At 54.1% G+C, this 57,671-nt stretch carries 46 protein-coding genes, 1 tRNA gene and 1 pseudogene (1 of these 48 only partly in view); 14 read left to right on the plus strand and 34 right to left on the minus strand.

Features of this window, described 5'->3' with window-relative positions; all coding sequences use genetic code 11:
- Positions 1-52: 52 nt before the first annotated feature.
- Positions 53-1,783 carry an arginine--tRNA ligase gene (gene argS, locus ABRZ26_RS02750; RefSeq protein WP_319602709.1) on the plus strand — a complete coding sequence of 577 codons (1,731 nt, stop codon included), beginning with the start codon at positions 53-55 and terminating at the stop codon, positions 1,781-1,783.
- 303 nt (positions 1,784-2,086) lie between these two features.
- On the opposite strand, the gene murJ is transcribed toward argS, so the two are convergent.
- The 4 genes from murJ to rimJ form a co-directional block, all read right to left on the minus strand.
- The gene (gene murJ / locus ABRZ26_RS02755) at positions 2,087-3,622 is read right to left on the minus strand and encodes a murein biosynthesis integral membrane protein MurJ (protein WP_319602710.1); all 1,536 of its coding nucleotides are present in this window, start codon (positions 3,620-3,622) and stop codon (positions 2,087-2,089) included.
- A 127-nt stretch (positions 3,623-3,749) separates the two neighbouring features.
- Positions 3,750-4,718, minus strand: a complete 969-nt coding sequence (locus tag ABRZ26_RS02760; protein WP_319602711.1) for a Gfo/Idh/MocA family protein — start codon at positions 4,716-4,718, stop codon at positions 3,750-3,752.
- Between the two features lie 28 nt (positions 4,719-4,746).
- Positions 4,747-5,382 carry a YceH family protein gene (locus ABRZ26_RS02765; RefSeq protein ID WP_319602712.1) on the minus strand — a complete coding sequence of 212 codons (636 nt, stop codon included), beginning with the start codon at positions 5,380-5,382 and terminating at the stop codon, positions 4,747-4,749.
- Positions 5,383-5,391: 9 nt separating this feature from the next.
- A complete protein-coding gene (gene rimJ / locus ABRZ26_RS02770; protein ID WP_319602713.1) occupies positions 5,392-5,976 on the minus strand; it encodes a ribosomal protein S5-alanine N-acetyltransferase in 585 nt (194 codons plus the stop codon).
- Positions 5,977-6,288: 312 nt separating this feature from the next.
- On the opposite strand from rimJ, the gene mdtH reads away from it, so the two are divergent.
- The 3 genes from mdtH to ABRZ26_RS02785 all read left to right on the plus strand — a co-directional run bounded on the left by mdtH (position 6,289) and on the right by ABRZ26_RS02785 (position 8,998).
- On the plus strand, positions 6,289-7,494 hold the full coding sequence (gene mdtH / locus ABRZ26_RS02775) for a multidrug efflux MFS transporter MdtH (RefSeq protein WP_319602714.1): 1,206 nt from the start codon (positions 6,289-6,291) through the stop codon (positions 7,492-7,494).
- Between the two features lie 156 nt (positions 7,495-7,650).
- On the plus strand, positions 7,651-8,298 hold the full coding sequence (grxB, locus tag ABRZ26_RS02780) for a glutaredoxin 2 (protein WP_319602715.1): 648 nt from the start codon (positions 7,651-7,653) through the stop codon (positions 8,296-8,298).
- Positions 8,299-8,434: 136 nt separating this feature from the next.
- Entirely contained in the window at positions 8,435-8,998 is a 564-nt protein-coding gene (locus ABRZ26_RS02785; protein ID WP_319602716.1) for a lipoprotein, read from the plus strand.
- A gap of 52 nt (positions 8,999-9,050) precedes the next feature.
- Here ABRZ26_RS02785 and ABRZ26_RS02790 read toward each other — a convergent pair whose 3' ends face one another.
- Together ABRZ26_RS02790 and ABRZ26_RS02795 are read right to left on the minus strand one after the other, a co-directional pair.
- On the minus strand, positions 9,051-9,623 hold the full coding sequence (locus ABRZ26_RS02790; RefSeq protein ID WP_319602717.1) for a TorD/DmsD family molecular chaperone: 573 nt from the start codon (positions 9,621-9,623) through the stop codon (positions 9,051-9,053).
- 32 nt (positions 9,624-9,655) lie between these two features.
- Positions 9,656-10,393 carry a phosphatase gene (locus tag ABRZ26_RS02795; protein WP_319602718.1) on the minus strand — a complete coding sequence of 246 codons (738 nt, stop codon included), beginning with the start codon at positions 10,391-10,393 and terminating at the stop codon, positions 9,656-9,658.
- Positions 10,394-10,641: 248 nt separating this feature from the next.
- Between ABRZ26_RS02795 and ABRZ26_RS02800 the strand changes: the two genes are divergently transcribed.
- The 3 genes and pseudogenes from ABRZ26_RS02800 to artJ all read left to right on the plus strand — a co-directional run bounded on the left by ABRZ26_RS02800 (position 10,642) and on the right by artJ (position 12,469).
- Positions 10,642-10,731, plus strand: a tRNA-Ser gene (locus ABRZ26_RS02800).
- A gap of 843 nt (positions 10,732-11,574) precedes the next feature.
- Positions 11,575-11,658: pseudogene (locus ABRZ26_RS02805) on the plus strand (arginine ABC transporter ATP-binding protein ArtP); the annotation flags it as partial.
- 82 nt (positions 11,659-11,740) lie between these two features.
- A complete protein-coding gene (artJ, locus tag ABRZ26_RS02810; protein ID WP_319602719.1) occupies positions 11,741-12,469 on the plus strand; it encodes an arginine ABC transporter substrate-binding protein in 729 nt (242 codons plus the stop codon).
- A gap of 104 nt (positions 12,470-12,573) precedes the next feature.
- Here the strand turns inward: artJ and ABRZ26_RS02815 are convergent, their stop codons facing one another.
- The 7 genes from ABRZ26_RS02815 to rlmKL form a co-directional block, all read right to left on the minus strand.
- Positions 12,574-13,407 (minus strand): MBL fold metallo-hydrolase, encoded by an 834-nt coding sequence (locus ABRZ26_RS02815; protein WP_319602933.1) that lies wholly within the window; start codon positions 13,405-13,407, stop codon positions 12,574-12,576.
- A 515-nt stretch (positions 13,408-13,922) separates the two neighbouring features.
- The gene (gene rmf, locus ABRZ26_RS02820) at positions 13,923-14,090 is read right to left on the minus strand and encodes a ribosome modulation factor (protein ID WP_319602720.1); all 168 of its coding nucleotides are present in this window, start codon (positions 14,088-14,090) and stop codon (positions 13,923-13,925) included.
- Between the two features lie 258 nt (positions 14,091-14,348).
- Positions 14,349-14,912, minus strand: a complete 564-nt coding sequence (gene pqiC / locus ABRZ26_RS02825) for a membrane integrity-associated transporter subunit PqiC (RefSeq protein WP_319602721.1) — start codon at positions 14,910-14,912, stop codon at positions 14,349-14,351.
- Complete coding sequence (gene pqiB / locus ABRZ26_RS02830; RefSeq protein WP_319602722.1) at positions 14,909-16,552, minus strand: intermembrane transport protein PqiB; 1,644 nt, start codon at positions 16,550-16,552, stop codon at positions 14,909-14,911. The genes pqiC and pqiB overlap by 4 nt, the downstream gene beginning before the upstream one ends.
- Positions 16,539-17,810 carry a membrane integrity-associated transporter subunit PqiA gene (pqiA, locus tag ABRZ26_RS02835; RefSeq protein WP_319602723.1) on the minus strand — a complete coding sequence of 424 codons (1,272 nt, stop codon included), beginning with the start codon at positions 17,808-17,810 and terminating at the stop codon, positions 16,539-16,541. Before pqiA ends, pqiB begins: the two co-directional genes overlap by 14 nt.
- A gap of 61 nt (positions 17,811-17,871) precedes the next feature.
- Complete coding sequence (locus tag ABRZ26_RS02840; protein ID WP_319602724.1) at positions 17,872-19,785, minus strand: ABC transporter ATP-binding protein; 1,914 nt, start codon at positions 19,783-19,785, stop codon at positions 17,872-17,874.
- Positions 19,786-19,790: 5 nt separating this feature from the next.
- On the minus strand, positions 19,791-21,908 hold the full coding sequence (gene rlmKL / locus ABRZ26_RS02845) for a bifunctional 23S rRNA (guanine(2069)-N(7))-methyltransferase RlmK/23S rRNA (guanine(2445)-N(2))-methyltransferase RlmL (protein ID WP_319602725.1): 2,118 nt from the start codon (positions 21,906-21,908) through the stop codon (positions 19,791-19,793).
- A gap of 97 nt (positions 21,909-22,005) precedes the next feature.
- Between rlmKL and ABRZ26_RS02850 the strand changes: the two genes are divergently transcribed.
- Positions 22,006-23,109: a YcbX family protein gene (locus ABRZ26_RS02850; RefSeq protein ID WP_319602726.1), complete on the plus strand. Its 1,104-nt coding sequence runs from the start codon at positions 22,006-22,008 to the stop codon at positions 23,107-23,109.
- A gap of 11 nt (positions 23,110-23,120) precedes the next feature.
- Here ABRZ26_RS02850 and ABRZ26_RS02855 read toward each other — a convergent pair whose 3' ends face one another.
- The 4 genes from ABRZ26_RS02855 to pepN all read right to left on the minus strand — a co-directional run bounded on the left by ABRZ26_RS02855 (position 23,121) and on the right by pepN (position 27,846).
- Complete coding sequence (locus tag ABRZ26_RS02855; RefSeq protein ID WP_319602727.1) at positions 23,121-23,690, minus strand: cell division protein ZapC; 570 nt, start codon at positions 23,688-23,690, stop codon at positions 23,121-23,123.
- 176 nt (positions 23,691-23,866) lie between these two features.
- Positions 23,867-24,877 carry a quinone-dependent dihydroorotate dehydrogenase gene (gene pyrD / locus ABRZ26_RS02860; RefSeq protein WP_319602728.1) on the minus strand — a complete coding sequence of 337 codons (1,011 nt, stop codon included), beginning with the start codon at positions 24,875-24,877 and terminating at the stop codon, positions 23,867-23,869.
- Between the two features lie 48 nt (positions 24,878-24,925).
- A complete protein-coding gene (locus ABRZ26_RS02865; RefSeq protein ID WP_319602729.1) occupies positions 24,926-25,111 on the minus strand; it encodes a hypothetical protein in 186 nt (61 codons plus the stop codon).
- A 119-nt stretch (positions 25,112-25,230) separates the two neighbouring features.
- Positions 25,231-27,846: an aminopeptidase N gene (gene pepN / locus ABRZ26_RS02870; protein WP_319602730.1), complete on the minus strand. Its 2,616-nt coding sequence runs from the start codon at positions 27,844-27,846 to the stop codon at positions 25,231-25,233.
- Positions 27,847-28,079: 233 nt separating this feature from the next.
- On the opposite strand from pepN, the gene pncB reads away from it, so the two are divergent.
- From pncB to ABRZ26_RS02895, 5 genes are all read left to right on the plus strand, one after another.
- Complete coding sequence (pncB, locus tag ABRZ26_RS02875) at positions 28,080-29,285, plus strand: nicotinate phosphoribosyltransferase (RefSeq protein WP_319602731.1); 1,206 nt, start codon at positions 28,080-28,082, stop codon at positions 29,283-29,285.
- Positions 29,286-29,562: 277 nt separating this feature from the next.
- Positions 29,563-30,963 (plus strand): asparagine--tRNA ligase, encoded by a 1,401-nt coding sequence (asnS, locus tag ABRZ26_RS02880; protein WP_319602732.1) that lies wholly within the window; start codon positions 29,563-29,565, stop codon positions 30,961-30,963.
- A gap of 292 nt (positions 30,964-31,255) precedes the next feature.
- A complete protein-coding gene (locus tag ABRZ26_RS02885) occupies positions 31,256-32,305 on the plus strand; it encodes a porin (protein ID WP_319602934.1) in 1,050 nt (349 codons plus the stop codon).
- A gap of 722 nt (positions 32,306-33,027) precedes the next feature.
- Positions 33,028-33,243 carry a hypothetical protein gene (locus ABRZ26_RS02890; RefSeq protein ID WP_319602733.1) on the plus strand — a complete coding sequence of 72 codons (216 nt, stop codon included), beginning with the start codon at positions 33,028-33,030 and terminating at the stop codon, positions 33,241-33,243.
- A 30-nt stretch (positions 33,244-33,273) separates the two neighbouring features.
- Complete coding sequence (locus tag ABRZ26_RS02895) at positions 33,274-34,464, plus strand: amino acid aminotransferase (protein ID WP_319602734.1); 1,191 nt, start codon at positions 33,274-33,276, stop codon at positions 34,462-34,464.
- Between the two features lie 75 nt (positions 34,465-34,539).
- On the opposite strand, the gene ABRZ26_RS02900 is transcribed toward ABRZ26_RS02895, so the two are convergent.
- The 8 genes from ABRZ26_RS02900 to cmoM form a co-directional block, all read right to left on the minus strand.
- Positions 34,540-36,258, minus strand: coding sequence for a type III effector HrpK domain-containing protein (locus tag ABRZ26_RS02900; protein WP_319602735.1), 1,719 nt, complete (start codon positions 36,256-36,258; stop codon positions 34,540-34,542).
- Positions 36,259-36,476: 218 nt separating this feature from the next.
- Positions 36,477-37,112, minus strand: a complete 636-nt coding sequence (locus tag ABRZ26_RS02905) for an MBL fold metallo-hydrolase (RefSeq protein ID WP_319602736.1) — start codon at positions 37,110-37,112, stop codon at positions 36,477-36,479.
- Positions 37,113-37,181: 69 nt separating this feature from the next.
- Positions 37,182-37,730 carry a peptidoglycan L,D-endopeptidase MepK gene (gene mepK, locus ABRZ26_RS02910; protein ID WP_319602737.1) on the minus strand — a complete coding sequence of 183 codons (549 nt, stop codon included), beginning with the start codon at positions 37,728-37,730 and terminating at the stop codon, positions 37,182-37,184.
- Positions 37,731-38,017: 287 nt separating this feature from the next.
- The gene (ldtD, locus tag ABRZ26_RS02915; RefSeq protein ID WP_502880282.1) at positions 38,018-39,652 is read right to left on the minus strand and encodes a L,D-transpeptidase; all 1,635 of its coding nucleotides are present in this window, start codon (positions 39,650-39,652) and stop codon (positions 38,018-38,020) included.
- Between the two features lie 582 nt (positions 39,653-40,234).
- The gene (gene mukB / locus ABRZ26_RS02920; protein ID WP_319602739.1) at positions 40,235-44,674 is read right to left on the minus strand and encodes a chromosome partition protein MukB; all 4,440 of its coding nucleotides are present in this window, start codon (positions 44,672-44,674) and stop codon (positions 40,235-40,237) included.
- Entirely contained in the window at positions 44,671-45,399 is a 729-nt protein-coding gene (gene mukE, locus ABRZ26_RS02925) for a chromosome partition protein MukE (RefSeq protein WP_319602740.1), read from the minus strand. Before mukE ends, mukB begins: the two co-directional genes overlap by 4 nt.
- Positions 45,380-46,705, minus strand: a complete 1,326-nt coding sequence (gene mukF, locus ABRZ26_RS02930) for a chromosome partition protein MukF (protein ID WP_319602741.1) — start codon at positions 46,703-46,705, stop codon at positions 45,380-45,382. The genes mukE and mukF overlap by 20 nt, the downstream gene beginning before the upstream one ends.
- A complete protein-coding gene (cmoM, locus tag ABRZ26_RS02935; protein ID WP_319602742.1) occupies positions 46,702-47,487 on the minus strand; it encodes a tRNA uridine 5-oxyacetic acid(34) methyltransferase CmoM in 786 nt (261 codons plus the stop codon). The genes mukF and cmoM overlap by 4 nt, the downstream gene beginning before the upstream one ends.
- A gap of 227 nt (positions 47,488-47,714) precedes the next feature.
- On the opposite strand from cmoM, the gene elyC reads away from it, so the two are divergent.
- The gene (gene elyC, locus ABRZ26_RS02940) at positions 47,715-48,503 is read left to right on the plus strand and encodes an envelope biogenesis factor ElyC (protein ID WP_319602743.1); all 789 of its coding nucleotides are present in this window, start codon (positions 47,715-47,717) and stop codon (positions 48,501-48,503) included.
- Between the two features lie 13 nt (positions 48,504-48,516).
- Here elyC and ABRZ26_RS02945 read toward each other — a convergent pair whose 3' ends face one another.
- The 9 genes from ABRZ26_RS02945 to ABRZ26_RS02985 all read right to left on the minus strand — a co-directional run.
- Complete coding sequence (locus tag ABRZ26_RS02945) at positions 48,517-49,410, minus strand: YcbJ family phosphotransferase (RefSeq protein ID WP_319602744.1); 894 nt, start codon at positions 49,408-49,410, stop codon at positions 48,517-48,519.
- A 205-nt stretch (positions 49,411-49,615) separates the two neighbouring features.
- Complete coding sequence (kdsB, locus tag ABRZ26_RS02950; protein ID WP_319602745.1) at positions 49,616-50,368, minus strand: 3-deoxy-manno-octulosonate cytidylyltransferase; 753 nt, start codon at positions 50,366-50,368, stop codon at positions 49,616-49,618.
- Entirely contained in the window at positions 50,365-50,547 is a 183-nt protein-coding gene (locus ABRZ26_RS02955; RefSeq protein ID WP_048639188.1) for a Trm112 family protein, read from the minus strand. Before ABRZ26_RS02955 ends, kdsB begins: the two co-directional genes overlap by 4 nt.
- A 102-nt stretch (positions 50,548-50,649) precedes the next feature.
- Positions 50,650-51,633 carry a tetraacyldisaccharide 4'-kinase gene (lpxK, locus tag ABRZ26_RS02960; RefSeq protein ID WP_319602746.1) on the minus strand — a complete coding sequence of 328 codons (984 nt, stop codon included), beginning with the start codon at positions 51,631-51,633 and terminating at the stop codon, positions 50,650-50,652.
- Positions 51,630-53,378 carry a lipid A ABC transporter ATP-binding protein/permease MsbA gene (gene msbA, locus ABRZ26_RS02965; protein WP_319602935.1) on the minus strand — a complete coding sequence of 583 codons (1,749 nt, stop codon included), beginning with the start codon at positions 53,376-53,378 and terminating at the stop codon, positions 51,630-51,632. The genes lpxK and msbA overlap by 4 nt, the downstream gene beginning before the upstream one ends.
- 37 nt (positions 53,379-53,415) lie before the next feature.
- Positions 53,416-55,695 (minus strand): ComEC family protein, encoded by a 2,280-nt coding sequence (locus ABRZ26_RS02970; RefSeq protein ID WP_319602747.1) that lies wholly within the window; start codon positions 55,693-55,695, stop codon positions 53,416-53,418.
- 273 nt (positions 55,696-55,968) lie between these two features.
- Positions 55,969-56,286 (minus strand): PTS system regulator TmaR, encoded by a 318-nt coding sequence (gene tmaR / locus ABRZ26_RS02975; protein ID WP_048639190.1) that lies wholly within the window; start codon positions 56,284-56,286, stop codon positions 55,969-55,971.
- Between the two features lie 100 nt (positions 56,287-56,386).
- Positions 56,387-57,145, minus strand: a complete 759-nt coding sequence (locus tag ABRZ26_RS02980) for an iron ABC transporter ATP-binding protein (RefSeq protein WP_319602748.1) — start codon at positions 57,143-57,145, stop codon at positions 56,387-56,389.
- Positions 57,142-57,671, minus strand: partial view of an iron chelate uptake ABC transporter family permease subunit gene (locus ABRZ26_RS02985; RefSeq protein ID WP_319602749.1) — the 3' portion only. It continues 475 nt past the right edge of the window; the window shows 530 of its 1,005 coding nt (coding positions 476-1,005); its start codon lies beyond the right edge, outside the window — the gene reads right to left on this strand; the stop codon is at positions 57,142-57,144. The genes ABRZ26_RS02980 and ABRZ26_RS02985 overlap by 4 nt, the downstream gene beginning before the upstream one ends.

Below are 57,671 nucleotides of genomic sequence, written 5' to 3' on the forward strand. Positions count from 1 at the left end.
TCAAGGCAAATATGGTATAAGCAGGGCTTGATTTTTTATTTAAGGTAAACCGGTGAATATACAGGCTCTTCTCTCCGAAAAAGTCAGCCAGGCATTGGCCGCTGCGGGTGCTCCAATCGGGAGCGAAGCTCAGGTCCGTCAATCGGCAAAAGCACAGTTTGGCGATTATCAGGCCAATGGCGTGATGGCCGTTGCCAAGCGGCTCGGCATGCCGCCGCGTCAGCTGGCGGAAAAAGTCGTTCAGTTATTAGCATTGGATGGCATCGCCGCAAAAACAGAAATCGCCGGCCCCGGCTTTATTAACATCTTTCTGGATAAACAGTGGGTCGCCAGCCAGGTAGAGAATGCATTGCACGCCCCTAAACTGGGCGTGGCGCCGGTTGAACCACAGACCATCGTTATCGATTATTCCGCCCCCAACGTGGCGAAAGAAATGCACGTCGGCCATCTGCGATCCACCATTATCGGCGATGCCGCCGTGCGTACGCAGGAATTTCTCGGTCATCACGTCATTCGCGCCAACCACGTCGGCGACTGGGGTACGCAGTTCGGTATGCTGATCGCCTATCTTGAAAAAGTGCAGAATGATCGTGCCGATGAGATGGTGCTGTCCGATTTTGAAGCATTCTACCGCGAAGCGAAAAAGCATTATGACGAAGACGCCGAGTTCGCTGAAAAGGCCCGTGGCTATGTGGTGAAGTTGCAGGGCGGCGATGAATACTGTCGTCAGATGTGGCGCAAGCTCGTCGACATCACCATGACGCAGAATCAGATTACCTATGATCGTCTTAACGTCACGCTGACCAAAGATGATGTGATGGGCGAAAGTCTCTATAACAGCATGTTGCCGGACATCGTCGCCGACCTGAAAGCCAAAGGGCTGGCGGTCGAAAGCGAAGGCGCGACGGTGGTATTCCTTGATGAATTTAAAAACAAGGAAGGCGAACCGATGGGCGTCATCATCCAGAAAAAAGATGGCGGCTATCTCTACACCACCACAGACATCGCCTGCGCAAAATACCGTTACGAGCAGTTGCACGCCGACCGGGTGCTTTACTACATTGACTCCCGCCAACATCAGCATCTGATGCAGGCCTGGACCATCGTGCGTAAAGCCGGTTATGTACCGGACTCCGTCAGTCTGGAACATCATATGTTCGGCATGATGCTGGGCAAAGACGGCAAACCGTTTAAAACCCGTTCCGGCGGTACCATCAAGCTCTCCGATTTGCTGGATGAGGCTTATGATCGCGCCAGTAAACTTATCGCGGCGAAAAATCCGCAGATGGACGGCGATGAACTGCATGAGCTGGCGAAAGTGGTGTCCATCGGCGCGGTAAAATACGCCGACCTGTCGAAAAGCCGCACCACGGATTACATCTTTGACTGGGATAACATGTTGTCATTCGAGGGCAATACCGCGCCCTATATGCAATATGCCTACACCCGCGTGGCATCGATCTTCAAACGCGCCGGTATTCAGGAAGAGAGCCTGACTCAACCGGTGACCCTGAATGACGACCGTGAGTTTGCCCTCGCCACCCGTCTGCTGCAATTTGAAGAAATCATCACGACCGTCGCCCGCGACGGCACGCCGCATGTGATGTGCGCTTATCTGTATGATTTGGCCGGCCTGTTCTCCGGTTTCTACGAGCATTGCCCGATTTTGAACGCGGAAAGCGATGAGATTCGGCAAAGTCGCCTGAAACTGGCGCGGCTGACCGCCAAAACGCTGAAACAAGGTTTGGATACGCTGGGTATTGAAACCGTAGAGAAGATGTAACGTTGACGCGCAATGAAAATGGCGGGAAATAGCCGATTTCAATAAACTAAAGCACCATTAGAATCAATCTCTAATGGTGCTCAGACAGTTGACAAACCTATCTACTGAACCAGAACGGTGAGAATGGAATAGAAGAGTAAAGCGTCCGCGCCAGGGACGGCGCGGCTCGAGCTTACAGGGACGTACTTGCGGCGTCTTTACGAACTATCCATTCTCACCGCTCGACGCACTTTGCCAATCAACCTCAGCACCATTAGAATCAATCTCTAATGGTGCTTTGCTATCCAACGGACTCAATCCCCATCAGGTGCTGCGCCGCGCAAAGTCCCGCGGACGAAAGCCCAGCAATGCCAGCATGGCGAAGTAAGAACCCGCGCCGACCGCCACAACCGCCAGCAGCCGCATGATCCTGGCGGTCATACCGCCCATATCCCAGGGCGGCATCCACCACAGCATAGCGAGCAATACCAGGGACATCACAATAACGGCTACGGCAAGCTTCACCAGAAAACGGAACCAGCCCGGCCGAGGATGAAAAATATCCTGCTTACGCAATTGCCAGAACAGTAATCCGGCATTCAGGCAGGACGCCAGACCAATGGATAACGCCAGCCCGGCATGCTGCAACGGCCCAATAAAAATCAGGTTCATCACCTGCGTCAGCACCAGCGTCACCATCGCGATTTTTACCGGCGTTTTAATATCCTGCCGCGAGTAAAAACCGGGAACCAGCACTTTCACCACGATAAGCCCCATCAGTCCTACCGAATAGGCGATCAGCGCGCGCTGCGTCATCGCCGCATCAAAGGCGCTGAATTTGCCGTATTGGAACAATGAAACCGTCAGCGGTTGCGCCAGAATCCCCAGGGCGACGGCGCTTGGCAGCGCCAGGATAAAGCACAGGCGCAGTCCCCAATCCATCAACCGGGAATATTCCCCCTGATCGCCGCTGGCGAAGCTTTTCGCCAGCGAAGGCAAAAGAATGGTTCCCAGCGCAACCCCCAGCACCCCCGACGGAAACTCCATTAACCGATCGGCGTAATACATCCACGACACCGCGCCTTCGCTAAGAAAAGAGGCGAAAATGGTATTAATGATCAGGGAAATTTGACTCACCGACACGCCCAACACCGCTGGCGCCATCAATTTCATCACCCGCCAGACACCCGGTTCGCGCCATTTGATGCGGGGCAGAACCAGCATGCCGATCTTTTTCAGGTGCGGCAATTGATAAGCAAGCTGGAGCAGTCCGCCGACCAGCACCGCCCAGGCCAGCGCCATGACCGGCGGATGGAAATACGGCGTGGCGAACAGCGCGAATCCAATCATGCTGACGTTTAATAGCGTCGGGGCAAAAGCCGGCACGGAGAAGCGGTTCCAGGTATTCAGAACCGATCCCACCATTGATGCCAGGGAAATCAGCAAGATATAAGGGAAAGTCACCCTCAGCAGCGCCGATGTCAGTTCGAACCGATCGGCGGTGGCGGCAAAACCGGGCGCCGTCACCATAATCACCCAGGGGGCGGCCACCATCCCGGCGACCGTCACCAACGCCAAAATCAGCGTCAGCATGCCGGAAACATAAGCGAGAAAGGTTCGGGTCGCTTCATCTCCCTGCTGACTTTTGTATTCGGCCAGGATCGGGACAAAAGCCTGAGAGAACGCGCCCTCGGCAAAAATACGGCGTAACAGGTTAGGAAGTTTAAAGGCGACAAAAAACGCATCTGTCGCCATTCCAGCGCCAAAAACCCGCGCTACGATTGCATCGCGCACAAAGCCTAAAAGGCGCGAAAGCATGGTCATTGAACTGACGGCTGCCAGTGATTTAAGTAAATTCATCCGATTATATTCTGAAAGGTTCGGGGTTCGAGTCGACCATTCGGCGGTCATCCTGATTTCGCGGTGCCGTTAGTCTACGCATTGCGCGCTCAATAGCTACCGGGGATTGTCATGACCGCCGAGTTTTTCAGCGCATTCTCAGCAGTTCCTCGATCATTCTCTGGGCGCGTAATGCCTGATAACCCGATGTTTCCGCAGGTTTCCGTTGTTCCAGCGCATCAATAAAATGATTCACCGCGCCGACAAATCCCCGTTGCTCCAGCGTGGTTTGCCAGGACGGCGCGGAATGTGCCGTCGTCAGCCCCTGGCGCTCCTGCCGCCATTCATACATATTGTCGACCTGATAAAGCGCGCCGTCAGTCACCGCCTGAACCCATTCCCGTTGACTGCCGGCACGACGGTGCATGCTGGTGGTTATTTGACCGTTATCGGTCTGAAAATGATGTTCGGCATAATGAAGTTGCCCTTGCGCATTGCATTGCAACACGCCGCCGACCAGTCTGGCCTGCCCATCCATCAGCCAGAGCGCCGTATCCACCACATGCAGATAATCGTCCAGCAGGGTAAATCGCATATCCTGCGGCCCGACGTTATCGATGCGGTGTTTATCCATCCTTAGCGACGCCGGCTGTGTTAACTGACGCTTCAACTGCTGGTATAACGGCGCAAAACGTCGGTTAAATCCAACCATCAGCACTTTTTGCCGCCGCGCCGCCAGTTCAACCAGCGCTTCAGCCTGTTCAATCGTCTCCGCCAACGGTTTATCGACATAAACATGAACGCCGGCGTCAAGCAGCGTACTGACGACGGAAAAATGCGTCGCGGTGCTGCTATGCACGAAGATGGCGTCGCACGCCGCCGCCAGCGTTGCCAGATCGGTAAAATCGTTGATCCGATATTGCCGGCAAATGCGTTGCGTCTTAGTGCGATCGGGAGAAAATGCGCCGATCAGCTGCCAGCGATTAGCCTGCGTGAGTATCGGCAAATAGGCTTTTTGCGCAATGGAACCCAACCCGACAATGCCAATTCGAGGCTGGTTGCCCGGCGAATCGGGCTGGGTAGTCTGACTGTTTTTCACCACGGAGCTCGCGGCCATGAGATATCTCCCAACAGGAATGATCCGATCACGCCAGCAGCGCGGCAAGTTGCCGCTTGAGCTCTGCGACTTCTTTTTCCAGTATTTCCACGCGCGCCGCCAGATCGCCACTCTCCGCGTCGCTATCCTCGGCAGGCGCAGCCGCCTCGCTCGGTTCGCCGCTGAAAAGGTGCATATAACGGCTTTCGCGCTTGCCGGGTTCACGCGGCAGACGCGCCGTAAACGGCCCGTCTTCCCGCTGCTGGAGCTGCGCCAGCAGCGTTTCCACTTCAGCGACATCCGCAAATTCATGCAGTCGGGCAGCCCGCGTCCGCAACTCGCCGGGCGTTTGCGCGCCGCGCAACAGCAATGTCGCCACCAGCGCCACCTCGGCCGGAGAAAACTTCAGATCGCCGAACTCGGAATTGCAAAAGCGATGCTCATATTTCACCACGCGATTGCCAAATCCGCTGAGCGTGCGCAGGAAGTGTTTTTTTACCAGCAAATCGAGCGTCTGCTGCACCTCACTTTCACTCAGTTCCATGACCGGTTCGCGATTCGTTTTCTGGTTGCAGGCCGTCGTTATGCCGTTCAACGACATCGGATACTGTTCCGGCGTGGTAATCTGCTTTTCCAACAGGCAGCCAATCACTCGGGCTTCTTTGGCGCTTAGCTGATATTTCATCACGATTCCTTAGCGTTTTGGTTTCCAGTCATTATTCGTCAGCGCGGTCAGAACATGATCCTGCCATTTTCCATCGATGAGCAGATAGTCTTTCGCATAACCTTCACGCTCGAACCCCAATCGCGCCAGTAAATTGCCGCTGCGATGATTATGCGGCATATAGTTGGCCATAATCCGGTGTATATGCTGCTGACGCTGCATATAGCGTATCGCCGGTTGCAACGCTTCGAACATCAACCCCTGCCCCTGCCATTTCTGTCCGAGGGAGTAGCCCAGATAGCAGGCATGGAAAGCGCCACGCAGCACATTGCTGAAGTTCGCCACGCCCCGGATTTCGCTTTCATTCGGATCAAGCAGCAGAAAATAATAGGCGCTGCCTTGTTTATGCATATCACAGATCATGCTCAGGCGCGCGTGCCAACCGGAAGGATAGCAGTGGCTGATATCCCGAACTGGCTCCCAGGGCTTGAGAAAGTCACGATTCTCTGAATAGTATTCAGCCAGACGCCAGGCATCACGCTCATGAGCCAAACGCACCACCATCCGTTCGGTTGTTAAATGAACTTTTGACGGTGTAGAACGATAGCCAAACATTCCTCCCCCTGGGTTGCGGGTTGTTCGATAAGAAAAATTTATCGGGATGAAAAGATAAGTACCCTATATAAGCAGAAAATAGGGGTCGCTGCCGATAACGCTACTATAACCGGATAAATTCTCCGGCGTAAAACCCCCGTCGCTGAGTTATTGCGCGATCGATTCGATAATTCTTAATTTTATACTGAAAATGTTACTCAGATATCGTTCTGACGATAAAAAAATATTATCCATCAACAGGCTATCGCAATCGGCAAATAGAGTACAAAATAACCACTGTTATTATTTTCTCCTTCGTCCTCGTGGTGAATCATGCCCCTGATGTCGCAAGTTCGTAGCTCAGGTAAATATTTTCTATTACTGGATAATATGCTGGTGGTGCTGGGCTTCTTTGTCGTCTTCCCGCTTATATCCATTCGCTTCGTCGATCAACTGGGTTGGGCGGCGCTGTTGGTGGGGATTGCGCTGGGCTTACGCCAGTTTATTCAGCAAGGGCTGGGGATTTTCGCCGGCGCGATTGCCGACCGCTTCGGCGCGAAACCGATGATCGTGACCGGAATGCTGTTACGCGCATCAGGTTTCGTGTTTATGGCGCTCGCCGATCAGCCCTGGCTATTATGGCTGGCCTGTGCGCTTTCCGGCCTGGGCGGCACGCTGTTCGACCCGCCGCGAACCGCGCTGGTGGTAAAATTGGTTCGTCCTCTGGAGCGCGGACGTTTTTACTCCCTGTTGATGATGCAGGACAGCGCCGGGGCGGTGATCGGCGCGCTTATCGGCAGTTGGCTGCTACGCTATGATTTTGAACTGGTCTGCTGGGTCGGCGCCGTGATTTTCGTGCTGGCGGCGGCGCTGAACTGGAAATTTCTGCCCGCTTATCGAACCTCGACCGCCAGAACCCCCATGCAGGAAGGGATGGCCCGCGTGATCCGCGATCGTCGCTTCCTGACCTATGTGTTAACGCTGACCGGCTATTACATGCTGTCCGTTCAGGTCTTGCTGATGCTGCCGATTATGGTGAATGAAATTGCCGGCACGCCGACGGCGATAAAATGGATGTATGCCATTGAGGCGACCTTGTCGCTGACGCTGCTATACCCGCTCGCCCGCTGGAGCGAAAAACATTACCGTCTGGAGCAACGCCTGATGGCCGGGTTGCTGATCATGACCATCAGCATGTTCCCCATCGGTTTGACCACCAGCCTGCAATCCTTGCTGATGTTAATCAGCCTGTTTTACATCGGTTCGATTATTGCCGAACCCGCGCGCGAAACGCTGGGCGCTTCATTGGCGGACCCGCGCGCGCGCGGCAGCTACATGGGATTTAGCCGTCTTGGATTGGCATTAGGCGGCGCCATTGGCTATAGCGGCGGCGGCTGGTTGTTCGACGCGGGACACGCGTTGGAACAACCGGCGCTTCCCTGGTTTATGTTGGGCGTTATCGGTTTGCTGACGCTGGCCGCATTGTATTGGCAGTTCAATTTACGCCGCATTGAACCCGCCATGCTTGGCGGTCACTGATCCCGCTATTTTAGCGGCGCATTTGATCTCGCGGGTATTGGCCCCCATACTTCCCTAATACATTCAATTGATTGTTACGTCGTCGTTTAAGGACATGTTTCATTCAAGGTCGCGCTTGCGGCCATTGTTTTATCAGCAGATCAGAGGATACCGAGTATGAAATTATATGTTTACGATCATTGCCCTTTCTGCGTAAAAGCACGCATGATTTTCGGCCTGAAGAATATCCCTGTCGAGTTGCTGGTCTTAGCTAATGATGATGAAGAAACGCCCAAAAAAATGATCGGACAAAAAATGGTGCCGATCCTGCAAAAAGATGACGGCAGTTTTATGCCGGAAAGTATGGATATCGTTAATTACATTGATAATTACGATAAAAAACCGCTATTGACCGGCCCAACCAACCCGGCGATTACCGCCTGGTTGCGCAAAGTCTCCGACTATACCGCGCGGCTGATTATTCCGCGTTTTGCCAAAGGGGCGTTTGAAGAGTTCGCCAACGCATCGGCCCGCCAGTACTTCATCAGTAAGAAAGAAGCGCAGATAGGCAGTTTTGAAGAGCATCTCGCCCACTCCGCCGGTCTGATTAAAAAACTGAATAACGATCTGCTGGAGCTGGATCCGCTGATTGTCCAGCCGAACGCCTGCAATGGCGAACTCTCCACAGATGATATTCATCTCTTCCCAACGTTGCGTTCCTTGTCGATTGTCGCTGGCGTCACGCTGCCGTCACGCGTCGGCGCATACCGTGACAATATCGCCAAGCAGACGCAGATCACCTTACTGAGCAGCCTCGCCCAATAAGCAACGGCCACGCCCTTGCTTTATGATCAAGCAAGGGCGGACTTTCAGCGCTATCCGATTGGTAATATTCTCCTCGCCATGCACCCTGCGTTTGCAATAGATTACCCATGTAAAAATGATCTTTGAGGCCGGAATAATGAAGAAGTTGGGATTTGCTGCCGCGGCATTGCTGCTCGCATTCACACTGAGCGGCTGTAACAAACTGACGCAGTACACGCTTAATGAGCAAGAAGTCAACGAGTACCTGCAAAAGCATAACGATTATCAAAAACAGTTGGGCATCCCCGGCGTGGTGGACGCCAATATCGTATTAACCGACCTGACCAGCCAAATCGGCAGAGCGGAGCCAGGTAAAGTCACCCTGTCCGGCAATGCCAAGGTCGATATCACGTCGCTGCTCGGCAATCAGACCGCTGATATGAAGCTGACGTTGCAGGCGCAGCCGGTGTTTGATAAAAATCAGGGCGCAATTTATCTGAAAGACATGGAATTGGTCGATTACACCGTGCAACCCGAAAAAATGCAGACGGTGATGGATACGCTAAGCCCTTATCTGAACCAATCGCTGAAAACCTATTTTGCGCAGAAACCCGCTTATATCCTGAATGCGGATCACAGCACAGCGGAAGCGTTAGCAAAGAAAATGGCGAAAGGAATCGAAATCAAACCAGGAAAAATCATTATTTTGTTCACAGACTGATCGGCGTTTCAGGTGACGGCGACGCCGTCACCTGCTCTGCCCCCGCCTTGATTTACTCAGCGTTCGAGTCCGGCAAGGCTTGCGCTTCATCCAGCTCTTCGCGCATGGCATCAAGCGCCTCACGACAGATAATCGCCAGGGTGCGATAAAACGCCGTCTCGGCATGACTTTCGACCTTGCCTAAAAAGCGATCGCTCCAGGGCAGCAGATATTCGTCAAAGAGTTCGATTTGCGCCGCGCTTTCATCTTCCTGCGACTGATCTTCCAACCATGACGCCGCCAGCAGCAATCCGCCGAAGTGGTCGACGGCGCCTTCATTCAGCGGCATGCCCCGCTGCTGTAAAAACGTACGCACATCCGCAGCGTTGTCTGCCGTATCATAGGCGGAGCGCCAGGGCGAGACGGCGCAGGCTTCGCCGACAAACAACCTTTGATAATCTTCCGCGATGGCGGGAATGTCGCTCCCTTTTTGCAAACGCGCCAGCAGCGCATCCTGCTCCAGCGGCCAGTGCGGCTGAAGCTTGCCCGTCCGGATCAAAGAAAGCAGCGGCGTCACCACCGGATCCTGAGGCTGGCGATAAAACAACGTACCCAGGATGCGGCATACGATAGAAAACTCATTCATTCAAAACCTGCTCATTATTTTTAGTGACACGATCACAGATCGGCGAACTCGGCGATTGCGGGCCTTCCCCGCAGTTCAAGGAAGTCCAATACCCGCCGGGGACTGACGTTTAAAATACGATCCTGCGGGAAATCGACCTTCTGCAAAATACGTTCGCAATGGGTGAAGTCCCCCAGGGAAAAGGCGATATGGGAATCCGTACCTAAAGACAGCAATCCTCCCGCATCACGTACGGCTTCCGCGATGGCCTGGCAATTTGCCTCGCTTCCCTTACGCGAGTGCATAAAGGAGGAGTTATTCAACTCCAACGCCACATTATACCTGGCGGCGGCCTCGGCGACGGCGCGAATATCGATGGGAAATTTAGGGTTGCCGGGATGGCTGATGATATGCGCATCGCCATTGGCCATGGTCGCAATCATCGCGGCGGTATGGGTCGCTTTATCCTGAGGCGGGAATACCGGTTCATGGAAACCGGCAATGATTAAATCCATTTGCTCCAACATCGGGCCGGTGCAATCGATATCGCCATCCACATTTTTAATATTGGCCTCGATTCCGCGCAAAATGCCCACGCCATCCACCAGCCGCGGCCAGACCCGCATGTTCATAAAGTGCCAGTAGTGCGGCGCATCCGCCATATCGGGGCCATGATCGGTAATGGCGAACAGGCGAATATCTTTTTTCTTTGCCTCGGCGATATAGTCATGCAATGTGCTGTATGCATGCGTGCTGGCAACGGTGTGCATATGTAAATCGACGGGATACATAATTTCTCCTGAGTCAGCTTTTAATGAGCAGCATAACATTTTTGCTCCCGGCGCACAGTCAGCGGACAACCCGGCCTGTCCCCCTGGTTTGACGCGCATGCTGCATTCTGATCCGGGAATATGGCGAGTAAAGCAACAAATTGATTTAACTTTAGCTAAACGCGCGCGGCAAAAGCAGAAGTTTATTGACGCTGTACGCGAATTTCCCTACATTAGCGCCGTCCGCTGATATGACTACGGCGAACCACGGTGAGGTGTCCGAGAGGCTGAAGGAGCACGCCTGGAAAGTGTGTATACGTGAAAACGTATCGAGGGTTCGAATCCCTCCCTCACCGCCATATAAAAGAAAACGCCCCTGACGCAAGTCAGGGGCGTTTTCTTTTATATATTGATGGGACTGATAAGAAACCTCGCCAGGGTTCGACAAAACGGCAGGAACGCCGTTTTGGACCGCCAACGGCGGCCCGCAGGGCGAGCGCCACGGAAGGCGCGAGTCAATCCCGCCGCAAGTCAGGGGCGTTTTCTTTTATATATTGATGGGACTGATAAGAAACCTCGCAGGGTTCGACAAAACGGCAGGAGCGCCGTTTTGGACCGCCAACGGCGGCCCGCAGGGCGAGCGCCACGGAAGGCGCGAGTCAATCCCGACGCAAGTCAGGGGCGTTTTCTTTTATACGTTGATGGGACTGATAAGAAACCTCGCAGGGTTCGACAAAACGGCAGGAGCGCCGTTTTGGACCGCCAACGGCGGCCCGCAGGGCGAGCGCCACGGAAGGCGCGAGTCAATCCCGCCGCAAGTCAGGGGCGTTTTCTTTTATATATTGATGGGACTGATAAGAAGCCTCGCCGGGTTCGACAAAACGGCAGGAGCGCCGTTTTGGACCGCCAACGGCGGCCCGCAGGGCGAGCGCCACGGAAGGCGCGAGTCAATCCCGCCGCAAGTCTCGTTCTATTTTACCTCTGCCGCGACTGCTGAATAAAGAAATCAGCCATTATCCGTCTGATTTATTCTCCGCCCGACAAAACCATTCGCTTATTCGGAAAACGAAAATACTCAACTGAAATATAACTATAAAAATAGATTATTAGTAAATTACAATACGTATTGATTATAGAAATACTTTTTTGCCGTTATAAAGATATTGATGCCTGTTTATTTCTCGCGCATGAGCATTTAATGAATCGGCATTAACTGTTTCTATAACGCGCATCAGGCGCTATTTGATATTAATTTACTCTGTCCGTCAGGGGATACGCGGGTATTAACCGATTCCGAAAGTTTCCCCGGTTTCGGACAGCAGAATGCGCCGATTATTTATCATATTAATTGCTATCAGGAAGATAATAATGAAAAAATTGATTTTCGCCACCTTGCTGGCGGGATACAGCCTCTCGGTCAGCGCCGCCGAAACCATCCGTTTCGCGACGGAAGCCTCTTATGCGCCATTCGAATTTATTGATGCCGATAATAAAATACAAGGGTTTGATATCGACCTGGCGAATGCGCTGTGTAAAGAGATGCGGGTCACCTGCACGTTCAGCAATCAGGCATTCAACGGCTTGGTTCCCGGTCTGAATTATCGCCGTTTTGATGCGGTTATCGCCGGCATGGACATCGCGCCGGAGCGGCAGAAACAGGTCAGCTTTACCCAGCCGTATTATGATAACTCGGCGTTATTCATCGCGCAGAAAGGTAAGTATCCCGCTATTGATGCGCTGAAAGGCAAACGCGTCGGCGTGCAAAATGGCACCACGTACCAGAAATATCTACAGGAAAAATACGCCGATATCACCACGGTACCCTATGACAGCCATCAAAATGCCGTGCTGGATCTGAAAAGCGGTCGTCTGGACGCCGTTTTCAGCGATACCGCGGTGATCAATGAATGGCTGAAGCATAACCCGACGCTCGCCGCCCTGGGCGATAAAATCACCGATAAAGACTACTTCGGCATCGGTCTGGGTATCGCGGTTCGCAAGGGCAACGAGGAACTGGCGAACAAATTCAATGTCGCGCTCGATAAAATTAGACAGAACGGCCGCTACCAGGCCATCTATGAAAAGTGGTTCCCGTAGTAATCCGATACACCATGACTACCCCCCTCTTTTTCCTCAGCGCCGCCGGGATGACCGTCGGCCTGATTGTTTGTCGTCAGGGAAACCCCAGTTGGAAACGCTATTCAATAAAAATCAAATACGGATCCGGTGCCGACCTCCGCAACATTTGCGGTCTTTGATAAAGCTATTTTCGCGGCGAGATCGGTGCAATGGCAGGGATAAATAACGCGAGCATTCAATGAGGAAAAAAATTGGGCGGTAAAATCAAGCTGTTCCCTCTCCGCGTTCAAAAGATGGAAGCCGCCGATAACAGATTGTATTTTTTCCTGTTTGAAAAAGGTCATGCCGTAATCGATAATATTACAGACGCCGGAATGCGAACATCCCGTAATAATCACCAGCCCCTCTTTGCCGTTATACGCCAGGGCGCTATCATCACGCACAGAATCAGAAACATATTTGCCGTCCACGCCGCGACATTCACCGATCGTTTCTTGCGCTTCAAAAGGGTTCAGCCGCGGAATTTCACCTAAAAAGAACAGTTCGTCGCCGAGGCAAAAAGGTTCCGTTGTGTTAATAACGTTGAAAAAAGGGGGTAATGAATCCGGCGTCAGCAAACTTCCAATGACGTTTTTATTTTCACATTTTTTAAACCACGCTTCGGGATGAGCAATAATCTGTATCTCTTTTTCAGGGAGGAAATTGATTTTATTGTAATACTGGATTAAATGCATTAACCCCCAGGTATGATCATTGTGACCATGAGAAAACACGATATAGTCTAACTTACGCAGATCAATCCCCATAGAGAGCGCATTGAGAATAAAAGCGTCTGAATAGCCGGTATCAAAGAGAATACTTTTCCCTTCCTGTTCTATCAGATAGCAAACGCCGGGCTCGCCAATCAGATAGGTATCAATTAATGTATTATTGTCGACCAGAATCGTTATTTTCATCATCGAATTTCAATTATAAGTATATAGCCAATAAATATAACAGTACGAATTTAATCAGTTAAAAAACCTGTTACTTCAACACGTTACTGAACCCGCCATTTAGAACAACTCGACAGCGAAAAATTGAACAGCGTATCCCGAAATTCGCATATATATATACGAAATGGCGATAATCCCTACATGCGTGTTCATCATTTTTACCCGCGTTCTATCGCATTTAAATTCGAATGCAACAGCAATAAAACCTAAAGTTCCCTATTCACTATACATGCCAATTCGGTTCGGTTATAGCCCTCTTTATCCAGAATGAATAGTTTTTCTGTCGGTAATTTGAATAACGTTTTCGTCTCTCAGCAAAAAAACGCGTGATATTGTCGTCATTTTGTCATTATTAATGGCCGAACCGTCAGGCAGCCCTTTGACCAGCAAAATCAGAGGACAGCGCCCGTCAAGGCGCACCATAAAAAAAGCCCCCGCCAATGCGGAGGCTACTCCCTGTTTAACGACAAGGCGAGTTAAGCCGTTACCGCCTTGTCCTCCATGGCCTTGCGCCAGCCTCCCAACCAGTAAGACCGCGCATTTAAAGATTGATAGGGACAAAGCTCCCTTGGTCTGCCGGAAATACCTGCTTGATAACCACGTGAATGAGCCCTTTCGAGGCGATCGCGTTTCTGTCTCTTCATGCCTTATTTCCCTCATTATTTATCTGGTGGAAAAAAAACAGTGATTACTTTCTAGGCAATCACAGCTTATGAATAGCCATTACGACGCCAAAGATCAAGGCGCAAAATTCACGCCAATGTCACATTTATGAACTAAAATAAGAATTTTCCCCGAAGCAAACAGCAGCGCCGGCGCAAGGAAAAGAACAAAAAAATAAAGCCTCTGAAAGAGATAGGCTACTTCACCTACCCTCTCAGAGGCTCCGTTAAGGACGGGGATTAATCTGCGGCGGTGACTTGCCGGGCGATGGATTGAGCAACTTGCCGCCATCCCTGAGACAGGGTTCTGACCAACGCGTCATAACCATCTTCGGACTGCGGCAGCACGACATGAAACGGTTGCTTGAACACCCGGCCATGATGATTCAGCACCCACTCGCCGCCGATCACCACCTTGCCGTCATAACGCCCGTGAAACGCGGTTACCGACACATTCAGCACCGACTGTTCGCCGCCCTGCGGCTGCGTCGTTACCAGCCATCCCGGCATCCCACGGCTTAAATCGGCCACCAGCGATTGCTGAAGCTGTTGATCCAGCGGACTGGCCCACAAATTATTACTGGCTATAACGTATTGCACATCGTTGGTCTGGTAAACCAAACCCGAACTCGCCAGATAATCCGCCACGCTGACGTGCTCCAACCACAGTTGCTGACCGGTCGCCGTTTTCTCAACCGACGCAACCTCGTCAGGCGTTGACGGTAACTGATAATAGGTTTTTTGCGAGTTGCCGCTACAGGCGCTCAGCAGCAGCGCCAGCGCCAGAGTCCATCCTTTCATCATTGTTTTGCCTTTTTCGGTTGAGGATCTTCACTGCCCGATGCCTCAAACACCAGAGCATTACTCTTTTCATTTAAGGTACGCAGTACGGGTTGCAGTTCACGCAGAACCTGATCCAGGCGTTGCATATCCGCCACCATCTTATTGTAGGCCGGCGAGCCGGGCTGGAAGCCCTTCATGCTGCGATTCAGTTCAAGTAAGGTCTTCTGCATATCCTGCGGCAAATCCTGCATGGCCTTGCTGGCGGTGATCTTATTCAGCGAAGCCAGCGTTTTTTGCATTTCCCGTAGCGTTGCCTGACTTTCCGCCAGCGTTTGCGTCGCTTGATTCACCATCGGATTTAACGGTAATCCATTAACCTTATCCAATATCGCCATCAGCTTTTGCTGAATCTGCGTCAGTCCGCCGCTCACGGTCGGCAGCACCGGGTAGCCGTCGATGGTGACCAGCTTGCCGTTGGATTTTTCCCGCGGATAGAAATCAATATCGATAAACAGCGAGCCGGTCAGCATATTGGCGCTTTTTAACGCCGCCCGTAATCCCTGCGGTTGAGACTGGGACAGATGCTGTTCAAAGTTGAAGTCGTTGCCCAGATCCTTGGCGAAACGGCCCGGTTCAATGCGAATAAGCACCGGGATGCGGTAATCGTTATCAATATCCTGTTTCAGATCCTTGGTGAAAAACGGCACCTGAGCCACCGTCCCCAACCGAATGCCGCGGAATTCAACCGGCGCGCCCGGCTGCAAACCGCGAACCGATTCGTTGAAAAACATCAGGTACTCCTTGTATTCGGTATACAGGGAATCCTGAATGCTATGTTGATCGTCAAACAGGGTATATTCGGCCAGCGGCTTGGCGACCTCGCCCTGCTCCCAGCCTGACGGCACATCAAAGCTGACGCCGCCGCTGAACAGCGTGGCTAACGACCCCATCTCCACCCGCATCCCCTGGGCGGACATATCGAACGCGACGCCGCTGTCCTTCCAGAAACGGACATTGCTGGTCACCAGAATGTCGTAAGGCGCGGAGATAAACAGCTGATAGCGAATTTTACGCGCCTTGGGGTCAAACTCGCTGGTTTCAACCGTCCCCACCCGATAGCCGCGGAACAACACCGGGTCGCCGGCATTCAACTGACCTGACTGTTCGCTATCAAGAACAATACGAATGCCTTTGGCATCGGGAGATGCCAAAGGCGGCGTATCAAGCAGCCTGAATTCCTTTTTCTCTTCACCGTGCGAACCCGGCTGGATCTCGATATAAACGCCTGACAGCAAGGTACCCAGACCGGAAATTCCCGAGCGTCCCACCTGCGGTTTCACCACCCAGAACGCCGAATCTTCCTTCAAAAGCTTATCCATATCATCATGCAGACGCGCCTTGATTTCCACGCGGTGGAGGTCGTCGCTCAGTTCGACGCTTTCCACCACGCCGACCTCGACGCTGCGGCTTTTGATCGTCGTTTTCCCCGCCTCGATGCCTTCGGCATTACTGGTGATCAGGGTAACCTGCGGCCCCTGATGGCTGAAATGATAAAATAATATCCACGCGCCAATCAGCACCGTAACGATGGGAACAATCCAGACCGGCGACCAGCGTTTAATCGTTTCTACATCCGCAACGGCGTATTTATCTTTCGTCAACGGAGGACTCCTTATGAAAAACTTCACGGCGATCCCACAGTAGCCGGGGATCAAATGTCATAGCAGCAACCATAGTCAGAATCACCACGGAAGCAAACAACACGGCGCCGATCGCAGGATAAATGCTCATCAGTCGCCCGATTCGCACCAGAGCCGACAGCACGGCGATAACAAATACATCGATCATCGACCAGCGACCGACGAACTCCACGATTTCATACACTACGTGCAAACGCTCGCGATCGCGTTTTTCTCTGCCATGCGTGCTCCAGCATAACCAGCCTAAAGCCACCATCTTCAGCGTCGGCACCATGATGCTGGCGATAAAAATCACCATCGCCACCGGATATGAGCCAGTACCCCACAGCAGGATCACTCCCGCCATAATCGTCGATCCGGTCTGATTTCCCAGCGATTCCGTCACCATGATAGGCATCAGATTCGAGGGAATATAAAGCATAATCGAGGTGATCAGCAGCGCCATCGTCCACTGTAAACTATGCTTCCTGCGGGCATATCCGCGGCTGCGGCAACGCGGGCAAACCCGTTGATCCGCAGGGAGTATCGCCGTGCAGCACGGGCAGGATCGCAGTCCTTGCGACAGCCCGCTGTCGCCCGTGCGCGGCAGCGCCGGCAACGCCGGCGGCGGCGCGATATCATTCCATAGCCAGCGGCGATCCAGGCTTTGAAACGCCAGCAATTGCAACACGCAAAACAGCATAAAAGGCATAAAGCTGGTGCCGATGCCGATATCCCCGTAAGCCATCAGCTTGACGAAACTGACCAGCACGCCGGCCAGAAAAATCTCCGCCATACCCCAGCTTTTCAGCAGAAACAGCGCCTTGCCCATGATTTTTTTCAATGGCAACGGCAACGAGGCATGCAGGCAGAGCAAAATCACCGTCAACATGCTCAAGGCGGGAACAAGCTGCACAAACAGCATGAAGAGAGTCGCGACGCTGACATAATCCTCCGCCGCCATCACTTTAGGGATTTCACCCAGCGTGATTTCACTGGTTATCCCGGCGACCCGCATATTCACGAAGGGGAACAAGTTGGCCACCAGCAGCATAAATAATGCGCTGAATGCGTAACCAAGCGGCCGATTCCGCGGTTCCGCCTGCTTACTGGTTAATGCGGTTTTACAACGAGGACAAACCGCTTTTTGACCATGCGACAATCGCGGCAGTTCGACCATCAGGTCGCACTGCGGACACAGCATATAGTCATCATGTTGATGATGGTCATGGGAACACACTGCCAGCCGCCTCCTTTGGCCTGACGCCGCTTACAGCGCGCGCAGGCCGTCTATTGCAAAATTAACCGTTTTTTTGCGCTTCGAGTAACTCCCAGCGTTCAAAACAGGATTCCAGCATTTTTTCAGTTTCAGCCAATGCGGTCAGCACCTGCTGTGTTTCTGCATGCGGGCGGCTAAAGAAGTCAGGATCATTCATTTGCGTTTGCAGCTCTGCTATCTGCTGTTCCAGCTGTTCTATTTGCAACGGCAACTGATCCAGCTCGCGCTGCTGGTTATAGCTCAGTTTAGCCGTATTGCGTTTAGCGGGCTGTGCGGTTCGTCCGTCGGCGAGCGAAGACGATGACGCCGACGCTTCGGCAACGGTGCGCAGAGGCGTCGATTCGGCGCGTTGCCTCTGGGCGTCATAATAGCCGCCGACATAACGGGAGACGTTGCCGTCGCCGGCAAAGATCCAACATTCCGTCACCGAGTTATCGACAAACTGCCGATCGTGGCTCACCAGCAACACCGTCCCTTGATAACCGTCGATCAGCTCTTCCAGCAGTTCCAGCGTTTCCACATCCAGATCGTTGGTGGGTTCATCGAGGATCAGCAAATTACTGGGCTTCAGGAACAAACGCGCCAGCAATAAACGGTTGCGCTCCCCGCCGGATAAGGCTTTGACTGGCGTCATCGCCCGTTTGGGATGAAACAGAAAATCCTGCAAATAACCGAGCACATGACGCGGACGGCCATTCACCATGACTTCCTGTTTTCCTTCCGCCAGGTTGTCCATCACGGTACGCTCAGGATCAAGCTCGGCCCGGTGCTGATCGAAATAAGCCACTTCCAGTTTGGTGCCGCAGTGAATTCGACCGCGGGTCGGCGCCAGTTCGCCCAGCATCAGCTTGAGCAGCGTGGTTTTACCGCAGCCGTTCGGCCCGACCAGCGCAATTTTATCGCCGCGTTGTACCTGCGCCGAGAAATTGCGGATCAATACTTTATTATCGATCTGATAATCAACATCTTCCAGCTCAAAGACAATTTTCCCGGAGCGCGCCGCTTCTTCCACCTGCATTTTCGCCGAGCCCATGACTTCCCGACGCTGCGAACGTTCCTGGCGCATCGCTTTCAGCGCGCGCACCCGGCCTTCGTTTCGCGTGCGTCTGGCCTTAATCCCCTGACGGATCCAGACTTCCTCCTGCGCCAGCTTGCGATCGAACTCCGCATTTTGCAGATCCTCCACCCGCAGCGCTTCCTCTTTCCCCGCCAGATACTTGTCGTAATTTCCCGGCCACGACACCAGCTTGCCGCGATCCAAATCGACAATACGGGTCGCCATATTGCGGATAAAGGAACGGTCATGGGAAATGAACACAATGCTGCCCTGAAAGGTTTTCAGGAAGGTTTCCAGCCAGTCGATGGTTTCGATATCCAGATGGTTGGTCGGTTCATCCAGCAGCAGCACCCGGGGGGAACTGACCAACGCTCGCCCCAGCGCCGCTTTACGCAACCAGCCGCCGGACAGCGACGCCAATGGGGCATCGGCCTTCAGTCCCAACTGTTCCAGCACCTCATGAATGCGGCTTTCCAATTGCCACAGTCCCTGATGCTCCAGGATATCCTGCAACTTGGCCAACTGATTCATATTCTTTTCGCTGGGGTCGGTTTCAACCAGACGCAGCGTGGCGTGATAATCTTTCAGATAATCCGCCTGGGCGGCCACGCCCTCGGCGACGAAATCAAAGATAGTGCCGGCGACATCGCGCGGCGGATCCTGTTGCAGCCGGGCGACGATCAAATCCTGCTCATAGGTGATCCGCCCGTCATCCAGCGGAATTTCCTTCGCCAGTATTTTCAGCAGCGTCGACTTGCCCGCGCCATTGCGGCCGACCAGACAAACGCGTTCGTTTTCTTCAATATGAAGTTCCGTGTTATCCAACAGTGGGGCATCGCTGAATGACAGCCATGCGCCCGATACACTGATTAATGACATCGCTATTACTTTTCCTCGCCGGCATGCTCTAGCAGCCAGCAGTTGTGAATTTGACGGTTACGGGCAAAATCCTGTGACTGCGTACGGTCGGTGATCTCTTTCGCCGTCAGACCTAACGCCGTCAATCCCGCTATATCCATCTGGAATCCGCGTTTATTATTGGAAAACATGATCGTCCCGCCCCGACGCAACAAGCGCTTGAGATCTTTCATCAACGTCAGATGATCGCGCTGGACGTCAAACGAATCTTCCATCCGTTTGGAGTTGGAAAACGTCGGGGGATCGATGAAAATCACGTCAAACTGTTCATTGGCCTCGCGCAGCCACGACAGGCAGTCCGCATGGATCAGGCGGTGCTGACGTCCGGTCAGACCGTTGGCCCGCAGATTCTTTTCCGCCCACTCCAGATAGGTGCGCGACATATCCACGGTGGTGGTGCTGCGCGCCCCGCCCAATCCGGCATGCACGCTGGCGCTGCCGGTATAGGCGAACAAATTGAGAAAATCTTTGCCCTGACTCATTTCGCCCAGCATTTTGCGGGCGATACGGTGATCGAGGAACAACCCGGTATCCAGATAATCCGTCAGATTGACCCACAGCTTGGCGTTATACTCTTCTACCAGCAAAAATTCGCCTTTCTGCGCCAGTTTTTCATACTGGCTTTTCCCTTTCTGACGCTCGCGCGTCTTCAGGATCAACCGATTCGACGGCAGTTCCAGCACGCTCAGCGTGGCATTAATGACGTCGAACAGGCGCTGACGCGCTTTCTGCGCGTCGATTGTTTTCGGCGGCGCATACTCCTGCACCACGACCCAACTGGCGTAACGATCGACCGCCACATTGTATTCGGGCAGATCGGCGTCATACAGGCGGTAGCATTCGATACCCTGCTGGCGCGCCCACTTATCCAGCTTGCGCATGTTTTTACGCAGACGGTTGGCGAAATCCTCCGCAATCTGTCCGCCGCCGCTCCCCTGACTCTCCGCCAACTGATAATTTTTCTGCACGCAGTCCAACGGGCCGTTTTTCGCTTTGAACTGACGCTCGGCGCGCAATTGCAGGCAACTGAGCAATTCCGGCGAGGCGCTGAACAGCGACAACTGCCAGCCGCCGAACTCGCTTTTCATCTTTCGCCCCAGCATATTGTGCAGCGCGATCAGCGCCGGTTCGCTCTCCAGGCGTTCACCATACGGCGGGTTGCTGACGATGGTGCCTTGCGGCCCTGCCGGCAATGGATTTTGCAACTGCACGGCGTCTTTTACGCTGAACGTAATTAACTCGCCCACGCCGGCGCGACGCGCATTGGCTTGGGCAATGTCAATCACCCGACGATCGTTATCCGAACCAAAGAAGCGGGAAGTCGTATCCCGCAATCCCTGGCGCGCGCGTTGCTGCGCCTCCGTGGTGATGTCGCGCCACAGCTGCGCGTCATGCTGTAGCCAGGCGTTAAATCCCCAATGGGTGCGATGCAAACCGGGCGCGCGATCGGCGGCCATCATCGCGGCTTCAATCAACAACGTGCCGGAACCACACATCGGATCGACCAGCGGCGTGCCTTGCCGCCATCCTGAGCGCAAGACGATCGCCGCAGCCAGATTTTCTTTCAACGGCGCCAGTCCGGCCCGATCGCGATAACCGCGTTGATGCAACCCCTCGCCGCTGAGATCCAAAGACACACTGGCGGTATCACGCTGTAAAAAAACATTGATGCGGATATCGGGCTGCTGTTTAGCCACATCGGGACGCTGCCCTGTCTTGCGGCTGAAGCTGTCCACAATCGCGTCTTTTACTTTTAAAGCGCCATACTGACTATTGCGGATCTCTTCATTGGTGCCGGTAAAATGCACGGCAAAGGTTTTGTCCACGCTGAAAATCGTCGACCAGTCAATCGCCTGCACGCCCAGATACAAATCCAGATCGCTGTGTACCTTGAATTCATTCAGCGGCAGCAAAATACGCGATGCCAGCCGACTCCACAGCAGGCTTTGATACAGTAAGCGATTATCACCCTGAAAATGCACCCCGCCTTGCACCACGGCACAGGCCTGAGCGCCCAGCGCTTCAAGCTCACTTTTTAATAATTCTTCCAGACCACGGGCCGTGCTGGCAAACAGAGCATTCATATCGTCGATATCACCAATAAAGAAAATTGAGGCGCATTATAGCTAATCCGTGACGCTTGTCATAAAGTTGCCGTTTTACTTCCACAGGGAGCACAAGGTGATTGGCGTCACGCGGCTTTATATTCATCCGGTAAAATCCATGCGCGGGTTGCAGTTGTCCCATGCCCTCGCGTCTGCAAGCGGTCTGGCGCATGACCGCGCCTTTATGATCACGGAAACCGACGGAACCTTTATCACCGCCCGCCAGTATCCCCAGATGGTGCTGTTCACCCCGGCGTTGCTGCCGGACGGTTTGTTTATTTCAGCCCCTGACGGTCAAAGCGCCGGCATCCGCTTTACGGATTTCATCAGCGCGCCGCAGCCAACGGAAGTCTGGGGCAACCACTTTACGGCGCAAATCGCCCCCGATGTTATCAATCATTGGCTAAGCCGCTATTTCAAGCGCCAGGTGCAATTACGCTGGGTAGGCAACGAACCGTCCCGCCGGGTAAACAAACATCCTGAGGTGCCGCTCTCTTTTGCCGACGGCTACCCTTTTTTATTGATCAATGAAGCCTCTTTCCAGTTGCTTCGCCAACGCTGTCCGGCGGGCATCAGCCTGGCACAGTTCCGCCCTAATCTGACCATCGCGGGCGCTGCGGCGTTTGCCGAAGACAGTTGGCGGACCATTCGCATCGGCGACGTGATTTTCGATGTGGTTAAACCCTGTAGCCGCTGCGTTCTGACCACGGTCAGTCTTGAGCGCGGCAAAAAACATCCCGCGGGCGAGCCGCTGACGACGCTACGGTCGTTTCGCACCGCGGAAAACGGCGATATTGATTTTGGTCAGAATCTGATTGCCCGCAATACCGGTTTGATTCGGGTTGGCGATACGCTGGAAGTGCTGGCGAGCAAACCACCCAGAATCTATGGCGGCGGCAAAACGGATGAATCTCTTCCCGCCCCGCGGCAAGACGAACAAAGAGTCGTTATTGAGTATCAGGGAAAAAGCCTGCCGGGAAATAATCAGCAAATCCTGCTGGAACAGCTGGAGCAACAGGGAATTCGCATTCCTTATTCCTGCCGCGCCGGGGTTTGCGGCTGTTGTAAGCTGACTTTAGTCAGTGGCGAAGTGTCACCGCTGAAGAAAAACGCAATCGGCGAAAATAGCGAAATCCTCGCCTGTAGCTGCATACCGAAAAGCGATATCAGCCTGCGCTAAGCTTGTCGATGTTAAACCACTTTGGCATACCGCACAGGCGATACGCCCTGATTATCGGCATCCTCGATAGCGATCGGTAATAATCTGTCATGCATGATTTTTATCGCATCGCCGAGGATCATTCGTTTGTTATTAAGCTCAAGGTGTTCCTGCGCCAGCAAACACAGACTGGCTTTATCGCTCGCTTCCGCGACCAAAAAACAGGCCGTATCATGATTTTCCGTTAATTGCGCCTGCACAATGTCACCCGCTTGCGGGGTAAAGGAATTACCTGAAGGCTGCTGTACGAAATGCCAACTCTTGGGCATCAGCGGTTTAAGAAAACGACAGGCGACCAGCGCATTCAATATTAATTCGCCCTGAAGATCCCGGCTCAACGCCATCTTGCGGCATTTCTCGTTATAGGTGAAAAACAGCGCCGCATCTTCAACACAGAACGCGCTCTCATTAAACGCATCCGGCGTTAACATTTTAGACGGAAAGCGAGAACGGAATAACATGCCATTGGCAAGATCCAACATCAGCCGATCGTGTTCAGTATCAAAATACCAGCGCCAATTATCGTCAGGTTTTAACTTCATATTATTCTACCCTTCGTTTCTTACTGTCGATTACACCAATATCGGAAACGGCTGATTGCAAAATGCTGCAATAAAAACCCGGCAGGTGTTGATAAATTTATGCACGAAAACGGATAAAATATAGACTAGCCGGGGGAATAAATAAACCCCCGGAGATAAATGAATCAGCGAAATGATTAAATATGTGTAACGATCTCTTTAATCAGGCCCGGTCCACGAAAAATAAAACCGGAATATATCTGAATCAGCGTCGCGCCCGCGTCGAGTTTTTCACGGGCGGCAATCAGTGAATCAATCCCGCCGACGCCGATAATCGGCAGACGGCCCGCTAATTCCTGAGATAAGCGACGGATAATTTCCGTGCTCTGCAACTGTAAAGGACGACCGCTTAATCCTCCGGTCTGCCCGCAGTGATTTAATCCCTGGATCAGTTTTCTATCGAGCGTGGTATTGGTGGCAATCACGCCATCAATATTATGGCGCACTAAACTATCCGCTATTTGGATCAATTCCGCTTCAGAAAGATCCGGCGCGATCTTCACCGTTACCGGGACATATTTCTGATATTTCTCATTTAACTCTGCCTGTTTATTCTTTATAGACAGTAAAAGATCGTCCAACGCCTCGCCATATTGCAGGCTGCGCAATCCCGGCGTATTGGGTGAAGAAATATTTATTGCGATATAACCCGCATGCGCATAGATCTTATCCATACAGATCAGATAATCGTCTTTCCCCTGCTCGACCGGCGTATCTTTATTTTTGCCGATATTGATCCCTAATACGCCGCCAAAGCGTGATTTTTTTACATTCTCAACCAGGTAATCGACGCCCTGATTATTAAATCCCATCCGATTAATCAATCCTTCCGCTTCAACAATACGGAACAGTCGCGGCTTATCATTGCCGGCCTGCGGACGCGGCGTGACGGTACCCACCTCAATGAAACCGAATCCCATGGCGCCCAGCGCATCGATACAGTCGCCGTCTTTATCCAGACCGGCGGCCAGACCCAGCGGATTTTTAAATGACAGTCCCATACAGTTTACGGGTTTGGTGGGAACTGATTGTCGGACGAGAAATTCAAAAGGCGTGTGGGTAATACGGCATAATTGTTGGAAGGTCAGTTCGTGTGCTCGTTCTGGATCGAACTGAAATAAGGCTTTCCTGATAACGGGATAGAACATATCGTCTCCTGAGATCCCAATCGCAAATAAATAAAGTCAGAATACTCTTTAGCGTTGGGCGGAAATGGTAATTCCATCAGGCAGGAAAGTAAAACGATTGCGCACGGAGGCTTGCGCTATTCCTTCTCGGGCAGGAATAGCGCACACGGAAAACGCAGGTTGCTGAGAAACCCACTCCGCCATAGTCATCCCCGCGCAGGCGGGGGAGCTTTCGCTGAAACCATTGGCTGCCATCGGCTGATTCCCGCCTGCGCGGGAATCACGGATTTGAATTCGTTATCACCCATGGCGACTTGGTCAATGATCTAACGCAGACCAAACGGCTTGCGTAGAGATCAATATCGAACCCTGCTTTAATCCTGCAACGCCTTGCCGATTTTCTCGAACAGATCGCCGGACAGGTTATCCAGCGTTTTTAACTGCTCCAGCGCCTGACGCATCAGCGCCTGGCGCCCGGCGTCATAGCGTTTTAAACGGATCAACGGCTCAATTAAGCGCGCCGCGACCTGCGGGTTGCGCGTGTTGAGGTCGGTAAGCACCTCCGTCAGGAAGCGATAGCCGCTGCCGTCTTGCGCATGGAACGCCGCAGGGTTGGATGCGGTAAAGGCGCCGATCAGCGAACGCAAACGGTTTGGATTATTCAAACTGAACGAACGATGTTGCAACAGCGCGCGCACCCGCGCAAGCACATCGGCCGCCGGACTGGTCGCCTGCAAGACAAACCATTTATCCATGACTAACCCATCCTGATGCCAGCGATCGTCAAAACGGCGCAGCAGTTCATCCCGCGCCGGTAACTGCGCGCTCACCGCCGCGGACAGCGCCGCCAGCGAGTCGGTCATATTATCGGCCTGCTGATACTGAGCGGCCACCAGCTTGTCGGCCTGGGCGGCGTCGCCGAACGCCAGATAGAAGAGACACGCATTGCGCAACGCGCGTTTGCCGATGTCCTCATGCGCGATGCGGTATTGCGGCACCTGATTGTTGCGATAAACCGCCAGCCATTCATCCGCCATTTCTTTCGCCATCGCCCGCACCAGGCCATCGCGTACGGCGGCAATGGCGACAGGATCGATGATCTCAAACAGTTCGGCGATTTCATTTTCACTCGGCAACGTCAGGATCTGCGACGCCAGCATCGGATCCAAATTCTCATCCAGCAAGATCGCGCGGAAAGCATCGATGACATGCATCGGCAGAGAAAGCGGCTGCTTTTGCTGGTAGCGCGCCACATTCAGACGAATGTAGTTCGCCAACAGGCTTTGCGCCGCGTCCCAGCGAGAAAATGCATTGCTGGCGTGACGCATCAGGAATGTCAGTTGATCGTCGCTCCAGGCGTAATTGAGTTTTACCGGCGCGGAGAACTCACGCAATAAAGAAGGCACCGGTTGGCAAGGCACCTGATCGAAAACAAAGGTTTGTTGCGCCTCGGTGACGTTCAACACCGAAGACAACGTCTCGCCGTTGCTTTGCAGCGGGATCGCCTGCCCGCCCTCATCATACAATTCGATATCCAGCGGGATGTGCAGCGGCTGTTTTACTTGTTTGTCGGCGCCTACCGGCGTCATCTGACTGACGGTCAGGGTGTATTGCCGGGACTGCGCATCGTAGTCGTCGCGGACCGTCAGCACCGGCGTGCCTGACTGGCTGTACCAGCGGCGGAACAACGCGAGATCCACGCCGGAAGCGTCTTCCATCGCCTGCACAAAATCGTCGCAGGTCGCCGCGCTGCCGTCATGACGTTCAAAATAAAGGCGCATGCCTGCCTGGAATTTCTCCTCGCCCAGCAGGGTATGCATCATGCGGATCACTTCCGCGCCTTTTTCATACACGGTCAGCGTATAGAAGTTATTCATTTCTATCACCTGATCGGGTCGTATCGGGTGCGACATCGGGCTGGCGTCTTCGGCGAACTGCGCCCCGCGCATTACCCGGACGTTATCGATCCGATTAACCGGGCGCGATCCCAGATCCGAACTGAATTCCTGATCGCGGAAAACCGTCAGACCTTCTTTCAGACTGAGCTGGAACCAGTCGCGGCAGGTGACGCGGTTGCCGGTCCAGTTGTGGAAATATTCGTGACCGATCACCGCTTCAATATTCAGGTAGTCTTTATCCGTTGCGGTTTCGGCCTTCGCCAGCACGTATTTGGAGTTGAAGACATTCAGGCCTTTATTTTCCATCGCGCCCATATTGAAGAAGTCCACCGCGACAATCATGTAAATGTCGAGGTCATACTCCAGCCCAAAGCGGGTTTCATCCCACTTCATGGCATTTTTCAATGATGTCATCGCCCAACCGGCGCGATCCAGATTACCGCGATCGACATAGAGCTCCAGCGCCACATCGCGGCCGGAACGGGTGGTAAAACGATCCTGCAAAACGTCAAAATCCCCGGCGACCAGCGCGAACAGATAGCAGGGTTTCGGGAAAGGATCCTGCCATTCGATCCAATGGCGCCCATCATCCAGATCGCCCTGGGCGATACGGTTGCCGTTAGATAACAAGTAGGGGTAGCGCGCTTTGTCCGCGGTAATGCGGGTGGTGAATTTCGCCAGCACGTCCGGGCGATCGAGGTAATAGGTAATGTGGCGGAAACCTTCCGCCTCGCACTGCGTACACAGCGCTTCGCCGGACTGGTACAACCCTTCCAGCGCGCTATTGGCCGCCGGATTGATTTCCGTTTCGATGCTTAGCGTGAACTCGGCGGGCAACTGCGTCAGCAATAACCCGTCATCCAATTCCTGATAATGGGGCCATGACGAGCCATCAACATGCAGACTCAGCAGCGTCAGGCCTTCGCCATCCAGCTTCAGCGGCGCGCCCGGCTCGCCTTGCCGCACGACCCGGCTCACCGCTTTTACCTTGGTTTTCTCCGCATGCAGGTCGAAATTCAGCGCAATGTCCGTAATAGTGTAATCCGGCGCCCGGTAATCTTGGCGATATTTCACTTGTGGCTGTTGATTCATATAAAGTTTTCACCTCGTCATAAGCTTCAGGAACCCAGTCTATGCCTGTTACGTCAATGTTACCACGACAAAATAATGAGAATAATAATCCCGTCAGAGCACGTTTGAATCTCGCGTTAGGCACCCCAATATGTTGTGATAAGGTATTATTTGCAGAAGCAAGGTATACTGATCGAACCTTGCCGATTGTCCCGACGATGGACATACGTCTAACGAGGATGCTGTAACGCATTATGACTTTACACTCTCCCCCGATTCTAACGTCGTTACTGGATACCGACGCCTATAAGCTGCATATGCAACAGGCGGTGTACCACCATTATTATCATGTCGATGTCGCAGCGGAATTCCGCTGCCGCAGTGACGAATTGTTAGGAATCTATGCTGAAGAGATAACCGAGCAGGTGGCGCTGATGCGTTTCCTGGCATTGAGCGACGACGAATATCGCTATCTTTCCTCTCTGCCTTTCTTTAAGCAGGATTATCTCGATTGGTTGCGTCAATTCCGTTTCGAACCACAGCAGGTCAGCATCAAAAATCACCACGGACAACTGGATATCCGCATCGCCGGACCGTGGCGCGAAGTGATTTTATGGGAAGTCCCCTTGCTGGCCGTGATTAGCGAGGTCGTGCATCGCAATCGTTCGCCCCAGGTCGGCCCTGAGCAGGCGATCGAGCAATTGCAAAAAACGCTGGCGCGCTTTCGCACCCTCAGCGCGGATATCGATACCCGCCATTTTAAACTGATGGATTTCGGCACTCGTCGCCGCTTCTCCCGTGAGGTACAGCAAGCGATCGTCGGTACGTTGCAGGCCGAGTTTCCTTATTTAATCGGCACCAGCAACTATGACCTGGCCCACCGGTTAGCATTGACGCCCGTCGGCACGCAGGCTCATGAGTGGTTTCAGGCTCACCAGCGCATCAGTCAGGAGCTTGCCAACAGCCAGCGCGCCGCCTTGCAGATGTGGCTGCACGAATACCCCGATCAATTAGGCATCGCGCTGACGGATTGCATTACGATGGATGCATTCCTGCGTGATTTCGACTATCCGTTCGCCAATGCTTACCAGGGACTACGCCATGACTCCGGCGATCCCATCGACTGGGGCGAAAAGGCCATCGCGCATTATCAACGTTTGAACATCGACCCGTTAAGCAAAACGCTGGTGTTCTCCGATAATTTAAACCTCGAAAAATCCCTCGATATCTACCGCCATTTCTGGCGGCGGATCAATCTGGTGTTCGGTATAGGCACGCGGCTGACCTGTGATATTCCGGGCGTAAATCCGTTGAATATCGTCATTAAACTGGTGGAGTGCAACGGTAAACCGGTGGCGAAGCTTTCCGACAGCCCCGGTAAAACCATTTGTCAGGATCAGGCCTTTGTCTCCGAATTACGCAAAGCGTTTGACTTACCGCGCATCAGAAAGGCCAGTTAAGCGCCGCACATACCTCCAGGCTGTTTAATCTTTGACCCACTGCCGCCGGAATGCATAAAACTTATGACATTCCGGCGATTTCTACTTGTGTCCTGCCTGACGGCAAGTAACATAGCAAAACCCCAATATTTCCGGTCGCTGACAACCGTTAATCCGCCGATCGCTTAGCGCGTTATGCCTGCGTGGGCGGGGATCGCCGAGAAGCCAAGGCGGCAACGGCCAACGATCGATTGGGGCCGTGACGTTTTTAAACCTTATTAATTGAAGAGAGAATTTTATGAGCGTAGTGCCTGTAGTCGACGTACTGCAAGGCCGTGTCGCCGTTGACAGCGAAGTCACCGTGCGCGGCTGGGTACGTACCCGGAGAGATTCTAAAGCCGGTATCTCCTTTGTTGCCGTTTATGACGGCTCCTGCTTTAATCCATTACAGGCGGTAGTTAATAATAATCTTTCTAATTATCAAGAAGATGTTCTGCATCTGACCACCGGCTGCTCGGTTGAAGTCACGGGCAAGGTGGTCGCCTCCCCCGGCGAAGGACAGAGTTTCGAATTACAGGCTTCCGCGGTCAACGTGATCGGCTGGGTTGACGATCCCGATACCTACCCGATGGCGGCCAAACGCCATAGCATCGAATATTTACGCGAAGTGGCGCATTTACGCCCCCGCACCAATCTTATCGGCGCCGTGGCTCGCGTTCGCCATACGCTGGCGCAGGCGATCCACCGTTTCTTTAACGAAAATGGTTACTTCTGGGTGTCGACGCCGCTGATCACCGCCTCCGATACCGAAGGCGCCGGCGAGATGTTTCGGGTTTCCACGCTCGATCTGGAAAACCTGCCGCGTACCGAGCAGGGAAAAGTGGATTTCAGCGAGGACTTTTTCGGTAAAGAAGCCTTTCTGACGGTTTCCGGTCAGTTGAATGGCGAAACCTACGCCTGCGCGCTTTCCAAAGTGTATACCTTCGGACCGACTTTCCGCGCCGAGAACTCCAACACCAGCCGTCATCTGGCGGAATTCTGGATGATTGAACCTGAAGTGGCTTTCGCCTCGCTGGATGATATCGCCGGATTGGCGGAAAATCTGTTGAAATATGTATTCCAGGCCGTGCTGAATGAACGCGCCGATGATATGGCGTTTTTTGCCCAGCGCGTGGATAAAGAAGCCGTCAGCCGGCTGGAAAGCTTCATCCACTCCGATTTCGCCCAGGTCGATTACACCGATGCGGTTGAGATTCTGCTGAACTGCGGCCAGACATTCGAAAATCCGGTTTACTGGGGCGTCGATCTCTCTTCCGAACACGAGCGTTATCTGGCGGAAAAACATTTCAAAGCGCCGGTGGTGGTGAAAAATTATCCGAAAGACATCAAAGCGTTCTACATGCGGATGAACGACGACGGCAAGACGGTCGCCGCCATGGATGTACTGGCGCCGGGCATCGGTGAAATTATCGGCGGTTCCCAGCGTGAAGAGCGTCTGGAACAGCTCGATCGTCGTCTGGAAGAGATGGGACTGAATAAAGAAGACTACTGGTGGTATCGCGATCTGCGTCGCTACGGCACCATTCCGCACTCAGGTTTCGGGTTGGGCTTCGAACGTCTGGTTGCCTATGTTACAGGCGTACAAAATGTGCGCGATGTTATCCCCTTCCCGCGTACACCGAGGAACGCCAGTTTCTAAATAAAAATTTAATATAAGTAAAACAAATATGTAGAAAAGAAGAGCCGAGAATTTCGGCTCTTTTTTTTAAACTTAGAGATTTCTCACAAAGTTCCCTATTTTTTACATTTTGAAATACATTTTTTCTATTTGTTACCCGATTACGAAGTTAGTATCATTTTCGAGGTAGATTAACGGGCCTGTGAATGGAAAACTGCGTTCAGACACAGGACGACACCAAACTTTCAGGAATAGTTCCCCAGAATTATTTATGGCAGTGGCAGGTGTCCTAATAACACCAATGAGGGTAATAATGATGAAGCGCAATATTCTTGCAGTGGTAATCCCGGCTCTGTTAGCAGCTGGTGCAGCAAATGCAGCGGAAGTTTACAATAAAGACGGCAACAAGCTGGATGTTTACGGTCGTGCAGAAGCTCGTTATGAATTCGTAGACCAGGATAACGGCGACGGTAACTCTGATAAAACCCGTGCTCGTCTGGGTGTTCGCGGTGAAACTCAGATCACCGATCAACTGACCGGCTATGGTCGTTATGAATTACAGTTTGGCGCGACTAAAGACGATCACAACGGTGTTGATACCCGTCTGGCGTTCGCCGGTCTGAAATTCGCCGATTACGGCTCTCTGGATTTCGGGCGTAATGCCGGTATCCTGCGCGGCGCGATTGACTACACCGATATCCTGCCGAACTACAGCGGCGACTTCGGCGGCACCGACCACTTCCTGACCGACCGTTCCAGCGGCGTGTTGACCTACCGCAACACTGATTTCTTCGGTCTGGTTGACGGCCTGAACTTCGGCTTGCAGTATGCTGAAAAAGATGAAGTAGGCGCCGATGTAACAGAAAATCACGGCGACGGCTGGGGTACTTCCGTAAGCTATGACTCCGATATCGGTCTGGGCGTCATCGCCACCTATGCTTCCGTTGATCGCGCTTCGCACACTCAAGGCGGCGTTTCCGGTCAGAAAGCCGACACCATCATCGGCGGCGTGAAATACGATGCCAACAGCGTTTACCTGGCTGCGATTTACGGCCAGTCCCGCAACCTGGCCGCTTACAGTGGCGTATGGGCGGATAAAACCAAATTCTTCGAAGTCAGCGCTGCCTACAACTTTGACTTCGGCTTAACGCCGTCGATCATCTATTCTCAGGCGAAAGCAGATAACGACACCGCTCAAATTGACGATTACAGCAGCAAATATGTTGCCCTGTCCGCTGATTATGCGTTCAACAAGAATATCAACACCTATGCCGTCTACAAAATCAACCTGCTTGACAGCGATAACAAACATGGCGTCAGCGACGACGACGCAGTATTTGTTGGTCTGAAATATCAGTTCTAAGTTGATTGTGTATGTAACGGTCTGACCGTGCATTATGCATCGTAAAGGCAGCGCTTCGGCGCTGCTTTTTTATTGTATGACCAAACAGTGCTGATAAATTTTCCTCCACCAGCGCGCTCGTTACGCTATAGCACTGGCTATGATCCCCGGCGATCACCCCCTTCCGTCATTCCCGCCTAGGCGGGAACCACTCAATGACTACCCACTGTTCCAGCAAGCGATCCTCGCTTACCGCCGCGGGGATGACGGGGGTGTTGGCGGGCATAACGGGGTGTTCGCGGGCATGACGGGACTCCCACCGGCGTCATTCCCGCGTAGGCGGGAATCACTCAATGACTATCCACGGTTCCAGCAGGCGATCCCCGCCTACCGCCGCGGGGATGACGGAATGGAGGGCTGCGGAGATGACGGGGTGCTAGCGGGCATGACGGGACTCCCACCAGCGTCATTCCCGCGTAGGCGGAATCACTTAATGACTACCCACGGTTCCAGCAAGCGATCCCCGCTTACCGCCGCGGGGATGACGGGGGTGTTGGCGGGGATGACGGAGTGCTGACGGGCATAACGGGGTGTTGGCGGGCATGACGGGACTCCCACCGGCGTCATTCCCGCGTAGGCGGGAACCACTCAATGACTATCCACGGTTTCAGCAAGCGATCCCCGCCTACCGCCGCGGGGATGACGGGATGGAGAGCTGCGGGGATGACGGGGTGTTGGCGGGCATGACTGAACTCCCACCAGCGTCATTCCCGCGTAGGCGGGAATCACTCAATGACTACCCACGGTTTCAGCAGGCGATCCCCGCCTACCGCCGCGGGGATGACGGAATGGAGGGCCGCGAGCATGGCGCAGATACCAAGATTCCCTTTCTTTTATTTTTTTTAGCCCAGCGGTTGGCAAAGCCTTTTACTGGCGTTAATCTGGAAATTCGTGCTTAACCCCTCTGCATGCTATGGAATACATAATCAATGTTTGAAAATATCTCTGCCGCACCTGCCGACCCCATTCTTGGGTTGGCCGATCTTTTCCGCGCCGATGAGCGTCCGCATAAAATCAATCTGGGTATTGGTGTTTATAAAGATGAAACGGGTAAAACGCCGGTGTTAACCAGCGTGAAAAAAGCAGAACAATATCTATTAGAAAACGAAACCAGCAAAAACTATCTGAGCATTGACGGTCTGCCCGCCTTCGGTCAATGCACGCAGGCACTGCTGTTCGGCAAAGAAAACAGCATCATCGCCGACAAACGCGCCCGCACCGCGCAAACGCCGGGCGGTACCGGCGGCTTGCGCGTGGCCGCCGATTTTCTGGCCAAACAAACCAGCGCAAAACGTATTTGGATCAGCAATCCAAGCTGGCCGAACCATAAAAATATTTTCTCCGGCGCCGGTCTGGAAGTGTGTGAATATCGCTACTACGACGCCGCCAACCACGCGCTGGACTTCGATGGCATAGTAAGCAGCCTCGCGGCGGCCCAGGCGGGCGATGTCGTACTGTTCCACGGCTGTTGCCATAACCCGAGCGGTATTGATCCCAGCGCGGAACAGTGGTCGCAACTGGCCGAGATTTCCGTTGCCAAAGGCTGGTTGCCGCTGTTTGATTTCGCCTATCAGGGCTTTGCCCACGGGCTGGAAGAAGATGCGCAAGGCCTGAGGATCTTTGCCGAGCGGCATAAAGAGCTGATCGTTTGCAGTTCTTACTCCAAAAACTTTGGTTTGTATAATGAACGCGTGGGTGCCTGTACTTTGGTTGCCGCCGATACGGCCACCGCCGATAAAGTTTTCAGCCAGGTGAAAGCGGTCATTCGCGCCAATTACTCCAATCCGCCGTCGCACGGCGCCGCCGTTGTCGCCACTATCCTGTCTAATGATGCGCTGCGGGCCATCTGGGAGCAGGAACTGACGGCCATGCGCGAACGCATTCAACGGATGCGTCAGCTGTTCGTCAATACGCTACAGGAGAAAGGGGCCAAACAGGACTTCTCGTTCATTATCAATCAGAACGGTATGTTCTCCTTCAGCGGCCTGAATAAAGAGCAGGTTTTACGTTTACGCGACGATTTCGGCGTTTATGCCGTAAACTCCGGGCGTATCAACGTGGCGGGCATGACGCCGGAAAATATGGCTCCGCTGTGTGAAGCCATTGTCGCCGTGCTATAACGCATTGAGATAAGAATGAATAAAGCCAGCTTTGACGCTGGCTTTATTATTTATGGGTTCCGGTACGCAGGCTATTCAGCGCGGCTTGCTAATATTGAATTGCTCCAAAACGGGATTCACCGTGCGGGCGAAATCCGCACGACGATGCCTTAACTTACTTTTAGCGTTGAAAAAGCCGACCAGATCGGCAATCCCCATTCCCAGCGCAAGCGCCCCGCTCACAGCCCAACCGACGGGACCGGCCGCCGCCCCTACCGCGGATGCGGCGGCGGCCCCCGCGGCCTCGCCGGCGATTGCGCCGACAACTTTACCGGCCACCGCCGCCCCCGCGCGCTCAACCAGCCCAACTACAACTTTATTACCTGCGGCTTTGGTCAGATCGGTGGTGTGCATGGATGCCTGACTAAAGCTAACGGCTTTATGCAGACCGTTTCCCGCCATGTCCAGCGCGCTTTTTATTCCGGGACGCTCGGTCTCTTTCTGCGTTGACGACAGCGGCGAATCATTTGGCGATGTCAAAAAGGCCGACGGGTCCGCTAATAACGCCTGAGCCAATTCGGGGTCGGACAGTTGCAGCCGCAAAGACGCCTGAGGTACGTTCTGTTCGAAATGGCGGATGACGTCGCTATCCTGTTGCAGTGTCTCAATATGCTGCTGCAACTCCTGCTCCGTCTGCGACGTATCACGATATTGCCGTCCGGCAATCACCTGGTCGAGCGTCTGCTGGAGCTTGATCAAGGTAGCGGCTTTCTGATCGGCGTTGTAGTGCGCAGGCTGAGCAAAAACATCCTCATCCAGGCCGGAGATATCCGTTTTCGTCGCCAATCCCAGCGCGGCGGCATTATGAAAAGTGCTTGCCGCCTGTTGCGCATTCGTCGGCGCCTGATCTTTCATCCAGCTTTTGATGTCGTGCCACATTAATTTACCGTCATGCGCCACCCGGGCCAGTTTCTCGCCTTTCACATCGCCGTGCTCAAGCTCGCCAAACAGCCCAGGGTGCGACCACAGCTTGGCCGCCGAATGCAGCAACGGCGACAAAGTCGGATTATCATTCACAATAGCCTGAAGATCGGTCAACGTTGAGGTGCGTTTATTCTCCATCGGTTGCGCATTGGCGGATGATTTCGCCGCATCGGCCGCCTGAATCAGCGGCTCATTGGCCAATAGCATCGCCGCCGACTGAGCCAGCCGTCGTGACTGTGCGTCAGCGTCAGGGTGGGCCTCGTTATATTCCCGCAGACTATCCCGCGCATCGCCGGCCCGTTTCTCCATATTTTTAATAAAACTTTTGATATCCCGGCGAGAGATAAAACCATCCGCTTTGCCGCCATCCCTGCCGGTATCCAACGCGGTCAGCAACGCCGGATTCTGACGGATGTACGCCATCGCCTTATCGGCATCCGCGCCTCCGTCGAGCAGCATCTGCGCCGCCGCCAGCGGGCGGTTCAACTTTTGCGCCGCCGCGCCCCTTTCTCCTTCGGGTAAGTCGCCGACCAGGGGTTGCCACTTATTCAACGCTTTTGTAATGCTGTAGCGGGATTGATCGAGAAAGCCGCCGTCGATGACTTGCTCTGCGCCGGCGCGGGGTAAATGCGTTTTCTCCGCGGGCGCCGATGCAACCGGATGGCGTATTGGATGAACATTGACAGACGAAGCCGGCGAGTGAACAGTTTGACCAAACTCAATGCTCCCCCCCGACGCAGACGTCGTGCGGGCCAATGGCGCAGCGACGTCATGCGTATTAACCGGTACGCCCGGCCAGACATTCCCGCTGCCATTGATTCGATTTACCACATCCATTCTCCTTGTTAACCAATAACGCCCGTATTCTCTGGGTGATAAAACACGGCGGAGAGTTCCCGTTGCGTTTTCAGTAATCGCTCAGGCAGGCGGATGGCGGCAAATACCGGGATGGGGAAAATAGGTTGGCGCAAACTCGCGGAGAATGAATAGCATCAGGCCAGCCGCTTAAGCCAGCTGACGGGCCTAAGCGACTTAATCATTGCAGGTAACTACAATCCCCTGAGAAACGGGTTGGTCTTGCGCTCCTGACCCAATGTCGACATCGGGCCATGACCGGGAATAAAGGCGACATCGTCGCCCAGCGGCAAGAGTTTGTTGCGAATCGATGCAATCAGCGCCTGATGGTCGCCCTGGGGAAAATCACTGCGCCCTACGCCGCCGTTAAAGATCACATCGCCGACTTGCGCCAGACGCGACGCCGCGTCAAAGAAGACAATATGCCCGGGCGTGTGGCCAGGACAATGCAACACGGCCAGCTTTACGTCGCCGATCTTGACCTCATCCCCTTCTTTTAACCAGCGGGTAGGCTTGAGCGCCTGACAGTCGCTTAAGCCAAACATGCGACTCTGCGCCGGCAGTCCGTCCAGCCAAAACTCATCTTCAACCTGCGGCCCCAGGATCGGCGCCTGATAGAATTCAGCCAGCTCAGCCGCTGCGCCTACGTGATCCAAATGGCCGTGGGTAAGCAAAATCTGCTTAACGGTAATTCCCGCCTGGGCGACTGCTTGTTTGATTTTCTCCGCTTCCCCGCCCGGATCGACGATGGCCGCTTCGTGGGTATTCTCGCACCATAATAGCGTGCAGTTTTGGCTGAATGCCGTAACGGGGACGATTTGATACTTCATACCACTCCAAATAACCTCATAGCCAAATCAGGGTGACCTGAATAATGACATATTCTTTAATTTCCTGGCTTACCAGGTACGCACCGGACCGGTATCAATATGCACAAAGTTACTGCGCGGATAATAACCGACTCCGCCAGCGCGCATTTTTACCGCGGCCTTGCGCAGGTTGGCAAGCTGGACGCCTTCGATATGGAAATCCATCGCCTGCCCTTTGGTATGATAACTTTGCTTGGCGACGCCTTTGCGATGAGCCCGCAGTTCATTGTTGGTATCTATCGCGCGATATCCGGAAATCAGCTGTACTGGCTTGCTCGTCCCCAGCATCACCTGTAGTCGGTATAATTGGTCGAAAAGTTGCGGATCGATAACTTTCACTTTATTCGCGCGATAATCACGGAAAAAATGATTCAGCCGCGACAGCTCTTCCTTATTATAACGACGGCCATCAAAAAACTCGGTTTTGATGCGCTCTCCGGTATTAAGGTTATTCAGCGTCAAAATACGTGGGCGGGGAGTAGATAAAGTCGCGAATGCCTGGCTGGGAAGAAGCGCAATACCCAATGCTGCACCACCCAGCGCAAGCCATTTACGGCGATGATTGTCGATGTCTTCCATAGAACGGGTTACCCTGACTAAAAGAACGGTATCTGCGCCCTGAATAATTCAAGATACCGGCAGGCGGCAATAAAAGACCAATTCGTCAGCGACGAATTCGACCAGCCAGCGCACGGGCGACTTGAAGTATGACGGGCAATAAAGGAATAAAAACGCACTGTCTTGCACCTTAACCGTCTATCAAAAGTGAGTCAACCCGCTTTAGCCAAGGGGTTGCGGAGGATCGCAATGATTCCCCGCCTAACCCGCTAACGGTTGGTTTCGCTAATTGCCGGAATTTTCAATAGTTACAGTAATAATAGCCCGGCCTTCGGCAGAATCTGCGTTCCTGACCTTGCCGTATCATCATAATTGTAAATATCTGTTCGGAATTGAGGCTTACCATCATCCGCCACCCAAGCCGTTAAATAATAAAGACTTACCGGGATCCGGTGTTTAATGGACGCGTAGGTGGTATTGCCCTGTTCCAGGGTGGAAGAAATACGGGCATTATTCCAGCCCGCATCCTGTAATAACAGATTTGCCAGTTCGGCGGCTTTATTGACGCGAACGCAGCCGGAGCTCAACGCGCGAATATCGCGCTGAAACAAATTATGGTTCGGCGTATCATGCAGATAGATCGCATCGGAGTTGGGCATGTTGAACTTATAACGTCCCAGGGAATTGTTTGCTCCCGGCGCCTGACGCAAACGGTAAGGAAAACTCGCCGGCGACACCGTGGACCAGTCAATCATCGTCGGGTCGATCGCCTCCGCATCCTGACTCCAGCCCGCCAGCACGGTGTAACCATGACGCTGCAAATAGCCCGGATCCCGAACGACTTTAGGAATAATGTCCTGACGCGTCAGCGTCGTCGGCACATTCCACGGCGGATTGACCACCACATTATACAGCGAGCTGCTCATTAACGGCGTTTTACGCCGCGGCTGACCGACAATAACGCGGGACGACAGCCGCTCCGAGCCGTCCTGATAATAAATCAGGGAGTAATTGGGGATGTTAACCATAATGCCGGTATGCACATTGTCCGGCAGCAGGCGTAAACGCTGGATATTCAGCGCTAACAGCGTGGCGCGCGTCTGCGGCGACACATTCAACCAATCGCGCGTGCGCTTACCGATAACGCCGTCGTCATCCAGCCCCTGCCAATGCTGGAAACGTTTTACCGCCGCCACCAGTTCGCCGCTGTAGCTATTTTCCGGCGCGACAAGCAGATCGTCCGCCAGCGCGATATCCTGCGGCTGATTCGCCGCCGCTACCGTATCCTCGCCGGACAAGGCGACAGGGTCGGTCGGCGCCAGCATGCCCGAACGCTGCAGAATCTCGCGCAATACGGGAACCGACGCGCTGGATTGCCCCGGACGCAGGCTTTCAGACAGATTTAACGTCGGCCAGGGGCGGTTATCCGCCAGCATGTTCTTCAGCGCCTGATGCATTTTGGCATACTGAGAATGCCGCGGCGCCAGTGAAGCGATATACGCCGCGCTTTCGCCGGTTTGGACAGCCTGTTGCCACAGGTTGACGACGCTGGCCGGCGGTGATTGCAAACGATAAGGCGTGTTGCTGTATAACCAGTTATTACCGTTATTTTCCACGCCGGAAACGAACTGCAAATAGCCCAGCATGGCATCGGACAAGATGATGTCACGCGCAAATCCGGTGATTTGCGGATCGGTCAGCCAGGTCACCCATGCGGTGAACTTTGGTTGCACGCCGGAAATCGCCAGCTCGGCCAGCTGCTGCTGAAGCTGTTGCACCGCCTGACTGTCCGTCCACATCGGCTGCATATGATGTAATGCATATAATGATGACAATTCGGAGAGATAGTGAGGCATAACGCCTTGCGGCAACGCGGTTAACAACGTCGCCCGACTATTCTCGACAGAAACGGAACCCACATTTTTAGATTGACCAGATAACATCTCGGGTGATGTTGCCAGCACTGAAAACGAAGGAAGCAGGCTACAAACCCAAATACAACCAACACCCCACAGTAGCCTTTGCGTTTTTCGTTTGTATAACAACATCCATTATCCCCTGTACCCATTAACCACAATGTCTTCCACGACAAGCCATTTCGATGGCGGAAATAAAACTGTTCCGCTCAAATATTGCAGAGAAAATGATTATTTTTCTAAAATGGCGATATTTCCATGCCATCATACTCGGCAATGACCATCTTGCCAGTCTGAACTCTGTTACCGCTCTTTCTGCCAGTATATAAAGAGAAAGATTTTTTTGCCTCTATTGTCCTCTGATTATTTTACTCGCCCGCCGTCGTCCTCTTTTCGACGGCCGCTGTACGGTTTTTCCACAAACACGCATTATTTAGGGCGCAACGAAATATCCGGCGCGATAAAAAGGACTTTATCTATTTCCCTGCGCGTATTACGACATTTTATTTGCCGATATGGCGGGCTAAAATTATTTATCAGGCAGCCGCAATAAAAATCAAAGCCGCTTAAAAAAGCGGCTTTAAACGGACAAAGTCTGGTTAATACAGGTCAGGACGCCTGATCCTGTATCTCGGCGGCCTCGCCGGCAAAGCCGCGCAGCCCGACAACATGAACGTGCTCATTGTTCTGATAAACCTTACGAACCAGTTTGTACGTCGTACCCTTTTCAGGACTGATGTTTTCCGGCGCGGCGATAATCAGCTGCATTTCCAGACGATCGCAAAGTTCAAACAACGTCGCGATGGATTTCGCATCCAGACGGGCGGCTTCATCAAGGAACAGTAAGCGGCAGGGTGAAATATCTTTGCCCCGCAGCCGCTTGGACTCTTCTTCCCAGCTCTGCACCACCATCACCAGAATCGACATACCGGTACCAATCGCTTCCCCGGTCGACAACGCGCCGCTTTCGGCCCGTAACCAACCGTCGGCGCCGCGGTTAACCTCAACCTCCATCTCCAGATAGTTGCGGTAATCCAGCAGTTCTTCCCCGATAGTTTGCGGCGTACGCTGGCCCAAATCGATTTCCGGGTTCAGCCGATGGTACAGTTTCGCCAGCGCTTCGGAGAAGGTCAGCCGGTTGCTGTTAAACAGATCCTGATGCACATCCTGCTGTTCGGACAGCACGTTCAACAATGTGGTATGCGTTTCACGCACATTCACGTTCAGGCGCACGCTTTTAACCTGACCGAACGCGACGGATTGCAACCCCTGGTTCAACATGCGAATACGGTTTTGCTCGCGCTGAATCGTCTTGCGAATAATGTTCGCCACGCTGCGCGAACTGATGGCCAACGTCTGTTCACGCGCCGTCAGCTCTTCCGTCAAGCGGTTCAGTTCGATTTCCATCTGTTCGATGGCTTCAACCGGATCGTCCGTGCGAATAATATCCTGACGGATACGCTCACGCAGGTGCTGATAGACCGCGATATAGAACTGAATTTTACGTTCAGGTCGTTTAGGATCCTCGGAAAGACGCAACACATCGCGCAGATGTTCATTATCCGCCACCGCCAGACGCAGCGCCCCCAGCGCCTTATCCGACATGGAGCGAAGCTCGTCGCCATCCATGTAGGCCAATTCACGGCGGTGCAGACGCCGCTCGACGCCATTGTCCTTGACCAGCCGCATAACGGCGCACCAACCGGCTTTCGCCGTGACCACCTGTTCGCGCATCTGATGATAATCACGCTCAAGTTTGCGTAATTTTTTCTGCAAGCTATCCATTTCCGCTTCACAGAAGGTGATCTGTTTTTCCAACTGATTGCGGCGCGCCCGGTTATTGCTCAAGGCGGTATGCAATTCGTCACGCCGTTGACGCGCGCGCGCCTCGGCATTCACATCGGCGCGAACGCCGATGTCCTGAAGCTCTTGCGTCAACTCTTTCAGCATGTCGCATTTGGCGTCATACGAGCTCTTCAACGACGCCTGCACCTGACTATACTGGGTCAGTTGCGTCTGATGCTGACGCAGTTGTTCACGCGCCCTGCTCCGTTCGGCCTCGGCCTGTTCCAGACGGTGGCGCAGCTTGTCGTTAAGATCGGCGTTTTCCCCCAGCATCCCCGCCGAGTCGGTATAGCTGAAGTGCGCCCGACGCTGCATCACCTCGGTTAACGCAAACGCCTGCTGTTTGGCCTGACGCTGCGCGTTCAGCGCCTGCGCATAATCTTCCTGAAGCTGCTCATGCTGTTGGGGATCGCTTTGCAACACCGACACCATCGGCTCCAGCTTCGCCAGCGTATCGCCGTGCTGTTGGATAAAACGCACCGACTCTTCGGTTTCATCCAGCTCGGCGCGAATCTCTTCCACCCGATCCTGAAGACTGTCGTCGCATAACAGGCTGATACGCGGGATCAGTTTGTTTAACTGGGCGCTGCCCTCTTTCGCCTGATCGTATTGCTGCCGCTGTTGCTGATTTTCACTATCGAAATTGGCGATCGCCCGTTCAAGCTCGCCGCGGCGCGAATTCAGCGTACGCATTTCCGCTTCAGGATCGTCATCAAACGCCACCGCCAGATGCGTGCCGATAAAACGGCTGAAAGCCTGATGCAACCGCTGCGTTTTCTGCACGTCGAACGACAGCGTGGCGTACTGCTCGGCTAAGGTTTCACGCTCGTCGCGCAGACTTTCCAGCCGCATTTCGCGCGCGGCGCGGCCGAACAGCGGGACGTCAGGGAAGCGGGAATAACGCCACTGACGTTCGGCGACCTTCACCACCACCGCTTTTTCCAGTTCCTCGACGGCGAAAACGCTGTCGTCGAACGATTGCGGATCGCCCTCGATCAGATACAGATCTTCCGGGCAATCCTCCAACCCCGCCAGTTGCTCGCGCACCAGCGACAGATCCGCCACCACAATCCCATGACGGGAAGGGCCATACAGCGCCGAGAAGTAAGGGGCGTCATCCAGCGTCACGTCATCATAAATTTCCGACAACAATACGCCGCCAAAACGCTCGGCCAGCGCATTCAGTCTGGGGTCTTCGGAACCGCCGGGCTGGCTGAGACGCTCAATCTGTTCTTCCACGCGCCGCTTGCGGGATGCGATTTCATCGCGCTCGACCGTCTTTTCGCGCTCCAGCTCCAGCAGTTGCTGCATGTACTCCGTGACCTGACGACCGTCTTCAAACGTCTCGCCGCTTTGTTCGCTCAACTGCGTCAGCGCTTCCTGCGCCGCCAGCCAGACAGGGGCGCGGGCGGTCAATTGCTGAATGCGCTGCTGAATCTGCTCCAGTTCCTGACGCAGCGCCAGGCGGCGTTCGCCGGCCTCGGCGACCAGCGCCGAGAGCGTTTCGATTCGCGCTTCCAACTCCTGCTGAAGCGACTCCAGATCTTCCGGCTGATAATCCTGCCCGTTGCGTTTACAGAAATCCTGCAACAGCCGATCGGCGTCCTGTTGTTCGCGCAGGCGCTGCTCCAGTTCCGCTAAGCGCATACGCAGCGGCTGTACCCGCTCGGCCTGATAACGTTGCGATGAACTCTCGCGCAGCAGATCGCGCGCCGCCTGCCAGGCATCGCTGCGGCTGACCGCGCCAGCGATGCGGGTCACCAGCTGATAGGCTTCTTCAAACTGGCTGTGGGCGGCATCGGCAACGCTCAGCTTTTGTTCCAGCATCAGCAGAACTTCGGTGCTTTCCTGCTCTTTCGCCTGATAGCTTTCCAGCCATTCATCCACGTTGTCCACGGTCAGATCCGGCAACCGGCATAACGTGCGGGCGCGTTCCAGCGCCTGCTGAGCCTGCTGATACTGGATCGCGCGGGTTTGCTGCACGTCGAGCGCCTGCTGATAATCGGCAAGCTGACTTTTCAGCTCATCCACTTCCAGCTCTGCGGCGTCGGCCCGCGCTTCATTTTCCGCCTGCTGCTCTCGCGCTTCTTCAACGACCTCATTCTGCTCTTCCAGCCGATAACTGAGTTCTTCCAAATCAGCGTTATAGCGCTCGATTTTTTCCTGCTGACGCATCGCCGTCTGCACCAGATTCAGGTGATCGTTGGCGGCCTGATAATCCGTCTCCAGATCGCCTTCCGCGCCGCTCTGCTCTTCCAGCTCGCGCGCCATTTCCACATGGCGATACTGTTCATGAATTAATTGCTTCCGGCTGCCGAACAGATCGCGCCGCAGTTCCAGGGCGCTGTCGAGATGAATCCGGCGCTCGTTGGCATGACGCATGTAGTCGGCGGCGACATACGAGGTCGCTTCAGAGATCAAATGCTTGAATAAATCACGATCGGATTGGGTGACGCGAATCGCTTCCAGCGTCATGCGGTTTTCACGCAGCGCCGCCTCCATATCCTGAAAGGCTTTACGCACGCCGCTGTTTTCCGGCAGCAAATAGTCGCGCAGGGAACGGGTAATGGCGCTGGATATCCCGCCATACAGCGACGCCTCAATCAGCCGGTAGAACTTGCTGCGATCGGAAGCCGAACGCAACCGGCGCGGAACAATGCCCAAATCAAACATCAGCGAGTGGTAATCGGTAATGGAGTTGAACTGTTTGAGCTGGACGCCCTCCATCTCCTCGACCCGCTCTTTCAGCTCCGGCAAAGAGAGAACGCGCGCCTGACGTTCGCCGACCACCTGGGTCAGAAGCTGCGTCGGCTGTACCGCCGTCGGCAGCCCCTGGATGGTGAAGGGTTTGATGTCCACTTTACGATCGCGCCCGGCCACCTGTTGCAGCCGCACGCCCACCAGCACGCGCTGATGACGGGAGTTAATCACATCAAGGGTGGAGTAACACACCCCGGCGCGCAGCTTGCCGTGCAAACCTTTGTCGCGCGAACCGCTGGTCGCGCCGGCCTCGGTCGTGTTGCGGAAATGCAACAAGGTCAGGTCGGGGATCAGCGCCGTAATAAACGCGGCCATGGTCGTCGATTTCCCGGCCCCGTTTCCTCCGGACAAGGTGGTGACCAGCTCATCCAGATCAAACGTGCGGGCGAAAAAACCATTCCAGTTAACCAGCGTCAGTGAGCGAAATTTACCGCGTTCAATCATTCCTGTTCATCCTCAGCACCCTCTGACGAGATATCATCGGTACGACCGTTCTCATCGTTTTCGTCTTTCAGCGATAGGCTGTTTTCGACAGGCATCGCCTCACCATCGCGAATCATCCGCAGTTGCGCTTCCCGGGGATCGTCGCCGCTGCGCACGTCGGCGCCGAAGCGAAACACGGATTCGGTGATGCGGAATTTGCTGTTATCGCTGCTCATAAAATAGATCATGCCCAGCCGCCGCAGTCGGTTAAGGGAGGTTCTCACTTTTTCCTGCAACTTCTGCCGATCCAGATCGGAACCGGTTGAGCGCTGATTCACCAGCTTCAGCAATTTATTTTCGTCCGCCAGACCGAGTAATTCCTCATACAGCTCCTGCTGGCTGAAGATGCCTTCATGCGCCAGACGTTCCGGACTGAGATACAGATAGCAGAGGATTTTCCCCACCATCATATCCAGCTCGGACAGCACCGAACGGGGGATCAGCGTGGTTGAGCGCGGCCGCAGGTAAAAAAAACCTTCCGGCGCCCGAATCAGTTCCACATTGTAACGGCTGTAAAACTCTTCCAGCTCTTCCTGAAAATCCATCAGAAAGGCATGGTTCTCCAGCTCTTCCAGTCCAATATGACGCCCCGAGCGCAGTTGACTGTCCAGCGCCGGAAACAGCGTATTCGACAACGCTTTCGCCAGTCTGGCTGGCATGATTTGTTCAATATTTGTCGATGACATGGGCCTGTACCTTGGCTCCGTAATCATTGATTGCCTGCCATAGCGCGGGCAATCCGGTGAAATCTGCTTCGGCCACACCCAGGCGAACGGCCTGGTCGACCACGATTCTGGCGACATCAAAGTGTCGTGAGCGAGGATACTGCGTCAGATATTCGCGCATCACCTCGCCCAGATTAAGCGGTATCTGCCGCTCTTTATATTTATGCAGCGCCTGCTCCACCAGCGCAATCAACTGCTCGCGCATCTCGCTGAACTCTTCATACTCCAGCTCGTCGGGCAATTCGCCGGTCACTTCATCGCTGCGCAACGCCAACTCTTCATCACGCATATCCAGCAAACGGTCGGCGTTGGCAAAGGTTAACGCCCAGGGATGGTCAAAATAACTTTGTACCGACTGGCGCAGGCGTTGCGCGAACACCCGGTTTTTATCCATATCAATCGCGGTACGGATAAATTTATGCACATGACGATCGTAGCCAATCCACAGATCGATGGTTTGCTGGCCCCAACTGACGATGCGATCAAGTTTGTTTTGCAGATCGAAGACCAGCTTATCAACAAACTCCAGGTTGTTCGGGTTATTCAGAATCGCATCCTGTATGCTCAACAAACTGGCCTGTAATTTATCGCCGGCGGCTTCCAGCGTATCCTGCAATTCACGCAGGGTGTCCGAGGTTTCCGTCAATAGCAGTTCGCAACTGGTGATGGCCGCGCGCCAATCCTGATTCAGCAGCGCCGCGATATCGTCTTTAACGCCCTGCTGCTGTTCATCCATCAGACGCTGGGATAAATCAATGCTGTCGAAAATCTCGGCAACGGAATATTTCAGCGGCGCAAACACATTGCGGTGCCAGTGAAACTCATCGCCGCCCTCTTCGGCCGCGTCCGCCGCCCGGCTGAGCTCCTGCGCCACAATGGAAAGCTGCATGGAAAGGCGCAGCGTCGAAAACTCACGCTGGCGAATATAGTAATCGGTAATCCCGATACCCAGCGGCGTCAGGCGATAGATGGCATTGCCGTCCGCCAGCTCGCTGGTAAAGCGATTAAGCAACCGCTGGCGCACCAAATCATTAATCGCATTGTTGGCGCGCACGGTGATGGTTTCGTTGGTTTGATCAAATCCCTGACTGACATGGCGAAAAGCGTCAACCAATTCGCCTTCGCTCATTTCACCATCCATGCGTTCACCGTTCAGTGTCGCTATCGCCAGCAAAAACGCCAGACGTTCGGTGGGAAGTGAAAGGGAAAAATCATTTTTTCGTGCCCAGGCGACCAGTTCGGGTACAGTCTGGGAAAAATCACTCATAATGCATCCTTCAAATGGGTTTTGTGCGCCATGACATGGATATAACGCCCCAGACTCACAAAGGGTTCCTGCCGGCAATAACGCTGTTCAAGCTCAAGAATCTCGGCGAAATTATCACTTTGCTGCTGCTTATTCTGCAAATAGTCATGAAACACCCGGACACCCGTTTTACCGCTGATGGACAGCCCCAACGCCTCCAGCCAGCCATAGACCTGCTGCGGATCCAGCGGGTGATCGGGAGAGAGCGATCGCCGCTTACGCTTCGGCATCCCCGCGTTTACATAGGCAAAATTACCCAACACCATATTACGCATCAACAAACCATGCTGGTTATAGAACATCAGGGATAAAACGCCGCCCGGAGACAAACAATCATACAATATTTTAAGCGCCTGCCGGGGTTCAGCCACCCATTCCAGCACCGCGTGAAACAATATCAGATCGGCCGGCCTTTCCATATACTGACCGATATCCTGGGCGGCGCATTGTACAAAACGCATGTTCCGGCTCACATTTTGCGCCGCCGCGGCATTTTTGGCGCGCTGAATCATCTCATCTGACAAATCGCACAACAATACCTGATGTCCTAAAGCGGCCAGACGGCAGGCCATATGCCCCTCGCCTCCGCCGGCATCCAGAATCCTTAAAGGCCGATCGGGAAACTGCGCCAGCAGACCGCTGAGATCCTGCCATAACACCGCTTGCCTCAGCTTCCCCTTAGTGGTGCCATAAATATTCCGGGCAAACTTTTCAGCGATATCGTTAAAATTGCGATCCTGCATCGGTCAAGCTTTCCGCATCATGATGGTTATACCTGTCATACTTCAAGTCGTCGGCTAGCCTGCGACTCGAATTATTACGTATATCGCGAATAAAAAAACGCGCGGACATTCAGCGCGCCGGGCTTTGGTGAAGCTGCTATTTTGGCACAGGCTGGCTTAGAATAAATCGTCTTACCCGATGATATTTGCCCGGATGCGGTTTTTTCATCCAAAAGGAACGTAATTTTATGTTGTTTATCGCGAAAAAGGTTATCGGCAGTCTGTTGCAGCCTCTGCCAATGCTGCTGCTATTGATGGGGATCGGCCTGTTGTTAATCGGATTCACCCGCTGGCAACGCGGCGGTAAGACGCTGATGTTAGTCAGTTGGCTGACGCTGACGTTGATCAGCGTCCAGCCCGTCGCCGATCGGTTTTTATTCCCGCTGGAAGCGCGCTATCCGACCTGGCGGCCGGGCCAGACCAAAGTGGATTACATTGTGGTGCTGGGCGGCGGATATACCTATAACCCGGATTGGGCGCCGAGTTCCAACCTCATCAATAACAGCCTGCCGCGCGTTACCGAAGGCGTTCGGCTATATCACGCCAACCCTGGCGCAAAAATGATTTTTACCGGCGCCGCGGCGCAAGGCAACCCGGTCACCACCGCGAAAGCCGGCGCGCTGGTGGCGGAGAGCCTGGGCGTCCCGGCGCAGGATATCCTGACGCTGGATACGCCAAGGGACACGGAAGAAGAAGCCGCCAGCACCGCAAAAGTGGTCGGCAGGCAGCCGTTTCTGCTGGTGACGTCGGCCAGCCATCTTCCCCGTGCGATGCGTTTTTTCCAGGCTCAGGGGCTGAACCCCATCCCGGCGCCGGCCAATCAAATGGCCATCACCACGGCGCTCAACCCGTGGGAAAAGATATTGCCGTCAGCCTATTGGCTCTCCCACAGCGAGCGGGCATGGTACGAAACATTGGGACGAATCTGGCAACGTCTGAAAGGCGTCAAACCCGCGCAGGATAGCCCGCCGCAATAAGGCGTACGGCGCTCTATTCCAGCCAGGGAGAGAGTTCGCGGGAAGCTCTGTCGAACAGTAACCGATCCAACTGTCCGGTATGGATATAGCGCGCGACCGCTTCCCAGATAACGTACAGCCAGCGACGGTAAACGAATGACTCGGCGACAGGCGCTTTACTGAGGTAATGATATAACAGTTGCTCCGGCATGCCCGACTCGCACAGCCGCAGCAGTTCGTACTCTCTGGGCGCCCAAAGCATCACCCCGGGATTAATCATCGCCAGCAGTTGATCGCTGCGCGAGTCCTTCAGCATACTGCGCAAAGAGAGATTACCGTGTACCAGCACGCAGCTATCGTTGAAATCATCGAATAATGAAGGCAGACACTGGCGCGAACGAAAGAGCAGACTGCGATCCTGTTGCGTCAACAAGTGCGCGTTGATATTTAATAATGTGGACCACAGCACTTCCAGACGCTGTTGATACCAGCTGAACCAGTCATTTTCCTGCGTGCTGTCGACGGTTCCGACGCAGCCGTGACTATCGATACGATGCCAGGCCAGCACGTTTTCCACGATTTGGTCCATCAGCAATGTCCAACGCTGCGACGTGCGGGTCGGCGCTTCAACGGAAACGCCGCGCAAACGTTCGATCAACAACAGCTCTTTGTAGGGCGTTTGCTGGGTGATCACCAAACCGTATACCGTCGGAAGCCGAACGTCCCCTTCGCGCGCCAGCATCGAAAGTTTATACGCTTCCTGCTGCGCCACGCCCTGACAGACATAGCTTTTGGCCAGCAAGGGAATGGCATTGCCTTCCTTATCATACAACGCATACAAATGCGCGTAAGGTTGCTCGCTTACCCGCTCAAGGCGGCTGAGGCTTTCGCCCAGCACCGTACTTAATTCAGCTTTCAATTGTTCCATAAATAGCCAGACCTCTGCTTAGCAGAATCGCTTAACGGTCAATCATGCGATTAGCCAACGGTAATTTCTTCAATACAGATCAAAGAAAGGCGGATCAGAAACCATGGCGGTCACGCCAGAGAGGACGATAACGAAGAAAATGCGCTGAGGATGCGGACTCATGAAGCGCTGACGTTGTTGGCGACGAACGCCGCCAACAGAAAAATCATCGCCGGGCGATGACTTCACGCACGCGGGCCAAATCTTCCGGCGTATCCACCCCGACGCTGGGGATCGCTTTTGCCACGGCGACGTGAATTTTCTCGCCGTACCATAAGACCCGAAGCTGCTCCAGCAGCTCAATTTGCTCCAACTGACTGGGCGCCCAACTGACATAGCGACGGACAAACCCCGCCCGATAAGCGTAGATGCCGATGTGACGTAAAAAGTGATCGCCGATAGTATCTTTGCTACGGGCAAAGCGCTCGCGTTCCCAGGGGATCGTCGCACGGGAAAAATACAGCGCGTATCCCTGCGCATCGGTCACGACTTTCACCGCATTGGGATTGAAGGCTTCTTCACTGCTTTCAATCGGTACGGCCAACGTTGCCATACCCGCCCGGCAGGCCGCCAGGTTTTCAGCGACCTGACGAACGATTACCGGCGGAATCAACGGCTCGTCGCCCTGAACATTCACAATGATTTCATCGTCGGGAAAGCCGTAGCGCTCAATCACTTCCGCCAACCGCTCGGTTCCGGAATGGTGGTCGGTACGGGTCAGGCACACTTCTCCGCCCGCCTGACTCACCACGGCCTGCACATCCGGATGATCGGTCGCCACAATCACGCGTTGGGCGCCCGACTCCTGCGCACGCTCCATCACATGCACAATCATGGGCTTCCCGTTGATATCCGCCAGCGGTTTACCGGGCAACCGGCTTGAAGCGAAACGCGCGGGGATGATGACATTGAAATTCATTGTGTGATCTCGTCAGCCCCTAACTTGCGCGCTTCATGCTCCAGCAACACGGGAATACCGTCGCGCACCGGATAGGCCAGACCATCGACCTTGCATATCAGCTCCAGTTTTTCTTTATTAAAATACAACCGCCCGTTACAGACGGGACAAGCAACAATTTCGAGTAAACGGTGATCCATGCTTCCTCCATCAAGAAGCTAACAAGATTATATTTCCTCATCTTTCAAGCCCCGCGGCGGCGGCTCGAAATCTGCCGGTATAACGAATAAACGCCGGCCGTCCTAACGCTTCGCCAGCACCGCCTCCAGCCGACTCAGCAGCTGTGCGGCCTGAGGTTCAGACAATACCGCATCCACCGGCAGATACCACCAATTCCGACGGGCGAATGAGCGGCATTTGACCGCGTCTTTTTCCGTCATCAGCAGCGGCTGATCGTCGTCGGTCAGTGACTCCAGTTGCTCAAACTGATAACTCTGATGGTCGGCAAAGGCCGCTTCGCGCGCAATGCTCACGCCGGCGTCGCGCAGCGTGGTGAAAAAACGCCGGGGGTAGCCAATGCCCGCCATCGCCACGACGTTTTGTAACTGTTTGAGCGAACAGGTCTCACCGGAGAGCAGATTTATCGCCATTCCCGACGTCAGACGCATCGCGATCTCGCCGCCGCGGGCGGTTCCGCCATTGACGATCACCGCATCCACGGACGCTAACCGGCTTTCCCGCTCACGCATTGGCCCGGCGGGCAGCCACCAGCCATTGCCGAAGCGCCTGATGCCGTCCACCACCACCAGTTCGATATCGCGGGCCAGCGCATAGTGCTGTAACCCGTCATCGGTTATCACCGCATCCAGCGGGTAACGCGCCAGCAATGCTTCCACCGCCAGACGACGTACCGGCGCCACCGCGACCGGCGCGCCGGTACGTTGATAAATCAGCACCGGTTCGTCGCCCGCCTGCGCCGTGGTGACATCGTCGGCAACCAGCAACGGATAGCGATCCGCTTTGCCGCCATAGCCGCGGGAAACCACCCCTACCCGGTAGCCTCTGCGCTGTAACTGTTCCACCAGCCAGATAACCAGCGGGGTTTTACCATTCCCGCCGGCCGTCAGATTGCCCACCACAATCACCGGCACCGGCGCTCGCCAGCTTTTGCGCCATCCCCGGCGGTAGCTTTGGCGTATCACAAACGTGATAAGCCCGTATAACAGCGACAAGGGGATGAGCAGCCGGTAAAGCGGCGAGCGCCCCGACCAGATGCGCTCAATCATTCGCCAAACTGCATTTTATGTAATTGGGCGTAAGCGCCATTGTTCGCCAACAGCTCGTCATGGCCGCCCCGTTCGATAATGCGGCCATCTTCCACCACCAAAATTTCATCGGCTTTTTCAATGGTAGACAGACGGTGTGCGATAACCAGCGCGGTGCGATCTTTTTGCAATTCGTCCAGCGCCGACTGAATAGCGCGTTCCGATTCGGTATCCAGCGCCGAGGTCGCTTCATCCAGCACCAGAATAGGACAGTTGCGCAACAATGCGCGCGCAATGGCAATACGCTGCCGCTGTCCGCCGGAGAGCAACACGCCATTTTCACCGATCATGGTATCCAGGCCGTTTTCCATCTTACTGATGAAATCCATTGCGTGCGCCATACGAGCCGCCCGTTCGATTTCTTCCCGGCTATAGCGTTCATGACTGGCGTAGGCGATATTATTGGCGATAGTGTCATTAAACAGATGCACATTCTGCGACACCAGCGCCACCTGATTTCGCAGCGAGGCGAGCGTATATTCCCGCAGATCGTGTCCATCCAGCAGAATTTCGCCGGACTGGATATCGTAAAAACGGGTAATCAGATTAGCGATGGTGGATTTACCGGAGCCTGAACGACCGACCAGCGCGACGGTTTTACCCGGCGGAATGTGCAGGCTGACGTTTTTCAGCGCCAGATTCTCTCTGCCGGCGTAGGCGAACTCGACATTGCGGAATTCCAGATCGCCCTTGGCGCGCTCGATTTCCAACTTGCCGGTATCTTTTTCCTGTTCCATATCCAGAATGGCGAACAGCGTCTGGCAAGCCGCCATCCCCCGCTGGAACTGGGCGTTCACGTTAGTCAGGGATTTCAACGGCCGCATCAGCGCAATCATTGATGAGAAAACCACCGTAATCGTCCCTGCCGTCAACGTCTCCATCACGCTTGGAAAGCTGGCCGCATACAAAACAAAAGCCAGCGCCAGCGACGCGATCAACTGAATGATCGGGTCGGAAATGGAGGAAGCGGACACCAGTTTCATCCCCTGACGACGCATACGGTTGCTGACCTTATCAAAGCGCTCCGCTTCCACTTTCTGTCCGCCGAAAATCAAGACCTCTTTGTGACCTTTCAGCATCTGCTCGGCGCTGGTGGTCACCATCCCCATGGTATTCTGCATATTCTTACTGATTTCACGGAAACGCTTGGAGACAAGACGAATAGCGATGGAGACAATCGGCGCGATGACGATCAGGATGATCGATAACTGCCAACTGTAATAAAACATCAGGATGAAAAGACCGATGATTGAAGCGCCTTCCCTGACCACCGTAATCAACGCGTTTGACGATGATGCGGCGACCTGTTCGGAGTCATAAGTGATGCGGGACAACAGCGTACCCGTTGATTGCTGGTCAAAAAAGGTAACCGGCATCCCCATGATATGGTTAAACAGGCGACGGCGCATCGCCATCACCACTTTACCGGACACCCAGGCCACACAATAGCTTGAAACAAAACCTGATGCGCCACGCATCAGCATCAGACCGATAACCACTAACGGCATCCAGACCAGAACCGAGCGATCGGTCTTGCCAAAACCTTCATCGAGCAGCGGCTTAAGCAGAGACAGCATTAACGTATCGCCGGCCGCATTAACAACCAGCGCGATCGCGGCCGCAAACAGCCCCGCTTTAAAAGGAGAGATCATCGGCCATAGGCGACGAAACGTCTGCCAGGTGGAGAGATCTTTATCATTCAGCATGCAATAAACCTGAGCCAATAAGAAATAGCCGCCTATTTTACTCATTATCCCGCTTTACGCCAAACCACTGATGATACCAGCGGGGCGATATTTGCTCCCTGAAGCGTATTATGCGCCAGTAATCGTTGAAAAAACGCGCGCTCAGCTGTCCCGACGTCGCCGTATCCAGCCACTCATAGCCATAGCGGCGATAGCGCGCCACAACTTTTGCCGCCGGCAGTCGCCACGGATTATAACGCGCGTTGGAAGAGACAATGCCCCCGGCATTCACCGCCCGGATAAACGGCGGCGAAGACGACGTGCCGCTGCCGTGATGGGGAATTTGTAACAAATCAGCAGTCAACGCATTTCTCTGCCCTTTCACCAGCGTTTGCTCCGCCGCCGACTCGATATCGCCGGTCAATAACACGCGATATTTGCCATCATCGATGCGAATCACGCAGGAATCGTTATTCTCCGCTCTGACCACCAGCGATTCCGGCCACAATACCGTGAATGTCAGGCCTTGCCAGACCCAAATCTCGCCGCGCCGACAGGGATAATGGCCGGCCTGTTGGAAAGAGCTGAATATTTCCGCGGCCGGAAATACCGTTTTTAGCGTATCCAGACCGCCGACATGATCCATATGGCTGTGGCTGAGAATGATTTTTTCCACCGCTAACCCACGCCAACGCAGATAGGGCAAGATTTCCCGGCTCGCCATATCGCCGCCGTCCCAACGATTGCCGGTATCGTACAGCAGGGCCTTGCCATTGCGCTCAACCACCACCGCCAGCCCGTGTCCGACATCCAGCATATCGACCCGCCAGTTCGGTTGTTCGTCTTTCACTCTGAAAACCAGCAGCAGCATGATGAGGCTGACGATGCTGACGGGATGACATCGCCACCAGGCAAAGCGCCAGATAACCACGCCCAGCCAGCCGGCAACGCTGCCGACCAGTAGGGAAGATTCGAGATCGACCCACCCGGCCTGCATCGATGCCAGCGGCGCAAACACGGCTCTCAACGAAACATCCGCCAGCCACCACAGCCCATAATCCAGATCGGCGATGTACATCAGGGGCAATGCCAACAGCACCAGCGGCGTGGTAATGAATGAAACGATGGGGATTGCCCACAGGTTGGCCGGCAGCGAAGTCAGACTGACGCCGTGAAACATGCCGAGTTGCAGCGGCATCAACAGCAGCGTCATTCCCGCTTGCAAATGCAGCCAACGCAGCCAGCACCAGTAAACGCCGCGCTGACATCGTTGGGGCAATGGCGCCCACTGAAACCAGAAAATCAGTGAAGCGACGGCAAGGCAGGAAAGCCAAAAGCTGTCTGACAAAACGCTGAGGGGATCGCAGAGCAAAATAAGCGCGATACACCATAGCCACACCTGCCACGGCGCGCATATCACGCCTTTCGCCCGCAGCAGGATCCATACGCTGAGCGCCAGCGCCGCTCTGACCGCCGGCGGATTCCCCCCGGCAAGCCACACATACGCCCAAGACATCAGCCAACTGATCAATAACGGGAAGCGATGGCCAATCGCCCGCGCCGGCAGAAAATACTGGATTGCCCTTGCGATACCCCAGCCAAAGAGCGCGGCAAGGGCGATATGCAGACCGGAGATCGCCATCAGGTGCATGGTGCCGGTTTTCTGAAGCAGCATTTTGCTTTCCGGGCTGACGGTTTTCATTTCGCCGAACGCCAGCGCCAACAGGATAGCGCGCCACGGCAGCGCCGTTATCCGCTGTTCCGCATGAGAAATGATGCGCTGGCGCAGATCGCAGGATGAATCGATAACCTGGGCGGAGGCAATCCGGCCGGATAGCGGCTGGCGCTTCGCGACGGCCCAGCGCTGACTGTCAAATCCGCCCTCATTCAGGCGGCTGTGTACGGGACGGAAACCGGCGACGATCCGCCAGCGTTGTCCGCCGCACCAGTCCCGCATTTCATGTGACAACGTCACTCTGGCATAAAGCGGCGGAAAGACCCGGCGCTGGTTTATTTTTTCCAGTTTAACCATCGCCTGAGGCTCATCAACGCCGGCAAAGCGTATGCCGGCGATCGTCACTATCGCGTTGACCGGTTGCCGCGTCATCTGGTCGATGTGTTCGAGTAGCGTTTGCGCGCTTAATCCCGCCCAACAAAAGCCGAACAACGCAATCGCCGTGATGCGCAACCCATAGCGGCGGACGTTCAGCCCCATCGTCGCCGCCAGCAGCATCCCGCCCCACAGCATTCTTGACGACGGGAGCTGCGGCAGGATCAACAGCGGCAAAATACCGAGGATCGCGGCGACGGCAACGGCGCTTGCGGAGATTCTATTCATGTAGCGCAACGGCGGCACGGCCCTTTCAAGGTTCGGATGCGTTATCTTGCTACATCATCGGCTTTCCGTGCGGGGGTAAAATCTCTCGCTGGAAGGCGTTACGCAATAAAAACGAACGGTTTCAGTCATCGGGCAGAGAGCATGCGCAGCGGCTCTGATGCTTGTCGATAAACGGATGCCGTCGGGGAAGCGGCGGGACAATATCTGGCGGAGAAACAAAAAGGGACCGCCTGTGCGATCCCTGACTGTATGGCGGCAATATTACCGTCTGGGTTATTTCACTTCACCCATGGCTTTCAATTTCTTGGACAATTCGCGACGCTCTTTCGACAGGTCGGCGTTTTTAATGATGTAATCGTCGACGCGATCTTCATAATCGCTGCGCATGCTGGCGATGATCCCCTGAATATCTTCAATGCTCATCCCCGGCTTAATGTAGTCGCTCAGGTTATCAAGCAGTAAAACACGCTTCTGGTTATCACGAATTTTCTTTTCGTTATCAATAATTTCACGCTGTAGTTTATTTTTACGACGGAACATGCGAACAAACTCCAGTACATCCTGGAAACAAGGCTTAGTATCCTTATCCATTTTTCTACCCTTACTTAAGTCAAACACAGATTTCGATATATGCTAACCATACAGGTTAGCAGCTATCTGCGACAAGATGGTTTTATTCGGAATCCATTAATTACCGATAATACACGGCAATGCGCTGATTATGAACCTGTTCGATCGCGACCTGCGTGTCGAAAATATCTTCAAGCACCGTGGAAACCATGATTTCTTCCGGCGTGCCGTTATAGATAATTTGTCCCTGACGCATGGCGATAATGTAGTCCGAATAGGCGGAAGCGAAATTGATATCGTGGATGACCAGCACGATGGTTTTGTTCAACTCATCCGCCGCGCGGCGAATTTGTTTCATCATGGCCACCGCGTGCTTCATGTCCAGATTATTGAGCGGTTCGTCCAGCAGCACATATTCCGTGTCCTGACACAGCACCATCGCGACGTAGGCGCGCTGTCGCTGACCGCCCGACAATTCATCCAGAAAACGATCTCTGAACTCCGTCAGATGGAGAAACGCCATCGCCGCCTCAATACGTTCGCGATCGTCGGCGTTCAGGCGCCCTTTGGTATAGGGATAACGGCCGAATCCCACCAAATCGGCGACGGTTAACCGGCTGGTAAACTGGTTCTCCTGCCGCAATACCGACAGACAGGTCGCCAGCTTATCGCTGGGCGTCGTCGTCACATCCATGCCGTTGACGCTGACCCGCCCCCGATCGGCCGCCAATAAACGGCTGATGATGGATAAAAGCGTCGATTTTCCTGCGCCGTTAGGACCGATAATTGAAGTCACGCCCCCGCGGGGAATGGTGGCCGCCACCTCTTTCAGTACCGCCACATTATTGTACGTTTTAGTTACATTGCTGATTTCAATCACAGGGAAACCTTCCTAAGCAACAACAGAATAAACAGTGAACCACCGATAAACTCAATGACGACGGACAACGCGCCGGACATATGCAGCAGATGCTCAAGCACCAGTTGTCCGCCGACCAGCGCGATAATGCCCAGCAGAAACGCCGCGGGCAGCAAAAAGCGATGCTGGCTGGAACCGATAATCAGATACGCCAGATTGGCCACCATGAAGCCCAGAAAGGTCAACGGCCCGACCAGCGCCGTCGAGATGGCGACCAATACCGAGACTAAAAGTAAAATCACCGTCAGGCTGCGTTTGTAATTCATCCCCAGATTAATGGCGGTATTGCGCCCGAGCGCCAACACATCGAACTGGAAACGCATACGCCAGATCACGATGCCGACGACCGCCGAGATCGCAACCGAAAGCCCAATCAATTCAGGGGCGGCTCGGGTAAAGGTGGCGAACATTCTCCCCTGCAAAATGGCGAATTCACTGGGCTCCAATAACCGTTGCATCAGGTTGGCGATACTGCGAAACAGCGTGC

The sequence above is a fragment of the Brenneria sp. L4-2C genome (assembly GCF_040240335.1).
In the GTDB taxonomy this organism is placed as follows: domain Bacteria; phylum Pseudomonadota; class Gammaproteobacteria; order Enterobacterales; family Enterobacteriaceae; genus Brenneria.

Coding starts and splice junctions, on each gene's coding strand:
- murJ (WP_319602710.1), bottom strand. CDS start 3,622: ATGAATTTACTTAAATCACTGGCAGCCGTCAGTTCAATGACCATGCTT.
- ABRZ26_RS02760 (WP_319602711.1), bottom strand. CDS start 4,718: ATGGCCGCGAGCTCCGTGGTGAAAAACAGTCAGACTACCCAGCCCGAT.
- ABRZ26_RS02765 (WP_319602712.1), bottom strand. CDS start 5,382: ATGAAATATCAGCTAAGCGCCAAAGAAGCCCGAGTGATTGGCTGCCTG.
- rimJ (WP_319602713.1), bottom strand. CDS start 5,976: ATGTTTGGCTATCGTTCTACACCGTCAAAAGTTCATTTAACAACCGAA.
- mdtH (WP_319602714.1), top strand. CDS start 6,289: ATGCCCCTGATGTCGCAAGTTCGTAGCTCAGGTAAATATTTTCTATTA.
- grxB (WP_319602715.1), top strand. CDS start 7,651: ATGAAATTATATGTTTACGATCATTGCCCTTTCTGCGTAAAAGCACGC.
- ABRZ26_RS02785 (WP_319602716.1), top strand. CDS start 8,435: ATGAAGAAGTTGGGATTTGCTGCCGCGGCATTGCTGCTCGCATTCACA.
- ABRZ26_RS02790 (WP_319602717.1), bottom strand. CDS start 9,623: ATGAATGAGTTTTCTATCGTATGCCGCATCCTGGGTACGTTGTTTTAT.
- ABRZ26_RS02795 (WP_319602718.1), bottom strand. CDS start 10,393: ATGTATCCCGTCGATTTACATATGCACACCGTTGCCAGCACGCATGCA.
- artJ (WP_319602719.1), top strand. CDS start 11,741: ATGAAAAAATTGATTTTCGCCACCTTGCTGGCGGGATACAGCCTCTCG.
- ABRZ26_RS02815 (WP_319602933.1), bottom strand. CDS start 13,407: ATGAAAATAACGATTCTGGTCGACAATAATACATTAATTGATACCTAT.
- rmf (WP_319602720.1), bottom strand. CDS start 14,090: ATGAAGAGACAGAAACGCGATCGCCTCGAAAGGGCTCATTCACGTGGT.
- pqiC (WP_319602721.1), bottom strand. CDS start 14,912: ATGATGAAAGGATGGACTCTGGCGCTGGCGCTGCTGCTGAGCGCCTGT.
- ABRZ26_RS02840 (WP_319602724.1), bottom strand. CDS start 19,785: ATGTCATTAATCAGTGTATCGGGCGCATGGCTGTCATTCAGCGATGCC.
- rlmKL (WP_319602725.1), bottom strand. CDS start 21,908: ATGAATGCTCTGTTTGCCAGCACGGCCCGTGGTCTGGAAGAATTATTA.
- ABRZ26_RS02855 (WP_319602727.1), bottom strand. CDS start 23,690: ATGAAGTTAAAACCTGACGATAATTGGCGCTGGTATTTTGATACTGAA.
- pyrD (WP_319602728.1), bottom strand. CDS start 24,877: ATGTTCTATCCCGTTATCAGGAAAGCCTTATTTCAGTTCGATCCAGAA.
- ABRZ26_RS02865 (WP_319602729.1), bottom strand. CDS start 25,111: ATGGCAGCCAATGGTTTCAGCGAAAGCTCCCCCGCCTGCGCGGGGATG.
- pepN (WP_319602730.1), bottom strand. CDS start 27,846: ATGAATCAACAGCCACAAGTGAAATATCGCCAAGATTACCGGGCGCCG.
- pncB (WP_319602731.1), top strand. CDS start 28,080: ATGACTTTACACTCTCCCCCGATTCTAACGTCGTTACTGGATACCGAC.
- asnS (WP_319602732.1), top strand. CDS start 29,563: ATGAGCGTAGTGCCTGTAGTCGACGTACTGCAAGGCCGTGTCGCCGTT.
- ABRZ26_RS02885 (WP_319602934.1), top strand. CDS start 31,256: ATGATGAAGCGCAATATTCTTGCAGTGGTAATCCCGGCTCTGTTAGCA.
- ABRZ26_RS02890 (WP_319602733.1), top strand. CDS start 33,028: ATGACTGAACTCCCACCAGCGTCATTCCCGCGTAGGCGGGAATCACTC.
- ABRZ26_RS02895 (WP_319602734.1), top strand. CDS start 33,274: ATGTTTGAAAATATCTCTGCCGCACCTGCCGACCCCATTCTTGGGTTG.
- ABRZ26_RS02905 (WP_319602736.1), bottom strand. CDS start 37,112: ATGAAGTATCAAATCGTCCCCGTTACGGCATTCAGCCAAAACTGCACG.
- mepK (WP_319602737.1), bottom strand. CDS start 37,730: ATGGAAGACATCGACAATCATCGCCGTAAATGGCTTGCGCTGGGTGGT.
- ldtD (WP_502880282.1), bottom strand. CDS start 39,652: ATGTTATCTGGTCAATCTAAAAATGTGGGTTCCGTTTCTGTCGAGAAT.
- mukB (WP_319602739.1), bottom strand. CDS start 44,674: ATGATTGAACGCGGTAAATTTCGCTCACTGACGCTGGTTAACTGGAAT.
- mukE (WP_319602740.1), bottom strand. CDS start 45,399: ATGTCATCGACAAATATTGAACAAATCATGCCAGCCAGACTGGCGAAA.
- mukF (WP_319602741.1), bottom strand. CDS start 46,705: ATGAGTGATTTTTCCCAGACTGTACCCGAACTGGTCGCCTGGGCACGA.
- cmoM (WP_319602742.1), bottom strand. CDS start 47,487: ATGCAGGATCGCAATTTTAACGATATCGCTGAAAAGTTTGCCCGGAAT.
- elyC (WP_319602743.1), top strand. CDS start 47,715: ATGTTGTTTATCGCGAAAAAGGTTATCGGCAGTCTGTTGCAGCCTCTG.
- ABRZ26_RS02945 (WP_319602744.1), bottom strand. CDS start 49,410: ATGGAACAATTGAAAGCTGAATTAAGTACGGTGCTGGGCGAAAGCCTC.
- kdsB (WP_319602745.1), bottom strand. CDS start 50,368: ATGAATTTCAATGTCATCATCCCCGCGCGTTTCGCTTCAAGCCGGTTG.
- ABRZ26_RS02955 (WP_048639188.1), bottom strand. CDS start 50,547: ATGGATCACCGTTTACTCGAAATTGTTGCTTGTCCCGTCTGTAACGGG.
- lpxK (WP_319602746.1), bottom strand. CDS start 51,633: ATGATTGAGCGCATCTGGTCGGGGCGCTCGCCGCTTTACCGGCTGCTC.
- msbA (WP_319602935.1), bottom strand. CDS start 53,378: ATGCTGAATGATAAAGATCTCTCCACCTGGCAGACGTTTCGTCGCCTA.
- ABRZ26_RS02970 (WP_319602747.1), bottom strand. CDS start 55,695: ATGAATAGAATCTCCGCAAGCGCCGTTGCCGTCGCCGCGATCCTCGGT.
- tmaR (WP_048639190.1), bottom strand. CDS start 56,286: ATGGATAAGGATACTAAGCCTTGTTTCCAGGATGTACTGGAGTTTGTT.